At 70.2% G+C, this 56426-nt stretch carries 49 protein-coding genes and 1 riboswitch (1 of these 50 running past the window's edge); of the genes, 25 read left to right on the forward strand and 24 right to left on the reverse strand.

Going from position 1 to position 56426, the window contains the following annotated elements; translation table 11 throughout:
• Positions 1-215: 215 nt before the first annotated feature.
• The 4 genes from AC3A57_RS16340 to metF form a co-directional block, all read right to left on the reverse strand.
• A complete protein-coding gene (locus tag AC3A57_RS16340) occupies positions 216-1130 on the reverse strand; it encodes a branched-chain amino acid transaminase (RefSeq protein WP_221669667.1) in 915 nt (304 codons plus the stop codon).
• 120 nt (positions 1131-1250) lie between these two features.
• A complete protein-coding gene (locus AC3A57_RS16345; protein WP_487579888.1) occupies positions 1251-2033 on the reverse strand; it encodes a DUF4124 domain-containing protein in 783 nt (260 codons plus the stop codon).
• A 163-nt stretch (positions 2034-2196) separates the two neighbouring features.
• Positions 2197-3468 carry a M12 family metallo-peptidase gene (locus AC3A57_RS16350; RefSeq protein WP_487579889.1) on the reverse strand — a complete coding sequence of 424 codons (1272 nt, stop codon included), beginning with the start codon at positions 3466-3468 and terminating at the stop codon, positions 2197-2199.
• A gap of 262 nt (positions 3469-3730) precedes the next feature.
• Complete coding sequence (gene metF / locus AC3A57_RS16355) at positions 3731-4555, reverse strand: methylenetetrahydrofolate reductase [NAD(P)H] (protein WP_487579890.1); 825 nt, start codon at positions 4553-4555, stop codon at positions 3731-3733.
• A gap of 212 nt (positions 4556-4767) precedes the next feature.
• Here metF and AC3A57_RS16360 point away from each other — a divergent pair, with 212 nt between their 5' ends.
• From AC3A57_RS16360 to AC3A57_RS16375, 4 genes are all read left to right on the forward strand, one after another.
• Complete coding sequence (locus AC3A57_RS16360) at positions 4768-5460, forward strand: GNAT family N-acetyltransferase (RefSeq protein WP_487579891.1); 693 nt, start codon at positions 4768-4770, stop codon at positions 5458-5460.
• Between the two features lie 216 nt (positions 5461-5676).
• Positions 5677-6258: a hypothetical protein gene (locus AC3A57_RS16365; protein ID WP_487579892.1), complete on the forward strand. Its 582-nt coding sequence runs from the start codon at positions 5677-5679 to the stop codon at positions 6256-6258.
• Between the two features lie 112 nt (positions 6259-6370).
• On the forward strand, positions 6371-7123 hold the full coding sequence (locus tag AC3A57_RS16370) for a hypothetical protein (protein WP_487579893.1): 753 nt from the start codon (positions 6371-6373) through the stop codon (positions 7121-7123).
• A gap of 29 nt (positions 7124-7152) precedes the next feature.
• Positions 7153-8682: an XVIPCD domain-containing protein gene (locus AC3A57_RS16375; RefSeq protein ID WP_487579894.1), complete on the forward strand. Its 1530-nt coding sequence runs from the start codon at positions 7153-7155 to the stop codon at positions 8680-8682.
• A gap of 27 nt (positions 8683-8709) precedes the next feature.
• Here the strand turns inward: AC3A57_RS16375 and AC3A57_RS16380 are convergent, their stop codons facing one another.
• From AC3A57_RS16380 to ahcY, 3 genes are all read right to left on the reverse strand, one after another.
• Positions 8710-9102, reverse strand: a complete 393-nt coding sequence (locus AC3A57_RS16380; RefSeq protein ID WP_487579895.1) for a DUF1801 domain-containing protein — start codon at positions 9100-9102, stop codon at positions 8710-8712.
• 328 nt (positions 9103-9430) lie between these two features.
• Positions 9431-9877 carry a hypothetical protein gene (locus tag AC3A57_RS16385; RefSeq protein ID WP_487579896.1) on the reverse strand — a complete coding sequence of 149 codons (447 nt, stop codon included), beginning with the start codon at positions 9875-9877 and terminating at the stop codon, positions 9431-9433.
• A 162-nt stretch (positions 9878-10039) separates the two neighbouring features.
• Entirely contained in the window at positions 10040-11485 is a 1446-nt protein-coding gene (ahcY, locus tag AC3A57_RS16390) for an adenosylhomocysteinase (RefSeq protein WP_487579897.1), read from the reverse strand.
• 72 nt (positions 11486-11557) lie between these two features.
• A riboswitch (S-adenosyl-L-homocysteine riboswitch) is annotated at positions 11558-11633 on the reverse strand.
• A gap of 236 nt (positions 11634-11869) precedes the next feature.
• On the opposite strand from ahcY, the gene AC3A57_RS16395 reads away from it, so the two are divergent.
• Entirely contained in the window at positions 11870-14425 is a 2556-nt protein-coding gene (locus AC3A57_RS16395) for a S9 family peptidase (RefSeq protein WP_487579898.1), read from the forward strand.
• 405 nt (positions 14426-14830) lie between these two features.
• Entirely contained in the window at positions 14831-16492 is a 1662-nt protein-coding gene (locus AC3A57_RS16400; protein ID WP_487579899.1) for a LysM peptidoglycan-binding domain-containing protein, read from the forward strand.
• A 53-nt stretch (positions 16493-16545) separates the two neighbouring features.
• On the opposite strand, the gene bchE is transcribed toward AC3A57_RS16400, so the two are convergent.
• Positions 16546-18087 (reverse strand): magnesium-protoporphyrin IX monomethyl ester anaerobic oxidative cyclase, encoded by a 1542-nt coding sequence (gene bchE, locus AC3A57_RS16405; protein WP_487579900.1) that lies wholly within the window; start codon positions 18085-18087, stop codon positions 16546-16548.
• Between the two features lie 196 nt (positions 18088-18283).
• Between bchE and AC3A57_RS16410 the strand changes: the two genes are divergently transcribed.
• On the forward strand, positions 18284-19231 hold the full coding sequence (locus tag AC3A57_RS16410; RefSeq protein WP_487579901.1) for an XVIPCD domain-containing protein: 948 nt from the start codon (positions 18284-18286) through the stop codon (positions 19229-19231).
• A gap of 58 nt (positions 19232-19289) precedes the next feature.
• The gene (locus tag AC3A57_RS16415) at positions 19290-20210 is read left to right on the forward strand and encodes a hypothetical protein (RefSeq protein WP_487579902.1); all 921 of its coding nucleotides are present in this window, start codon (positions 19290-19292) and stop codon (positions 20208-20210) included.
• 79 nt (positions 20211-20289) lie between these two features.
• Here AC3A57_RS16415 and metK read toward each other — a convergent pair whose 3' ends face one another.
• Positions 20290-21516 carry a methionine adenosyltransferase gene (gene metK, locus AC3A57_RS16420; protein WP_487579903.1) on the reverse strand — a complete coding sequence of 409 codons (1227 nt, stop codon included), beginning with the start codon at positions 21514-21516 and terminating at the stop codon, positions 20290-20292.
• Positions 21517-21781: 265 nt separating this feature from the next.
• On the opposite strand from metK, the gene olsF reads away from it, so the two are divergent.
• Positions 21782-23542: a bifunctional ornithine lipid synthase OlsF gene (gene olsF / locus AC3A57_RS16425; protein WP_487579904.1), complete on the forward strand. Its 1761-nt coding sequence runs from the start codon at positions 21782-21784 to the stop codon at positions 23540-23542.
• Positions 23539-24366 (forward strand): UDP-2,3-diacylglucosamine diphosphatase, encoded by an 828-nt coding sequence (locus tag AC3A57_RS16430; protein ID WP_487579905.1) that lies wholly within the window; start codon positions 23539-23541, stop codon positions 24364-24366. The genes olsF and AC3A57_RS16430 overlap by 4 nt, the downstream gene beginning before the upstream one ends.
• Positions 24367-24438: 72 nt before the next feature.
• Here AC3A57_RS16430 and AC3A57_RS16435 read toward each other — a convergent pair whose 3' ends face one another.
• Complete coding sequence (locus tag AC3A57_RS16435; protein ID WP_487579906.1) at positions 24439-25158, reverse strand: aspartate/glutamate racemase family protein; 720 nt, start codon at positions 25156-25158, stop codon at positions 24439-24441.
• A 117-nt stretch (positions 25159-25275) separates the two neighbouring features.
• On the opposite strand from AC3A57_RS16435, the gene AC3A57_RS16440 reads away from it, so the two are divergent.
• The gene (locus AC3A57_RS16440) at positions 25276-26337 is read left to right on the forward strand and encodes a metal-dependent hydrolase (protein ID WP_487579907.1); all 1062 of its coding nucleotides are present in this window, start codon (positions 25276-25278) and stop codon (positions 26335-26337) included.
• Between the two features lie 7 nt (positions 26338-26344).
• On the opposite strand, the gene dusB is transcribed toward AC3A57_RS16440, so the two are convergent.
• The 10 genes from dusB to AC3A57_RS16490 form a co-directional block, all read right to left on the reverse strand.
• Positions 26345-27343, reverse strand: coding sequence for a tRNA dihydrouridine synthase DusB (dusB, locus tag AC3A57_RS16445; protein WP_487579908.1), 999 nt, complete (start codon positions 27341-27343; stop codon positions 26345-26347).
• 151 nt (positions 27344-27494) lie between these two features.
• A complete protein-coding gene (locus AC3A57_RS16450; protein ID WP_487579909.1) occupies positions 27495-27830 on the reverse strand; it encodes a YegP family protein in 336 nt (111 codons plus the stop codon).
• A gap of 174 nt (positions 27831-28004) precedes the next feature.
• Entirely contained in the window at positions 28005-30176 is a 2172-nt protein-coding gene (locus tag AC3A57_RS16455; RefSeq protein ID WP_487579910.1) for a TonB-dependent siderophore receptor, read from the reverse strand.
• Between the two features lie 228 nt (positions 30177-30404).
• Complete coding sequence (locus AC3A57_RS16460; protein WP_487579911.1) at positions 30405-31511, reverse strand: PepSY-associated TM helix domain-containing protein; 1107 nt, start codon at positions 31509-31511, stop codon at positions 30405-30407.
• 20 nt (positions 31512-31531) lie between these two features.
• Positions 31532-33652, reverse strand: coding sequence for a TonB-dependent receptor (locus AC3A57_RS16465; RefSeq protein ID WP_487579912.1), 2121 nt, complete (start codon positions 33650-33652; stop codon positions 31532-31534).
• A gap of 358 nt (positions 33653-34010) precedes the next feature.
• Entirely contained in the window at positions 34011-34988 is a 978-nt protein-coding gene (locus tag AC3A57_RS16470) for a ribokinase (protein WP_487579913.1), read from the reverse strand.
• 4 nt (positions 34989-34992) lie between these two features.
• Entirely contained in the window at positions 34993-36291 is a 1299-nt protein-coding gene (locus AC3A57_RS16475; RefSeq protein ID WP_487579914.1) for a NupC/NupG family nucleoside CNT transporter, read from the reverse strand.
• A 257-nt stretch (positions 36292-36548) separates the two neighbouring features.
• On the reverse strand, positions 36549-37685 hold the full coding sequence (locus tag AC3A57_RS16480; protein WP_487579915.1) for a GGDEF domain-containing protein: 1137 nt from the start codon (positions 37683-37685) through the stop codon (positions 36549-36551).
• A gap of 88 nt (positions 37686-37773) precedes the next feature.
• Entirely contained in the window at positions 37774-38364 is a 591-nt protein-coding gene (locus AC3A57_RS16485) for a TMEM165/GDT1 family protein (RefSeq protein ID WP_487579916.1), read from the reverse strand.
• A gap of 720 nt (positions 38365-39084) precedes the next feature.
• Entirely contained in the window at positions 39085-40038 is a 954-nt protein-coding gene (locus AC3A57_RS16490; RefSeq protein ID WP_487579917.1) for a hypothetical protein, read from the reverse strand.
• A gap of 68 nt (positions 40039-40106) precedes the next feature.
• On the opposite strand from AC3A57_RS16490, the gene AC3A57_RS16495 reads away from it, so the two are divergent.
• From AC3A57_RS16495 to AC3A57_RS16515, 5 genes are all read left to right on the forward strand, one after another.
• Complete coding sequence (locus tag AC3A57_RS16495) at positions 40107-41078, forward strand: aldo/keto reductase (RefSeq protein ID WP_487579918.1); 972 nt, start codon at positions 40107-40109, stop codon at positions 41076-41078.
• Between the two features lie 157 nt (positions 41079-41235).
• Positions 41236-41481 (forward strand): hemin uptake protein HemP, encoded by a 246-nt coding sequence (hemP, locus tag AC3A57_RS16500; protein WP_221673479.1) that lies wholly within the window; start codon positions 41236-41238, stop codon positions 41479-41481.
• A 540-nt stretch (positions 41482-42021) separates the two neighbouring features.
• Positions 42022-44319, forward strand: coding sequence for a TonB-dependent hemoglobin/transferrin/lactoferrin family receptor (locus AC3A57_RS16505; RefSeq protein WP_487579919.1), 2298 nt, complete (start codon positions 42022-42024; stop codon positions 44317-44319).
• Between the two features lie 3 nt (positions 44320-44322).
• Positions 44323-44904 carry a Hemin transport protein gene (locus tag AC3A57_RS16510; protein WP_487579920.1) on the forward strand — a complete coding sequence of 194 codons (582 nt, stop codon included), beginning with the start codon at positions 44323-44325 and terminating at the stop codon, positions 44902-44904.
• Positions 44905-44968: 64 nt separating this feature from the next.
• Positions 44969-45907: a DUF6607 family protein gene (locus AC3A57_RS16515; protein ID WP_487579921.1), complete on the forward strand. Its 939-nt coding sequence runs from the start codon at positions 44969-44971 to the stop codon at positions 45905-45907.
• 100 nt (positions 45908-46007) lie between these two features.
• On the opposite strand, the gene AC3A57_RS16520 is transcribed toward AC3A57_RS16515, so the two are convergent.
• The 3 genes from AC3A57_RS16520 to AC3A57_RS16530 form a co-directional block, all read right to left on the reverse strand.
• The gene (locus tag AC3A57_RS16520; protein WP_487579922.1) at positions 46008-47249 is read right to left on the reverse strand and encodes a PDZ domain-containing protein; all 1242 of its coding nucleotides are present in this window, start codon (positions 47247-47249) and stop codon (positions 46008-46010) included.
• Positions 47250-47334: 85 nt separating this feature from the next.
• Positions 47335-48270, reverse strand: coding sequence for a hypothetical protein (locus tag AC3A57_RS16525; protein WP_487579923.1), 936 nt, complete (start codon positions 48268-48270; stop codon positions 47335-47337).
• A complete protein-coding gene (locus AC3A57_RS16530; RefSeq protein WP_255594899.1) occupies positions 48263-48886 on the reverse strand; it encodes an RNA polymerase sigma factor in 624 nt (207 codons plus the stop codon). Before AC3A57_RS16530 ends, AC3A57_RS16525 begins: the two co-directional genes overlap by 8 nt.
• Before the next feature lie 110 nt (positions 48887-48996).
• Here AC3A57_RS16530 and AC3A57_RS16535 point away from each other — a divergent pair, with 110 nt between their 5' ends.
• From AC3A57_RS16535 to AC3A57_RS16565, 7 genes are all read left to right on the forward strand, one after another.
• Positions 48997-49953, forward strand: coding sequence for an SPFH domain-containing protein (locus AC3A57_RS16535; protein WP_487579924.1), 957 nt, complete (start codon positions 48997-48999; stop codon positions 49951-49953).
• Position 49954: 1 nt separating this feature from the next.
• Positions 49955-50401 carry an NfeD family protein gene (locus AC3A57_RS16540; RefSeq protein WP_221669628.1) on the forward strand — a complete coding sequence of 149 codons (447 nt, stop codon included), beginning with the start codon at positions 49955-49957 and terminating at the stop codon, positions 50399-50401.
• On the forward strand, positions 50398-50970 hold the full coding sequence (locus AC3A57_RS16545) for a hypothetical protein (protein ID WP_487579925.1): 573 nt from the start codon (positions 50398-50400) through the stop codon (positions 50968-50970). The genes AC3A57_RS16540 and AC3A57_RS16545 overlap by 4 nt, the downstream gene beginning before the upstream one ends.
• Before the next feature lie 135 nt (positions 50971-51105).
• Positions 51106-52227 carry a glycine cleavage system aminomethyltransferase GcvT gene (gene gcvT / locus AC3A57_RS16550; RefSeq protein ID WP_487579926.1) on the forward strand — a complete coding sequence of 374 codons (1122 nt, stop codon included), beginning with the start codon at positions 51106-51108 and terminating at the stop codon, positions 52225-52227.
• A gap of 16 nt (positions 52228-52243) precedes the next feature.
• Entirely contained in the window at positions 52244-52879 is a 636-nt protein-coding gene (locus AC3A57_RS16555) for a DsbA family protein (protein ID WP_487579927.1), read from the forward strand.
• Between the two features lie 90 nt (positions 52880-52969).
• Entirely contained in the window at positions 52970-53365 is a 396-nt protein-coding gene (gcvH, locus tag AC3A57_RS16560) for a glycine cleavage system protein GcvH (RefSeq protein WP_487579928.1), read from the forward strand.
• A 720-nt stretch (positions 53366-54085) separates the two neighbouring features.
• Positions 54086-54247: a hypothetical protein gene (locus tag AC3A57_RS16565; RefSeq protein ID WP_487579929.1), complete on the forward strand. Its 162-nt coding sequence runs from the start codon at positions 54086-54088 to the stop codon at positions 54245-54247.
• Between the two features lie 7 nt (positions 54248-54254).
• On the opposite strand, the gene AC3A57_RS16570 is transcribed toward AC3A57_RS16565, so the two are convergent.
• Entirely contained in the window at positions 54255-54605 is a 351-nt protein-coding gene (locus AC3A57_RS16570) for a hypothetical protein (RefSeq protein ID WP_487579930.1), read from the reverse strand.
• 622 nt (positions 54606-55227) lie between these two features.
• On the opposite strand from AC3A57_RS16570, the gene AC3A57_RS16575 reads away from it, so the two are divergent.
• Both AC3A57_RS16575 and AC3A57_RS16580 read left to right on the forward strand, forming a co-directional pair.
• Positions 55228-55659, forward strand: coding sequence for a hypothetical protein (locus AC3A57_RS16575; RefSeq protein WP_487579931.1), 432 nt, complete (start codon positions 55228-55230; stop codon positions 55657-55659).
• Positions 55660-56159: 500 nt separating this feature from the next.
• Positions 56160-56426: the start of an SRPBCC family protein gene (locus AC3A57_RS16580; RefSeq protein WP_487579932.1), read on the forward strand. Its footprint extends 267 nt past the window's final position; only the first 267 of its 534 coding nucleotides appear in the window; the start codon lies at positions 56160-56162; the stop codon falls past the right edge of the window.

A 56426-nucleotide genomic window follows, 5' to 3' on the forward strand; every position in this document is an offset into this window, starting at 1 on the left:
GGGACTCGGGACTCGGGACTCGGGACTCGGGACTCGGGACTCGGGACTCGGGACTCGGGACTCGGGACTCGGGACTCTAAGAGCCTTGCGCAGAATTGGTTTCGCGTATAGTCGCGGGGCAAATAAAAAACGCCCGGCTCGTTCGAGCCGGGCGTTTTCGCTTCAAGCTTTTGTCCGAGTCCCGAGTCCCGAGTCCCGAGTCCCGGCCTCAGGCTTCAAGCCACCGGCTCGAGCCAGCCGTACTTGTCCGCCGTCTTGCCGTTGAACAGGCCGAAGAACAGCTCCTGGATGCGTTCGGTGACCGGGCCGCGGCGGCCGCTGCCGACCTGGCGGCCGTCGACCGAGCGGATCGGGGTGATCTCGGCGGCGGTGCCGCACATGAACAGCTCGTCGCACAAGTACAGGTACTCGCGCGGCAGGTCGCGTTCGATCACTTCGATGCCGGCGTCGCGGGCCAGGGTGATGATGGTGTTGCGGGTGATGCCGTTGAGCAGGGCGGCGCTGACCGGAGTGGTGTGCAGGGCGCCGTCGAAGACCAGGAACAGGTTTTCGCCCGCGCCTTCCGAGAGCAGGCCGGTCGAGGCCAGGGCGATGCCTTCGCCGAAGCCCAGGCGGCGCGCTTCGCGCGCGACCAACTGGCCGGACAAGTAGTTGCCGCCGGCCTTGGCGCCGGCCGGGATGGTGTTGGGCGCGAAGCGCTGCCAGCTCGACACGCAGGCGTCGATGCCTTCCTCGAGCACGCTCGGGCCGAGGTACTGGCCCATCTTCCAGGTCGCCACGGCGACGTCGGTCGGGGTGTCGGCGGACAGGCCGAAACCGCCGAGGCCGCGGTAGGCGACCGGGCGCAGGTAGTCGGTGCTGTGGCCGTTGGCCTTGATCACTTCATGGCAGGCCTGGTTGATCTGTTCCAGCGAGTAGGGCACGGCCATGTCGTAGATCTTGGCCGAGGCGTACAGGCGCCGGTTGTGGTCGGTGAGGCGGAAGATGATCGGCCCCTGCGGCGTGTCGTAGGTGCGGATGCCCTCGAATACGGACGAGCCGTAATGCAGCGCGTGCGACATGACGTGGGTGGTCGCTTCGGCCCAGCGCTTGATCGCGCCGTTGTGCCAGATCCATTCGGGGTATTGCATCGTCGGCTTCCGTCGTGGGGTGGAGAACCTCCTATTGTGCCCTGCGCGCGTGCGCAGGCCCAATGTACGGGCCGGTCTGTGTGCGCTGCCGGCGCGTGCCGAGTCGGTCGCAGGACGGGTTCAGCCCTTGATCCACCAGCAGCCGAAGTGCCGGGTCAGGCCGAACACGGTGCGCGACGGGGTGATGCCGTTGCCCAGGGTCTGCTCCAGGCGCAGGCCGACCGGCGCGCGCCGGCGCGGCGTCGCGGCGACCGCGGCCGCGGCGCTGGCCGTGCCGGCGCCCGCGACGGCGGGCTCGGCCTGCGCGGCCTCGCCTTCGGCCTGGGCCGCAGCGGCGCCGCTGGGGCGGCCCAGCGGGCTGGCCAGGGCAGGCGCGGGCGGCTCCACCGGCGGCAGCGGCGCGGTGGCGGCGTTCGGCGCCGGCGGCGGCAGGGTGGTCCAGGCGCCCGGTTCCGGCGACGGCGGCGCCGGCGCGGCCGGCAGCACCGGGGCGATGTCGAGCAGCGGCCGGTGCGCGATCGCGTCCAGCCGCTGCATCACCGCATAGGCCTGGTCGTCGGACATGCCGGTCCAGTGGTAGACCGCGGCCAGTCGATTGCCGTCCTGGGCGTCGATGGCTTGGGTGATCTGGCCGACCAGATCGCGCAGGTTGCGCGCGCAGCCGCCGCCGCTCTGGGCCGGACTCTGCGCCTGGGCGGCGCCGCGCGGCAGCCGGTCGACGCCGCCGACCGCGCTGCATTCGCGGTCGGTATAGACCGAATTGCCGTGCGCATCGGTGCAACGGCGGATCTGCGCCGCGGCCGGGGCGCAGTGGAGCGCAGCGGCGGCGGATGCGACGGCGGCAAGCGCGGACAGCGGCAGCGACAGGCGGAGATCGGATCGGGAGCGGGCGTACCAAGGCATCCGCCCAGCCTAGCGCCGCGCGCGTCCGGGGGACAGTGCGCCCATGCAGGAATGGTGCGGTAGCCGCCGCAGGCGACGGGCTGCGTCGCCTGCGCGGCACCGGTTCCGGTCTGCGGGCACCGGTTGCGCAGGCGGCGCGCGCTGGCGCCGCCTGCGCCGGGGCTCAGCGGAACGCCGCCACCGTCGCGGCGCGTTCGTTGAGCACGCGGGCGTTGTTGCTCTTCGCCGCGGTGCCCATCGGCACGCCGTTGTAGGTGATGTTGGGGTTCGACCAGTACTTCAGGCGCGGGCAGTTCGAGCCGCAGTTGTAGGCCATGATGGTGCGCCAGGTCTTGTTCGGCGCCCAGTACCCGTGGCCGTAGGGGTAGACGGTGTTGGTGCCGCTGTTGGGATCGTGGTGGGCGCCGAAGTTGTGGCCGATCTCGTGGGCGAAGCTGTAGTAGCCGGTCATGCAGCTGTGGCTGACCACGCTGAAGGCGCTGGCCGCGTTCGAGTTCAGATAGCCCAGGCCGCAGTACGCGTTGTCGGTGATGATCAACACGTTGACGTCGGCGGTGATGGTGTTGCGGGTGGCGTGGTAGCTGTCGAGGTAGCCGTCGCTGGTGCCGCGGAAGCGGCTCAGGTCGCTGTCGAAGCCGGCGCTGACGTAGCTGCTGGTGTACTGGCCGGCGAGCTGGAAGCGCACGTTGACCGCGCTGTTGGCGAAGCTCTGGTTGCTCTCGGTGATCGCCAGGTTGGCCTTGGCCAGAGTGTCGCCGACCGCGTTGGCCGCGGCCTGGGTGTAGACCACCATCACCCGCACCGTGTACGGCGCCTTCTGGTTGAACGCGGCCTCGTCGAAGTTGGGATCGTTGAGGAACGGCACGACGGGCTTGGCGCGGTAGCCGGAGGCCGGGTGATCCGGCGGCATCCGCGATTCGTCGATCAGGCTGACGGTGTGGCCGCCGTGCTTGAGCGGATCGATCCGGTACAGCTTGCCGCCGCTGCGCACGGTGCCGGCGATCTTGTCGCCGTTGCGGACGATGATCGCCGACTCTTCCGGGTCGTCGATCAGCTCGGCGCCGGTGAAGGTGTTGATGCGCTTGAGCTGCTTGTTCGGGTCGCCGACCAAGCCCTGCCAGATCACCACGCCGTCGGCCTTGCGCTCGGCCTGCAGCTTGTGCGCCTTCAGCACGACGCCGGGGGCGAGGTTGAGCAGCAGTTGGTCCTGGGTCTCGGTGATCTGCGCGGTGTCGGCGCGGACCAGGTCGACCCGAACCGCGGCGCGTTCGGCCTGGACCGCGCGGTAGGCGGAGTCGCTGCCGACGCTGCGGGCCAGGCTGGCGGCGGGGGTGCCGAACAGCGGGGCGGGCTCGGCCGCGGCGGCGGCGCCGGCCAGGCCCAGCGACAGTACGACGGCGAGGCTGAGGGACAACGACGTGTGGCGTGCGGACATGGTGCGTTCTCTCCTTTGAGGGACCGCGGCTCACCGCAGCCGGAGCCGCGGCGGCGGTCGCGAGGGCATCGCTCGTCGCGGCGATGCATCCTGCGCCCAGTGAGCCGCCGCGGCGTCGCAGGGCTCAAGAACGAACTTGTCCGACCGCAAATGCGGGTTGAGAACTGCGCTGGCAGTTCGAACGAACGGCCGTACCGGGTCAGGCGAAACTGCGACGGCTGCGCTTGTCTTTCGCCTTGGCTGAACGATTAAGCCGGCGCGCTCAGGCCAGGCGCGCCAATACGGTCTGGGTCGGCTTGGCCAGGTTCAAGGTGTAGAAGTGCAGGCCCGGCGCGCCGCCTTCGACCAGCCGGCGGCACAGTTGCGCGACCACGTCGGCGCCGAATTCGCGGATGCTCTCGGCGTCGTCGCCATAGGCCTGCATGCGCTGGCCGATCCAGCGCGGGATCTCGGCGCCGCACAGGTCGGAGAAGCGGCGCAGCTGGCTGAAATTGGAGATCGGCATGATCCCCGGCACGATCGGGATGTCGATTCCGGCCGCGCGCACGTCGTCGACGAAGCGGAAGTAGGCGTCGGGGTTGTAGAAGTACTGGGTGATCGCGCCGTTCGCGCCGGCGCGGACCTTGCGCTTGAAGTTCTCCAGGTCCGACAGCGCGTCGCGCGCCTGCGGATGGGTTTCCGGATAGGCCGCGACTTCGATATGGAAGTGGTCGCCGGTTTCGGCGCGGATGAATTCGACCAGTTCGTTGGCGTAGCGCAGGTCGCCGGCGCTGGCCATGCCCGAGGGCAGGTCGCCGCGCAGGGTGACCAGGCGCTTGCAGCCCAATTCGCGGTACAGGCCGAGCAACTCGCGGATCTCGCCGCGAGTGCCGCCGACGCAGGACAGGTGCGGCGCGGCGTCGAGCCGGTGCTCCTGGCGCAGGCGGCGGATGGTCTCGGGGGTGTAGCTCAGGGTCGAGCCGCCGGCGCCGAACGTGCAGGACACGTAGTGCGGCGCGTGGGGCTTGAGCTTGGCGGCGGTCTTGTCCAGTTGCGCGCGCTGTTCGTCGGTCTTGGGCGGGTAGAACTCGAAACTGATCGGCAGCATGGGCGAGGGCCGCGGCGAAGGGTGGGGCCGATAATATCTCTTTATCGCGATGAAATAAAACTGTACGTCCGGCCGGCGAAGATCTCCGGCCCGCGGGGCCTGGCGCCACGGCGCGCCGTCCGTGCGCCTGTCCCGGCCGCGGGTCCGGTACCGGCGGCGGCCGCGGCGCGGCTGCGCTATAGATGATCCACCCCTTGCAACCTCGGCCCGGCATGAGCGCGCACGTCCTGGACAACCCGATCTGGCAGTCGCTGCTGAGCCGGCATCTGCGACTGGCGCAGCGCCACGAGCCGGCGGCGCGCTACCCGGCCCAGGTCGCGCCGTTCCTGGGCGTGGCGGCGGAAGGCGCCGACTCCGAAGCGCTCGGCGCCGCGTTCGCCGCCCTGATTCCGGCCGACGACACCGCGCTGTTGCTCGGCGTGCCGCCGCCGGCCGCGCCGGGTTGGGAACTGCGCCACCTGGCCAATCTGGCGCAGATGCTCTGCGCCGCGCCGGTCGCCGGCGAGGCCGACCCGGACGGCATCGTCGAACTCGGCCCCGAACACCACGGCGACATCCTGGCGTTGACCGCTCTGGTCTATCCGCACTATTTCCGTCCGCGCACGCCCGAGCTGGGGCGTTACTTCGGCCTCTACTGCGACGGCCGCCTGGCGGCGATGGCCGGCGAGCGCATGGGCACCCACGACTACACCGAACTCAGCGCGATCTGCACCCATCCGGACTTCGTCGGCCGCGGTTATGCGCGCCGCCTGCTGGTGTTCCTGGCCAACGACAACCACGCCCGCGACCGCGTGCCGTTCCTGCACGTCAGTCGCGACAACCCGCGCGCGATCGATTTGTACCAACGCAATGGGTTCGAACTGCGGCGGGATATTCCGTTCTGGGCGTTGCGGCGCAGCGCATAGGCAAGCTGAGCGCATCGCGAACACGGCGGATCGGAAAACGGAAGCGAGCGAAACGGACGACGATGTCGACGCGTCGACAAGTGTGCTTCGTAGACGAACGTCCACTGCAAAATCAGAATTTTCCTACGGACAGGCGCCAGCGGGTTGGCGAGACTGGTCCTGTCGCCGTCGCGACAGGAGAACAAAGTGTCGATCACCCGAATGCCGTTCCATCTGATGCTGGCCGCCGTCGTGGCGTTCGCGGTTTCGCCCTCCGCACTGGCCGAGTCGCGCAAGCCACAGCGCGAAGCCGCTCAGGCGCCGGCGCCATCGAGCCTCGCCTTCAATGGCGCTCGCTACGCCCATCGCTGGTCCAAGGGCAACCAGCACGAGTTCACTCCCGCCGGCCAGGAAGATCTGTCCGCCTGGCGGGACATGGTCACCCTGGTGCCGCGGCAAGAGGTCCGCGACGGCGAAACGCTGGCCGCGCTGGCCGAATCCCTGCTGGCCCAATACAAGGGCGCCGGCAAGATCATCAAGACCGGGTCGACGCCGCGCACCGGCAGCCGGCCCGCCGAACACTTCCTGATCGCGCTGCTGCCGGGCCAGGGATTCCTCGAGACGGTGTTCGTGCGCTTCAAGCTGATCGACGGCACCGGGATGATGGCGATCTATGCTCACCGCAACTACGGCGAAACGGCCGCGCAGGACTTCGGCGCCTGGCTGCAGGCCAATGGGCCGACGGTGGAGCGGGCGCTGATGGCCTGGGACGATATCCCCACGCCGGCCAGCCTGGAAACGCTGCCGCAGAGCCGATGAACGCCGCATCGGGGCAGGGCCCGGAGTTGCGAGACGGCATCGGGGCGGACCAACATGATTCGGGCGGTCGCCGGGCTTCAGCGGCACTGAATCGCATGAACGGACGGATTCCATGAGCCATCGCATCAACCACTGCGTTCTCGCCGTATCGCTTTTGCTCGCTCCGTCGTTGGCGGGCTGCAAGTCGCCCGAGGGCGTGGCGCCGCCCGCGCAAGGCAAACAAGCGCCGAGCGAAGCCAAGGACATGACCCGGGTACTCAACAAGAACCCCAAGCACATCGTCCGCATCGAAGGGCGGGTGCCGGATTCGTTGGAGATCGTCTTGGGGGCTGCCTACCTGACCGACAGCAAGGACACGGCCTGCTTCACCCAGCCTGGCGCGCTATCGGGGTTGGGGCCGAACTACCAGATCGACGTGCTCGATATTACGAGGTCCAAGGAGCGGTATACCGCTGAGCTCGTCGTCGACAAGTATCTGCCGGGGCCTTGCAATTGGATTTTGTGGCGGGTGAATGCAGGAGTGAGGCAAGCCGACAAGCCCGACGAGGAAATGGACGTCGTCGAGCAAGTGATCCAGGCGCGCAGCTTCTACCACGATGAGTACGACGTCTCCGGTTGCAGCTTGAACCCGCGATCCGGCGACCATAGACGTTGTCCGACCAAAGCGAACTCCTTGAGCACGCCCGTAATCATCCCTTGCAAGGTCGTGGCTTACGGAAGCAAACCGCCGAATTTTTTCTGTCCGGCTTTGACGAAAGGAGATTCCAAGGCGGATTACAAGGTGAGTCATCGAATCACACCCGACCAGAAGCTGGTCCGCATCGATTTCTACGATTTGGATCAAGAGCCGGATCCCACTGAGTAGGCCGATAGGTCAGCACAAGGAGTAGTGTCATGAGCAGGAACCAACCCCCGGTTTTCCCGGGGGCTATGCTCGATCTCAAGGAAGACGCCGCTTATGCGATGCTCTCCGATGCGGCTTATGGCGATCATGCCGATCTGGTGGCCGCGCGCGATGGGAAAAGCGCTGAGTTCCGACTCCCCGAAAGATGGTCCTTGTTGGGAACGGTTGAGTCCATACAGCGCGACAACTTCATGGACGATCGCGATAACGGTTTGACGGTTGCGGCGTTCGAGAAGCAGGGGGATCCCGAGCGGCGCATCGTCCTCGCTTTTCGCGGCAGCGACGAAGGGCAGGATTGGTCTGGCCCGAATATCAAACTGGCAGCCGATGGAGATCTGCTGGGCGCAGTTGGCCTGCCTGGACCCAAAACCAAGCACACCGAGCAGCAGATGGGCGACGTACAGCGATCTCTAGCAGGTCAGTCGCCGCGTGGCGGCAAGGACTGGGATACGCAGATCGAGGCGGCGTTGGACTATGCCCTGGCCATGCACAGGAAGTACGGCGCCGATCATAAGATCGAGGTGACCGGTCATTCGCTGGGGGGCGCACATGCCCAGATCGTCGCGCATACCTTCGGCTGGGGCGGGCGTACGTTCGACGCACCCGGTGCCAAGAACATCATTGAATCCGACGAGTATAAGGCTTGGTGCAGAAGGAACGGCGTTACTCCTCCCGGCGCCCCCGCCTACGAACACGGCACCGTCCAGCAAGCCAGCTTGCTCAACTACACGGTCAACAACAGCGCCGTCTCCGCCCGCACCGGCGACCATATCGGCCCCAAGCTGTCCATCTCCAGCCTGGCCGGCCGCCAGGGCGTGCTCGAACACGGGCAATGGGCGGTGGGCCTGGTCGGCGGCGCGATCGCCGAAACGCCCCTGCTCGATCAGACCCTGGGGCGGGTGATGGGCACGGGCGCGAAATGGGTGGAGTATCTGTCCAAGGGCGCGGCGATCGGCGCCGACGCCAACGAGCGCCATGACATGAGCCGAATTTCGCGTGCGTTCCAGGAGGACGCCGCCAACGGCCGCACGCTGCCTCGCCAGTACGGCGACACCGAACCGACGCGTGGCGAGGACCGCCGGCTGGCGCGGGACCCGAGCCAGCCGGCGCACCCGGACCACGAGATGCTGGAGCAGATCCGCCGCGGCATGCGGACTATCGACGCCGGCCTCGGCAAGCCCTACGACGAGGCCAGCGAACGGATCAGCCGCTGCCTGCTGGCGGCATGCAAGGACAACCGCGAGATGTATCCGGGCCGCGAGGTGTCGTTGTCGGCCAATGCCCTGACCCGGGTGGACCATGTGGCGATGGGTAACAACGGCCATATTTTCGCCGTCGAGGGCCGGCTGGACGATCCGGCCAGCAAGCGCGTCTGCGTGTCCGCCGAGCAAGCGCTGAACACCCCGGTCGAGCAATCCGACCAGAAGCTCGCCGCCGCCAACCTGGCCATCGCGCAGGAACAGGAGCGCGAACGCGCGCTCGCGCAGAGCCAGCAGCGTAGCGGGCCGAGCCTGGGTTGAGCGGGCGGACCGACGAGCGTCGCCGCGTCAGCCGCCGCCCGAAAGCGCAGTCGGGTCGCCGACGCTGCGATTGAGTTCGATCGCCGCCTTGACCAACTTCTTGACCTGCGCCGGTGCGACCTTGTCGCCTTCCCGCAGCACCATCGTCGCCAGTTCGTACTTGCCGCCGGGCTTGAGCCGCGGTTCCAGTCCGACCAGGCGCTTGCCGCGCCAGAAACCGAACAGCACGCGTTGTTCCTCGGCGCGGATCAGCAGCACCGGGCCGTTGCTGAAATAGACCAGATGGCCCCATTTGATCCGTTCGTCGAGCGTTCCGGCGCCCAACGCGGCGCGGCGCAGGCTTTCGACCAGGGGCCGGTGCCAACCGTCGAGCGCGGCGACGTAGGCGTCGGGGGAGGCGGCAGGAACGGACTTCTTCATCGGCAGTCCCGTCGGCGCGCCCGAAGCGGGGCAAGGCGATTCTGGGCGCTAAGACTGGGTCGATCAAGATAGGACGAGCGCCTCTACCTTTCCGCGGCCTGCGCACGTCCGCGGGTGCGCGGCTTGCGGTATGCCTGCGGGTCCGCGGCCGCGGCTTGCGCCGCTCCTGCCCGGGTCTCCACGCGCGCCGTGCTCTCGCCGCTCCCGCTTTGAAAAAGGGGGGCGGGGGATTTGCCGTTGCTGTCTTGAAACGCCAAGGCCGGCGCAAGCCCGAACCCAGCCGCCGCAGGCGGGACACCGCCTCGCGCCCCGGGGGAGGGCGCGCCGCCTACAGGCTCTCGAAGAAGTAAGCCAGCACCGTGTCGTCGATGAACCCGTGGGCCAGCATGCGCCGCGACAGGGTGGTGCAGGCGTCGGCGAAGGCGAGCCGTTCGAAACCGTGGCGGCGCAATTCGTCCAACAGCGGCGCGCAGCGCAGTTCCAGCTCCTCGTCGCCGATCGCCAGGCGGCGCAGCGCGCCTTCGGCACGGTAGGCGAGCACTACGAACACGCGCAGATCGAAGCGCAACAGAATGTCGGCGTGGGCTTCGGGGCCGAAGCGGATATCGAGCCGATGGCTGTAGGCGTCGTTGCCCGGCCGATGCGCGCGCAGTTGCGGGTAGTGGCGCTCGAAGCCGTCGAGCATGCGCTCGGAGTCGGCATCGGCCGGGTCGGCGTGCGGCAGGTAGTCGCGGTCGCGGGCGCAGGTCTGCAAACGAACGAGCAAGGGCGTCATGGGCGCATTCGGCGTCGGCGACGGCCCCGGAGCGAACGCGTCGCCCCGGAAAGCCGCGGTTCGACTACGATATCCGATTCCGGTGCTGCGCAGGCGCAAACAGAAACGGGCGCCTGGGCGCCCGTTTCTTCATCGCATCGTTTCGCCTCGCGGCGAAGCCGATCAGTAGCGGTAGTGATCCGGCTTGTACGGGCCGTCCACCGATACGCCGAGATAGGCGGCCTGCTCGTCGGTCAGCTTGGTCAGCTTGACGCCGATCTTCTCCAGGTGCAGGCGCGCGACTTCCTCGTCGAGCTTCTTCGGCAGGATGTAGACCTTGGCCTCGTAGTTGTCCTTGTTCGCCCACAGGTCGATCTGGGCCAGGGTCTGGTTCGAGAACGAGTTCGACATCACGAAGCTCGGGTGGCCGGTGGCGCAGCCGAGGTTGACCAGGCGGCCTTCGGCCAGCAGGAAGATGCTGTTGCCGTTGGCGAAGGTGTACTTGTCGACCTGCGGCTTGATGTTCAGGCGCTTGGCGCCGGAAGCGTTGAGCGCGTCGACCTGGATCTCGTTGTCGAAGTGGCCGATGTTGCAGACGATGGCCTGGTCCTTCATGCCCTGCATGTGGGCCAGGGTCAGCACGTCCTTGTTGCCGGTGGTGGTGACGTAGATGTCGCCGCGGCCGAGGGTGCTCTCGACGGTGTTGACCTCGAAGCCTTCCATCGCCGCCTGCAGGGCGTTGATCGGGTCGATCTCGGTGACCACCACGCGGGCGCCGTAGGCGCGCAGCGAGTGGGCCGAGCCCTTGCCGACGTCGCCGTAGCCGCACACCACCGCGACCTTGCCGGCCAGCATCACGTCCATCGCGCGCTTGAGGCCGTCGGCCAGCGATTCGCGGCAGCCGTACAGGTTGTCGAACTTGGACTTGGTGACCGAGTCGTTGACGTTGATCGCCGGGACCAGCAGCTTGCCGGCTTCGGCCAGCTGGTACAGGCGGTGCACGCCGGTGGTGGTCTCTTCCGAGACGCCCTTCCAGTCGCGCACGACGGTGTGCCAGAAGCCCGGACGCTCGGCGTGGACGCGCTTGAGCAGGTTCTTGATCACCTGTTCTTCGTGGTTGCCCGACGGCGTGTCGACCCAGGTGTCGCCCTTCTCGAGTTCATAACCCTTGTGGATCAGCAGGGTCACGTCGCCGCCGTCGTCGACCACCAGCTCCGGGCCGAGGTACTTGTCGGTGCCGTTGCCCGGGAAGGTCAGCGCGGCGAGGGTGCAGTCCCAGTACTCTTCCAGGGTCTCGCCCTTCCAGGCGAACACCGGGGTGCCGCTGGCGGCGATCGCCGCGGCGGCGTGGTCCTGGGTCGAGAAGATGTTGCACGAGGCCCAGCGCACGTCGGCGCCGAGGTCGCGCAGGGTCTCGATCAGCACCGCGGTCTGGATGGTCATGTGCAGCGAGCCGGTCACGCGCACGCCCTTGAGCGACTGCGCGGCGGCGTACTTCTTGCGGATCGACATCAGGCCCGGCATTTCGTGCTCGGCGATGTCCAGCTCCTTGCGGCCCCAGTCGGCCAGGGAGATGTCGGCGACCTTGTAGTCGCCTTCGGTCGAGAAGGTCTTGGGTACTGCGTTCATCGAGGGTGCTCCAGTTCTTTGGGGAGCCGGCGGATGCCGGGTCCGGCGAGCCACCGCGGTTTGCGGTGGAGCTCAAACCGGGCGCCGTTGGGACTAGGCCTCGCCGAGCCTGGCCGTGGATCCCACGGTCGCAGCGCCCCTCGGCGGGCTGAGCGTCCAGTATATCGCGGCCTCCCCGAGTGCCGCACGGCGGCCAGGCCGAGCCTGAACGCAGGCGGCCGCAGCGGTCGTCGCGCCGCCGCCTGCGAACCAGCCCGAATGGCATAGGCCGGCGGCCGTCGGCGCCGGCTAAGCTCGGGCCGGGGAGCGCGCCCGCGCCATGCGGCGGCGTCCGCGTCGGCGGCCGCGGCTCCCATGCTCATTCACTCAGGGAACCCATCGCCGATGAGACCTCTTGCGCGACGCCGCGGCAGCGACCGCCGGCCTGCTTCGATCCGCCTGCCGCAGGCCTTGCTGCTGTCGGCCCTGCTGTTGGCGCTGCCGCTGGCCGCCACCGCGCAGACCGCCGCCGCCGCGGGCTACCAATTGCCGCCCAAGCCCCTGCAGGCGATCGTCGATGCGCCGCGTCCGCCGCAGCTGGCGCTGAGCCCGCGCCGCGACTGGATGGCGCTGGTGCAGACGCCGTCTTTGCCCGGCATCGACGTGGTCGCCCAGCCGGAACTCAAGCTCGCCGGCATGCGCCTGCACCCGCGCATGCGGGCGCAGAGCCGCTTCAGCTTCGGCAGCGATCTGACCCTGCTGCAGATCGACGGCGCCAAGACCCACAAGATCGAAGGCCTGCCGTCGCCGCTGTCGCTGGCGACGCTGGAATGGTCGCCGGACCAGCGCTGGCTGGCGTTCAACCGCGTCGACGCCGGCAGTGGCGCCAACGAGTTGTGGCTGGTCGAGCTGGCCTCGCGCCGCGCGCACCGGGTGGCGTCCGGGCTCAACACCGTCGCCGGCCGCGGCTATGCCTGGATGCCCGACAGCCGCCGCCTGCTGGTGCAGCTGCGGCCGGAAGGCGAGGGCGAGGCGCCGGCCAGCGCTACCGTGCCGACCGGCCCGGCGGTGCAGGAGACCGAAGCCAGCGACACCGTGCGCCAGATCCGCACCTTCCAGGACCTGCTGCGCAACGAAAGCGACGCGCGCCAGTTCGAGTACTACCTGCGTTCGCAGCTGGCCGTGGTCGACCTGACCGGCGCGGTCGCCCGGCTCGGCGCGCCGGCGCTGTACACCGGCGCCAAGCCCTCGCCGGACGGCCGCCATCTGCTGACCACCCGGATCGAGCGGCCGTTCTCCTATCAGGTGCCGGCGAGCATGTTCCCGCAGCGCATCGAGGTGCTGGACGCCGACGGCAAGTTCGAGCACGAAGTCGCGCGCCTGCCGCTGATCGACGGCCTGCCGAGCGGCAACGACGCCGTGCCCACCGGGGTGCGCAACATCGACTGGCGCAGCGACGCGCCGGCGAGCCTGGTCTGGGCCGAAGCGCAGGACGGCGGCGACCCGGGCCGCGCGGCCGAGATCCGCGATGCGGTGATGATCCAGGCCGCGCCGTTCGACCAGCCGCCGCAGACCCTGATGCGGCTGCAATCGCGCTTCGCCCGCGCGCGCTGGGGCCGCGGCGACCTGGCGCTGATCGACGAATTCTGGTGGAAGACCCGCCAGACCAAGCGCTGGCGCGTGGCTCCCGACGAGGGCGGGCGCGAGCCGGAACTGCTGCACAGCGGCCTCAGCGAAGACCGCTACAACGACCCGGGCGACCCGCTGCTGCAGCGCGACGCGGCCGGCCGCGAGCGGCTGCAGCTGTCGGCCGACGGCGCCAGCCTGTTCCTGGCCGGCGAGGGCGCTTCGCCGGAGGGCGACCGTCCCTTCCTCGACCGCTACGATCTGGCCAGCAAGGCCAAGACCCGGCTGTTCCATTCGCAGGCGCCGCACTACGAAGCGCCGTACGCGCTGCTCGACGATGCCGGCCAGCGCCTGCTGACCCTGCGCGAATCGCCGACCGAGCCGGCCAATCTGTTCCTGCGCGAGCTGACGCGCGCCGAGGCCGCGCCCGCGCCGCTGACCCGCTTCGCCCATCCGACCCCGCAGTTGAAGGAGATCAAGAAGGAGCAGATCCGCTACAAGCGCAAGGACGGGGTCGAGCTGACCGCCAACCTGTACCTGCCGCCGGGCTACGACCCCAAGCGCGACGGCCCGCTGCCGATGCTGATGTATGCCTACCCGGGCGAGTTCAAGTCGGCCGCCGCGGCCAGCCAGGTCACCGGTTCGCCGTATCGCTTCAATCTGGTCAGCTTCTGGGGGCCGCTGCCGTACCTGGCGATGGGCTATGCGGTGCTCGACGACCCCTCGATGCCGATCGTCGGCGAAGGCGAGCGCGAACCCAACGACAGCTACATCGAGCAGCTCACCGCCAGCGCCGAGGCGGCGGTCGAGGAAGTGGTGCGGCGCGGCGTCGCCGACCGCGAGCGGATCGCGGTCAGCGGCCACTCCTACGGCGCGTTCATGACCGCCAATCTGCTCGCCCACACCCGCCTGTTCAAGGCCGGCATCGCCCGCAGCGGCGCCTACAACCGCACCCTGACCCCGTTCGGCTTCCAGGCCGAAGAGCGCAACTACTGGCAGGCGCAGTCGACCTACCAGGCGATGTCGCCGTTCAACTTCGCCGACAAGATCAAGGACCCGTTGCTGCTGATCCACGGCGAACAGGACAACAACTCCGGCACCTTCCCGGTCCAGAGCGAACGCCTGTTCGCGGCGATGAAGGGCCTGGGCGGCAAGGCGCGGCTGGTGATGCTGCCCAACGAAAGCCACGGCTACCGCGCCCGCGAGTCGATCCTGCACATGCTGGCCGAGACCAACCGCTGGCTCGAGCTGTACGTCAAGAACGCCAAGCCGCAAGCGGGCAAGCCCGCTGCGGCCGGCAAGGCCGCGACGGGCAAGGCGGCGGCGTCGAAATAAGCGCGCCGTAGGCATCGCGACGGCGATCGCGCAGCGGCACCGCACGATCGCCGCGGCGCCGACGGCGCAGTGGAAACGGAGCGCCTGGCGCTCCGTTTCTTTTTTTGCCGCCGGATCGGCCGCGATGCGGCGAAGGGCGGCCGATCCGCCCACGACAGCGTCGTGCGAGCCGAGGGGCAAGCGCCAATCCGCGGGACCCCGCGCGGGCCAATCGCGTCGTTCGGCCCGGCGGCATCCGCGTTTGCCGCGGATGCGCGCGATTTTGTCCTCATCGCGAGATCGGCGCCGAAGCGCGATCCGCGCACAGCGCGCGGCGGAGGCAGGAGCGCAGGCTGATCGCGTACCGCACCCCGCATGCCTGGCATGCGCTGCGGCGCGATTCCCCGCTCGCACCGGAGGTCCTCCATGTACCTTGCTCCAGACGGCATCGGCGGCGCGCCGGTGTTCACGCCGCAATCGACCCCGACCACGCACACGGTCGCTCCCGGCGAAACCCTGCTGCAGATCGCCGACACCTATGGCGTCACCCCGCAGGCCCTGCGCGAAGCCAATCCGGAACTGTTCCAGGACAAATGGCGTCAGGACGAGGCTCAGCAGGCCGGCCGCGCCGACCCGATCTTCTACGGGGACACGCTGAAGATCCCGGCGGCGGCGATGAGCGTGACCGAGGGGCCGATCGACAGCCCTTACGACGCCGGCCACGGCACCAGCAAGAGCGAGTACGCCGGCGCCGTCGGTTCGGTGAAGGTCATGCACAACCCGGGCGACAACGTCACCCGGACGACCCAGACCAACGAGACCGGCAACTACTCCATCTTCAAGATCAGCAACGAAGTATCGGTAGAAGTGGGTTGGACCAAGAAGGACGGGAACACCGAGTTCAGCGTGGTCGGCGCCAACGTCACCTTGGTACGCGCAGAGGGGCGGGCGGGACAGTTCGAGGCGGAGGGCGCCACCGGCATCGGCTTCCGCGCCCGCTACAAGGTGATCCTGCCCGGAGAGAACCACGATCCGGCCAAGGTCGCGCAGATCAATCCCTTCGACCCCAGCACGATTCCGCCCGGCGCATCGGTGATCATGGACGGACAGCAGTACGAGCAGACCGATCTGGCCGGCTCGTTCAAGCACATCGGCGGCGAGAGCCAGGTCAAGGATGCGCGCGGGTCGGCCTATGTGATCACCCGCGACCCGCACAGCAACCAAGTCACGGTGATGAAGGGGCCGTGCTCGGCGCTGGAGTCGTTCAGCGGCGGCGGCCTGCGCTTCAATCAGCATGGCGTGGAGGCGTCGATCAGCGTCGGCGGGCAGACCAACGTCAGCGATTCGACCCTGCGTACGGCGCGTTTCGACCTCGACAGCTCCGAAGGCCGCGCCGCCTACGAGCGCTTCGTCGTCACCGGCCGCGCCGAGCAGGCAGACCCGGGCGTGGAGGGCGTGGCGACGGTGCAGCGCCTGGACGTGTCTTCGCAGGGCCGGATCAAGCTCCACCTGGCCACCGGCGCGGCCGAACTCGAAGGCGATATCGCCATGGGCGGCGCTAACGCCGGCAGCGTCGTCCAGACCACTTATCCCGACGGTTCGATCGCTTTGACCCGCGAATTCAGCTACGGCGACAACGTGCCCTTGACTATCACCCAGCGTTTCGACGCCCAGGGCAACGAGGTGCGGTCGGAGCGGACCTACGAATACATCGTCGACACCGGCGGGCAGGGCAATCACTCGGCGCAGCAGATCAACTGGGTGCTCAGCGGCGGGGTCACCGAAAGCGGGCCGGCGCAGCCGGGACAGAAACTCAAGCTGACCTTCACCGAGGCGGAAATGGGCGCCCTGAACGCCAAGGCCGAGAAGGCCGGCGACACCATGCCGCAGATCGCCCACTTCACCGACGACGGCGACGGCCGCTCGGCGAGCACCATGCAGTTCGCGATCGGCATGGCGCGCAACATGAACCAGAACAAGTACGGCTTCGCCGGGACCCTGCTGGACATTTCCGATGCGGCCGACGGCCATGCGGGGCGCGGCTTCGTCCGCCTCGACATGGACGTTAGGTCGCAGGTTCCCGGCTGAAGCTGGCGCGCGGCGTCGCCGGCCCGACCGCCGGCCGCCGAATCGGCGGCTGCTCAAGCCTGCGGCAGGGTGCGGATCGGAATCCGCCGCCGCTGCGGCTTGGCCAACGCGTTCTCGTGCTCGGCCAACGACGAGCCCCAGAACTCCTCGACGCTGGGGCCGCGGCGGGTGCGGCCGCCAGCGAAGAAGAACTCGAACAACTCGCGCAACCAGACCCGCCGGCCCATGCGCACATACCAGCGCATGCCGCGCAGGACTTCGCGGTCGGGGTGCAACAGGCTGCGGTACAAGGCGCGCGGACGCAGCTGCATGATCGCCTCGATCGCCTTGACCCACAGCAGCACCCGCCACGGCGGCACGCCGCGGGTCGCCAGTACCTGGTGTTTGTAGTCCCACTTGCGCGGATCGGTCTGGATCACCTGGCGCGCCGCGACGCTGTCGTAGTACGGCGTCCAGCGGTGCGGGGTGGCGTAGAGCAATTGGATCTGGTCCGGGTCGTAGCGCAGCAGATGGCGCAGCGAGTTCCAGTAGTCGCGATCGCGGTCCTCGTCGAAGCCGACCACATAGGTGGCCATCGAGATGATGCCGTGCTCGCGCAGCAGCCGGATCGCTTCCTGGTCCTCGCGCACGCTGGCGCCTTTGCGGATCGTTTGCAGGGTCGCTTCGGAGTAGCTTTCGATGCCGAGCAGGAAACGGATCACCCCGGCGCGCTTGTACAGGTGCAGGATGTCGGCATCGCGCACGATATCGCCGGCGCGGGTCGAGCCGACCAGGGTCAAATCGACGTTCTCGGCGATCAGCGCCTCCAGGAAGGACTTCCAGGCCTTGCGCGAGCCGGTCGGCAGCTCGTCGGCGAAATTGATCAGGCGCACGCCGTGTTCGCGGTGCAGGCGCGCGAGTTCCCGGGCGAACCGGACCGGGTCGCGATGGCGCCAGCGGGTCCAGAAGCCGCGCTGGCCGCAGTAGCTGCACAGGTACGGGCAGCCGCGCGAGAACTGCACCACCACCGCCTTCATTCCGCCCCAATAGGAATAGCGGTCGTGATCGATCAGCTCCCAGCCGACCCGGGCCTGGTCCAGGTCGGTCAGCATTTCGGCCTGGCCGGTATCGGCGATGCGGCCGTCGCGGCGGTAAGCCAGGCCCGGCACGCCGGCCAGGTCGTCGCCGCGCGCCAGGGCGGTGGCGAGCAGCACCGCGGTGCGCTCGCCTTCGCCGCGGACGATGCAGTCCACCGCCGGCTCGCGGCTGAGGATGTCGTGCCAGTGATAGGTCGGGAACACGCCGCCGTAGACGATCCGCAGTTGCGGCCGCGCCTGCTTCAGCTGCGCGGCGATGCGGGCGATGGTCGGGTGCGCCGAGGTCGAACCGGAGTGGCCGACCATCAGCAGGTCGGGCGCGCGTTCGAGCACCCGGCGGACGATCTCTTCGATCGGCATCGGCCCGAACTCGGCATCGAGCAGTTCGACCGCGAAGCCGGCGTCGAGCAGCGGGCCGCCGATGCTGAGCAGGCCCAGCGGCGGCAGTTGTTCTCGCGGTATGCGGCTGCCGATCGCGGTATGCGGCGGATTGAGCAGGAGGATGCGAAGCGGGGACATGGCGGGTCGCGGGCTGGCCGGCGGCGCGCCGGCGCGAGCACTGTCGGCGGCGGCGATGGGCCCAGGATGAGGCCGGGGTGAGGCCGATGCGGGGGTTCTGTGACGGCGGTCGGCGCGTCAGGCCGGCCGCGCGGGTGTTTTGCGTAGACACCGATGCCGCGCGCGAACGGCGTGCGCCCACCACACGGAGAGAACGATGAACGCACGCGTCAAGGTCGGCCTGGACGAATGGATGGCGGCCGATGCCGGCAAGACCGACCTCATCACCGACGGTCTGTCCGGCTGTGTCGCGGTCGGCCTGGCCGGCAACGGCAGGATCGCGTTGTCGCACGTGTTCTCCGGCTGCGATGCCGGCCACTGGGAGGGCTACCGGGCCAGGCTCGATGAGGCCTTGGCGGCGTCCGATCTCGGCGACCGGCCGCAGGCGGTGCTGGTCTGCGCGCAGGGCGACAGCCAGCTCGGCAGCAACGCCTGGCTGCCGTGGAAACTCAAGGACTGGCTGCACGGCCACGGCATCGAGGCGCAGATCCGCCAGGACAACGGCTGCCGCATCGCCGGCGGCGACGCCGGCCTGCGCTGCACGCTCAAGCAGGCCGATCGCGAGGACGATTACCGCTACGGCTATCAGGTGTCCAGCGACGCCGGCGAGGCGGCGAGCCGGGTCGGCGCGCTGTCGGACCAGGCCAAGCCGGCCGGCGCCGCGCATCCGCCGCGCGCCGACCTCGCCGCGGGCGGCGCGGCGCTGACCGAGGAAGGGCATCCGGCGTACGGCTTGTACCGGCAGATCCTCGCCAAGATTCCGCCCGAGGCGGTCGGCGCCGACAATGCCGGCGAACTGCCCGGTTCCTACGCCGCGCGCCAGGCTGCGGCGGCGCTGACCGTGGAATGCCTGAAGCAGCAGATCGGCCAGATCGATACCGTGATCACCGGCGGCGAGGACCACGCCTCGCTGTTCGCGATCAAGGGCAGCCGGCGCGAGTCCATGCAGCACGCTTCGGTGGTCACCGACGACGCGCTCGACCTGTCGATGCCGGCGTTGAGCGCGCAGGCGCGGCGTTTGCACGCGGCCTTGCCGGCGCCAGGGGCATCGGCCCCGGCTCAGCCGTCGCAGGCGCAGAGCAGCGGCGGTGCGCTGGCGGTCTGATCCGCGGGCGGCGCGTAGCAGGACGCAGGACAGCGATGCGGGTAGCGGAGAGCGAGCGATGAACGACCGGGTGAAGGTGGGCGTGGACGAATGGTTGAGCCTGCAGGCAGGCGGCCCCGATCTGATCACCGACGGCTTGCTCGGCTGTGTGGCGGTCGGCCTGGCCGGCAACGGCCGGCTCGCCTTGAGCCACGTGTATTCGGGGTGCAACGACGAGGCCGGTTGGCGGGACTACGAGGAACGGTTGAACGCGGCCTTCGAGGCCTCGGCGCTGGGTCCTCCCGGGCAGATCAAGGCGGTGATCGTCGACGTCGACGACACCGGCAAGTTCTTGCCGCAGCGGCTGGCCCAATGGCTGCAGGACAAGGGCGTGCAGCAGATCGACTTGCGCAGGGACGAAGGCTGTCGGGTGTTGGCCTCGCCCGATGGTTCCGGGACGCATTACCTGCTCAAGGGCGGCGACAAGGCGTCGGATTACGACCGCGGCTATCAAACCAGCGAGGACGGCCGCGACGGCATCGATCGAGCGCTGCTGTCGGAACATGGCGGAGCGGCGACCAAGATCTTCGCCGACATCGCGTCGCCGCCGTCCGCGAGCGGCGGGACGCTGCTGACCCACACCGAGCACCCTCACGGCGATCTGTATCGTTCGATCCTGCGATGCATCGGCGAAATGGAGGCGCCGGGGATGCTGAAAGACAGGCTGTCCTGGCAGGAACAGGTCGCCGCAGAGCTGACCCGCGGTTGCGTCGCCGCCAAGATCTACCATTCCATCGATGCCGTCCGCTACGGCGAGGGCAGTCGCAGCGACGAACTGTTCGTGTTCAAGGGGCCGCAAGAATCGTCCTACACCGGTGTGGGCGTGAACATCTTCGATACCGATATGCAGAGCCTGGCCAAAGCCAGCCAGGAAACTCTGGATGCGCCGCCGCCGGGCTTGGGCTCGCCGATGCAGCAGCAGAAGGCCCAGACGCACTAGGCCGCCGCCGTCGGGGCAAAAGAAAAGGGCCGCGTTCGCGGCCCTTTTCTGGTTGGCGCGATATCGCGCCGGCGCGGGCTTACTTCTTCAGCCCGGCGTCCTTGCGCAGATCCTCGGCCTTGTCGGTCTTTTCCCACGAGAACGCGGTGGCGGTGTGCTTCTTGCCGGCGGCATCGACGTAGCCGACTTCCTTCGGCTTGCGGCCGAAGTGGCCGTAAGCGGCGGTCAGCTGGTAGACCGGGTGGATCAGGTCGAGCATCTTGACGATGCCGTACGGGCGCAGGTCGAAGTGCTTGCGGATCAGCTTCTCGATCTTGTCGTCGCTGATCTTGCCGGTGCCGAAGGTGGTGACCGAGATCGAGGTCGGCTCGGCCACGCCGATGGCGTAGGAGACCTGCACTTCGCACTTGTCGGCCAGGCCGGCGGCGACGATGTTCTTGGCCACGTAGCGGGCGGCGTAGGCGGCCGAACGGTCGACCTTGGACGGATCCTTGCCCGAGAACGCGCCGCCGCCGTGGCGGGCCATGCCGCCGTAGCTGTCGACGATGATCTTGCGGCCGGTCAGGCCGCAGTCGCCGACCGGGCCGCCGATCACGAAGATGCCGGTCGGGTTGATGTGGACCTTGTTCTTCGGCAGCTTTTCCAGCCACGCCTTCGGCAGCACCGGCTTGAGGATGTGCTCGTACACGCCCTCGACCAGGTCCTTCTGCTTGATGCCCGGGTCGTGCTGGGTCGACAGCACCACCGCGTCGAGGCCGACGACCTTGTGGTCGGCGTCGTAGCGCAGGGTGACCTGCGACTTGGCGTCCGGGCGCAGCCACGGCAGCTTGGAGTTCTTCTGCTTGCGGACCTTGGCCTGCTGCTCGACCAGGCGGTGCGAGTAGTAGATCGGCGCCGGCATGAACTCCGGGGCTTCGTTGCAGGCGTAGCCGAACATCAGGCCCTGGTCGCCCGCGCCCTGTTCTTCCGGCTTCTTGCGGTCGACGCCGGCGGCGATGTCGGGCGACTGCTTGCCGAGCATGTTGATGATCGCGCAGGTGTGGCCGTCGAAGCCGACATTGGAATTGTTGTAGCCGATGTCGTTGATGACCTTGCGCGCCAGCGCCTCGATGTCGACCCACGCGGTGGTGGTGACTTCGCCGGCGACGATCGCCGCACCGGTCTTCACCAGCGTCTCGCAGGCCACGCGCGCGCGCTTGTCCTGGGCCAGGATGGCGTCGAGGACGGCATCGGAGATCTGGTCGGCGATCTTGTCCGGATGGCCTTCGGAGACGGATTCGGAGGTGAACAGGTAGCTGCTGGACATCGAGGCTTTATCCTCGTATTCGGATAGAAAGATGGCCGGACATGATACAGGCTCGGCCGCGAACGCGCATTGTGCCGCTTTCGGGGGTTGCCGGGGGTTAATTCGGCGGCCGATCGCGGGCAACGCCGGCCTACGCCGGGCATCTTCGCCCAAAGCCGCCAAGCCGGCCGGCCCGGCGCTGTCATCGCACTGACCGCAAACCGCCACAGGCCTGTCGCCGCCCCGGCGCAGGCTCCGCGGCATACCGCCGCCGACTGCGACGCCGATGCTGCCTCTCGAACGCCGACTGCAAGAGCGCTTCCCGCAATGGTTCCGGGGCCGCCGCGGCAGCCTGGCCCGGCCGCTGCTGCGCACCCTGGGGCGCTGGTCGCGTTTCGACCTGGTCGACCGCTTCCTGGCCGAGAACGGCCACCTGCGCGATTTCGCCTTCGTCGGCGGCGCGCTGGATTTCCTCCAGGCCCGTTATCTGGCCGATCCGGCCGAGCTGGAGCGGATCCCGGCCCGCGGCCGGTTGCTGATCGTCGCCAACCATCCCTCCGGCGCGCTCGACGCCCTGGCCCTGCTCGACGCGGTCGGCCGGGTCCGGCGCGACGTGCGCATCGTCGCCAACGACCTGCTGTCGGCGTTGGAGCCGCTGTCGGGGCTGCTGTTGCCGGTGCGGATCCTGGGCGGCCGGCCGAGCGCCGAGAGCCTGCAGGCGATCGAGGCGGCGCTGCGCGCCGAACAGTGTGTGATCGTGTTTCCGGCCGGCGAAGTCGCCCGGCTCGGCCTGCGCGGGGTCGCCGACGGGCGCTGGCGCCGCGGCTTCCTCAGCTTCGCCCGCAAGACCGCCGCGCCGGTGCTGCCGGTGCGGATCGAGGCGCGCAATTCGGCGCTGTTCTACGGCGCCTCGGCGCTGTTCAAGCCGGCCGGCACCGCCTTGCTGGCGCGCGAGATGTTCGCCCGCCGCAGCCGCCGCATCGCCCTGCGCGTCGGCCGGCCGCTGCAGCTGCCGGCCGACGGCGACCCGCAGCAGCTGCTGCGCGAGGTGCGGCGCGAGCTGCACGCGATCGGCACCGCGCACGAGCGCGCCGCGCCGGTCGGCCCCGAGCCGCTGGTCGAGGCGGTCGATCCGGCCCTGGTCCGGGCCGGGGTCGAGGCGATGGCGTCGCTGGGCCACACCCTGGACGGCAAGCAGATCCGGGTCGGCCGGCTCGACGCCGGCGCGCCGCTGCTGCGCGAGATCGGCCGGCTGCGCGAGCTGACCTTCCGCGCGGTCGGCGAGGGCACCGGCCAGCGCCTGGACGTGGACCTGTACGACGGCTGGTACGAACACATCGTGCTGTGGGACGCCGCCGCGCAGCGCATCGCCGGCGCCTACCGGATCGGCCGCGGCAGCCGGATCCTGGCCGAGCGCGGCCTGGCCGGGTTCTACACCGCCTCGCTGTTCCGCTTCGCCGACGACGCGGTGCCGCGCCTGGCCCAGGGCATGGAGCTGGGGCGCAGTTTCGTCGTGCCGGAGTACTGGGGCAGCCGCAGCATCGACTACCTGTGGCAGGGCATCGGCGCCTATCTGATGCGCCACCCCGGCGTGCGCTACTTGTTCGGCCCGGTGTCGATCAGCGCCGCGCTGCCGGCCGACGCGCGCGAGCAGATCGTCGCCTATTACGCCCGCTACTACGGCGCGGCCGCAGCCGATGCGGTCTCGCGCCAACCCTTCGTCTATCGCGCCGCGCCGCCGCAGTTCGACGCCGTCGACGCGGCGACCGCGTTCCGCGTGCTCAAGAACAATCTCGATGCGCTCGGCGCCGCCCTGCCGATGCTGTACAAGCAATACACCGACCTGTGCGAACCCGGCGGCGCGCGCTTCCTCGCGTTCGGCGTCGATCCGGCGTTCAGCGATGCGGTCGACGGCCTGATCGAAGTGGACCTGCTGCGGCTGCGGCCGAAGAAGCGCGAGCGCTATCTCGGCGCGCCGGCGCCGGCCGCCAGCAGTTGCGCGAGCGATTCCGACGCCGAGTCCGTCGCCAGCGAGGCCGTGCCATGAGTCCTGCATCGATCGCGCAATTGCCGGTACGCCGGCGAGCGGTGTTCGTGTCCGACGTGCATCTGGGCTCGAAGCACTGCCACGCCGCGGAACTCGCCGATTTTCTGCAGGGTCTGCGTTGCGATCGCCTGTACCTGGTCGGCGACATCGTCGACCTGTGGTGGATGGCGCAGCATCGCGCCGCCTGGGGCGCGGCCCAGTACCGGGTGGTCGAGGCCTTGCACGCGCTGACCCGCGCCGGCACCGAGCTGATCTACGTGCCCGGCAATCACGATCGTTCGATCCGCCGCTTTTGCGGCTTGGCGCTGCCGCGCATGCAGGTGCGTCGGCGCGCGATCCACCTCACCGCCGACGGTCGCCGCCTGCTGGTGGTGCACGGCGACGACTACGACGCCGCGACCCAGTTCGGCGGCATGCAGGAAAAGTTCGGCGACTGGCTGTACGAGCGCATCCTCACCGGCAACCGCCTGACCAACCGGGTGCGGCGCCGCTTCGGCCTGCGCTACTGGTCGCTGGCCGACTTCCTCAAGCGCCGCAGCGGCGCGGCCGAACGCTACATCGCCCGCTTCGTCCAGGCCGGCCTGGGCGACGCGCGCCGGCGCGGCCTGGACGGCATCGTCTGCGGCCACATCCACCGCGCCGCGTTGTTCGAGCGCGAAGGCTGCGTCTACGCCAACGACGGCGACTGGGTCGAAAGCCTGACCGCCTTGGCCGAAGATCCGGACGGCACGCTGCGCCTGTTGGCCCATACCGGCGAAACCCTGGCCCTGCTGCCGGCGCGCGCGCCGCGGCGGCTGGGCGGCGCGCTGCCGCACGCGGCCTGAGCGGCGCCGCGCACCGGGCACGAGGGCCCTCTCCCTTTCCAGGACGGAAGGGGAGAGGGCGAGGGCGGGCGGTCAGGGCGTCGCCGTCGCGGCGCCGAGCGCGCGGCGCAAGGCGGCCCGCGCCAGCAGCCGGGTCGAGTCCAGGGTCGGCAGCGGCGAATTGGCGTCGTCGACGATCAGTGGAATCTCGGTGCAGCCCAGCACCACCGCGTCGCAGCCTTGCGCCTGCAGCCCGGCGATGACCTCGAGGAAATAGGCGACCGTGTCGGCCTGGAAGCGGCCGTACACCAGCTCGTCCATGATCAGCCGGCCGATCCGCGCGCGCTGTGCGGCTTCCGGGCGGCGGTAGTCCAGCCCCAGCGCGCCGAGCTTTTCCGGATAGACCTCGCTCTCGACCAGCCATTGGGTGCCGGTGAGGCCGAGCCGGCGGTAGCCGCGCGCCTTCGCTTCCTGCGCGACCACCTCGGCGATGTGCAGCCACGGCAGCGGCGAGCGCGGCAGCACGTAGGGCATGGCCTGATGGATGGTGTTGTCCGGGCAGATCAGCAACTGCGCGCCGGCCCGGGCCAGGGCCTGGGCCGAGTGCAGCATCAGCTCGCCGACGCCGGCCAGGTCGCCGCGGTCCAGGCAATCGACGTAGTCGGCCAGCGACAGGCCGTGCAGGGACACGGTCGGATGCGCGTGCGCGCCGAGCAAAGGCGCGGCTTCGGCGCAGATCGTGCGGTAACACAGCGCGGCGCCTTCGGCGGAGCAGGCGACGATGCCGATGTGCAGGGGCGGGGCGTCGGTCATGCGCGGGGTCGGTCGGGACGGGCCTGCGAGTATGCGTCGCCGGCGAGCGCGCGTGCACGGCCGCACGGCAACGAAAAACAAACCCGGGCCGGCCGCCTTCGCGGTTAGCATCCGCGCATGGATTCCCTGACCCAGATCGTGCTCGGCGCCGCCCTGAGCGCCGCCATCGCCCCGCCGCAACATCGCCGCGCCGCCTTGCTCGCCGGCGCCGCGCTGGCGACCCTGCCGGACCTCGACGTGATTCCGGTCAACCTGCTCACCGCCGACCCGGTCGAGCGCATGACCTGGCACCGCAGCCTCAGCCATTCGCTGCTGGTGCTGCCGTTCGTGGGCTGGCTGGTCTGGGCCTGGTTCCGGCGCCGCGGCGGGCGGGTCGCGCAGGCGCCGCAACGCTGGTTCTGGGCCATGCAGGCGGCCCTGCTGACCCATCCGGTGCTCGATGCCTTTACCGTCTACGGCACCCAACTGTGGTGGCCGCTGCAGCCGCCGCCGACGATGTGGTCGAGCGTGTTCATCATCGACCCGCTGTACACGCTATGGCTGGCGATCGCCTGCGTGTGGGCCTGGTTCGCGCGCGAGCGGCGCAGCGCGCAACCCGCGCTGCTGCTGGGCCTGGCGTTGAGCACGCTGTACCTGGGCGGTTCGCTGTGGGCCAAGCAGCAGGTCGAACGCGCCGCCGAACCGGCGTTGGCCGGACTCGGCCTGCAGGATGCGCCGCGTTTCTCGGTGCCGATGCCGTTCAACATCCTGCTGTGGCGGGTGGTGGCGATGACGCCGGACGGTTTCGTCGAGGGCGAGCGTTCGTTGGCCGCCGACCGCGGGCCGATGCGGTTCCGCGTTTACCGGTCCGATGCGGCGGCGTTCGACGCGGTCGCCGACTACCCGGCGGTGCGCCGGCTGCGTTGGTTCAACCACGGCTTCATGAAGGCCGAACAGCGCGACGGGCAGATCGTGCTGACCGACCTGCGGATGGGCGCCGAACCCGACTACAGCTTCCGCTTCGTGGTCGCCCAGCGCGACGGCGGCGGCTGGCGCGAAGTGCCGCCGCAGCAACTGAAGTGGCCTTGGGACGCGGCGCGCAAGCTGCCGGCGATGTGGAGCCGGATCTGGCGCGAGCCGCAGGCGTCGGCCGCGGCGCAGGCCGTGCCGGCGGGTTCGGCCGCAGCCGGCGCGCAGTAGCGCCGGCTCAGGCCGCGGCCGGCAATTCCGGCGCCAGGCCCGCGACCAGCGCGTCGAAGTAGTCGCGGGTCAGGCCCAGTTGCAGCTCGGCGCTGTCGGCGCGGTTGACCACGGCGCGGAAGGCGGCGTTTTCGGGGCGGTCCTTGGCGTACCAGCCCAGGTGCTTGCGGGCGATGCGCACGCCGGAGACTTCGCCGTAGAAGGCGTGCAGGTGCTGCAGATGGCCGAGCAGCCAGTCGCGCACCTCGGCCAGGCTCGGCGGCGGCAGCTCTTCGCCGTGTTCCAGGAAGTGGGCGATCTCGCGGAAGATCCACGGCCGGCCCTGCGCGGCGCGGCCGACCATGACCGCATCGCAGCCGGTATGGGCCAGCACCGCCGCGGCCTTGCGCGGCGAGTCGATGTCGCCGTTGGCGATCACCGGGATGCTCAGCGCGGCCTTGATCGCGGCGATGGTGTCGTACTCGGCGTGGCCGGTGTATTGCTGGTCGCGGGTGCGGCCGTGCACGGTCAGCGCGGCGATGCCGGCGTCCTGGGCGATGCGGGCGATGGCCGGCGCGTTGCGCTGGTCGTGATCCCAGCCGGTGCGGATCTTCAGGGTCACCGGCACCTCGACCGCACCGACCACCGCCTCCAGGATCCGCGCGACCAGGCCCTCGTCGCGCATCAGCGCCGAGCCGGCCCAGGCGTTGCAGACCTTCTTGGCCGGACAGCCCATGTTGATGTCGACGATCTGGGCGCCGTGGTCGACGTTGTAGCGCGCCGCCTCGGCCATCACCTGCGGCACGGTGCCGGCGATCTGCACGCTGATCGGGTCGGGCTCGCCGGCGTGGTCCATGCGGTGGCGCGACTTGGCCGTGGTCCAGAAGCGCGGGTCGCTGGTGGTCATCTCCGACACGCACAGGCCGGCGCCCAGGCGCTTGCACAGCACCCGGAAGGGTTTGTCGGTGACCCCGGCCATGGGGGCCAGGATCACCCGCGGGGCGATGGAATGGCGGCCGATCTGCATCCGCGCATTGTATCGGCTCGGGCCGGAACGGGTCGCGACGGCGGGGTTCCGCGGCAGGGCGGCGCGCGGCCCGGGCCGCAGGCCGGATACGCCGGCGGCGCCGGGTGGCGGCGCCGCCGGCAGCTGCACGGGGCGGCGGCCCCGCCGGCGATCAGGCGGTGGTGTCTTCGATCGTGGTGGTCGGGCCGTTGTGCTTGACCGAAGCGATGCCGTTGTCGCGGGCGTTTTCGCTGGAGTACAGCTCGCTGGTGCCGATGACCTGATGATTGGCCGCGGTCAAGACGAAGTAGGGTTTGTCGTTGCTCGAAGTCTTGCGCTTGTAGCGCTCGTCGTCGACGCAGTTGGTCTGCACCGAGGCGATGCCGTTGCGGCAGCCGCCCTTGTCGTCGTAGCCCTCGCTGCCGAGGATGGTTTCGCCGTTGCCGGCCTTGAGCACGAACTGGAATTCGCCGTTGCTGCGCTTGCTGATGACGTACTTGCCTGCCATGAGTCCTTCCCTCGCGATGTGGACGGCCGCTCCGGATTGAGCGGCCCGACTTCCTGCTATACGTCCGTAGAACGCAGTCGTGAATGCGATCCGGCCGGACGGTCCTGCAGCAAGCCCGGCGCCCGGCCGGGCGGACCGCCGCGAGGGGGCGGCGGTCCGCAGGGCGCGCGAGGCTCAGAACTCGTAGCGCAGGGTCGCGCTGAGGTTGCGTTCCTCGCCGTAGTAGCAGTACAGCAGGCTGGCGCAGGAGGAGACGTAGCGCTTGTCGAGCAGGTTGTTGGCGTTCAGGCGCAGGCTCAGCCCGCGCAGGGCCTGGCTGAGGCGGCCCAGCTCGTAACGCAGCGACAGGTCGAGCAGGGTGTAGGCCGGCACCTTGAGGGTGTTGGCGTTGTCGGCCCAACTGGTGCCGACATAGCGCACGCCGGCGCCCAGACCGACGCCGCCGGCGAAGGCATAGTCGCCCCACAGGCTGGCCATGTGCCGCGGCGCCTGGTACGGGGTATTGCCGCGCGGCGCCATCTCGCCGCGGCGGTATTCCATGTCGGTGAAGGTGTAGCCGCCCATCAGGCTGAAGCGGTCGCTGAGCTGCGACTTGGCTTCCAGCTCGATGCCGCGCGAACGCACCTGGCCGGCCGGCTCGTAGTAGTCGGTGGCCAGCACCCGCGAGGCGACGTTGTCCTGGACCAGGTCGTAGGCGGCCAGCGAGAGCAGGGTTTCGCTGCCCGGCGGCTGGTACTTCACCCCGATCTCGCTCTGCCGGCTCTCGGTCGGATCGAGCAACTGGCCGTTGCGGTCGGAGTACAGGTTGGGGTTGAACGACTCGCTGTAGCTGAGATAGGGCGAGACGCCGTTGCCGAACAGGTATACCGCGCCGACCCGCGAGGTGAAGCGCGAGCCGCTCCAGGTCGAGCGGGTGCCGAAGTCGCGGTCGAGGTTGGCCATGTGCACGCGGTCTTCGCGGCCGCTGAACGAGAACCGCCACCGGTCGAGGGCGATCTGGTCGTGCAGGTACAGCCCGGTCTGCTCGAAATCGTGGCGCCAGTGGCTGCGCCCGGACAGCACCTGGCTGCGGCCGTAGCGCGGCGCGAACGCGTCCAGCGGCTCGGCCAGGCCGGATTCCCAGTAGCCGATGTTGTCGCGGTTCTGATAGTCCACGCCGACGGTCAGGGTGTGCTTGATCCGGCCGGTGTCGAAGCGGCCCTGGACCTGGTTGTCCACGGCGTGCGCGCGCAGCGATTCGTCGCCGCCGGTGTGGTAGCGGTTGAGCTCGCGCTCGCCGGCCCAGCCGTAGCCGTAGATCTGGCGCAGCTCGACGTCCGAATCCAGGTGCCGGTAGTGCTGGCGGAAGCTCCAGTCCGGGTTGAAGCGGTGTTCGAACTGATAGCCGTACAGGCGCTGGGTGCGCGAGTAGTCGTCGTTGCCGGGTTCGCCGTCGAACAAGCGCGGCGGGATGCGCAGGCCGTTGTGGCGGGTGTTGAGGGTGGCGTCGGCCGGCAGGCCGCTGTGGAAGCCGGCGCTGGGGTCGTGCTGCAGGTTGGCCTGCAGCAGCAGGCTGGTGTCCTCGCCGAACTGCAACAGCAGCGACGGCGCCAGGGCGTAGCGTTCGCGGCGGGTGTGCGCGACCTGAGTGTCGGAGGCGCGGCCCAGGCCGGTCAGGCGGTAGGCGGCGCGCACGCCGTCGCCTTCGCGCAAGGGGCCGGCGAAGTCGAACGCGGCGCCGGCCTGGCTGCGGCTGCCGACGGTCACCTCGACCGAGCGTAGGTAATCGAATTGCGGCTTCTTGCTGGTCAGCGCGGCGAAGCCGCCGGGCGAGGCGCGTCCGTACAGCACCGAGGACGGGCCGCGGAACACGTCGATGCGCTCGAGGAAATACGGGTCTATCTGCACCGAGTTGTAGGCCGAGGAATCGCCGAGCAGCTTGAGCCCGTCGAGGATGCTGTTGTCGGTGCTGTTGTCGATGAAGCCGCGCAGGGCGATGTAGTCGTAGCGGTCGGCCGAACCGACCAGGCCGACGAAGGCGCCCGGGGTATAGCGCAGCGCTTCGGACACGCTGCGCGGCTTCTGGTCGTCGATCTGCTGGCGGCTCACCACCGAGACCGAGATCGGGGTTTCCAGCAGCGGCGTGTTGGCCTTGGTCACGCCGGTGCTCCAGCGCTGCAGATAGCGCGCCTGGCGCTGCGCCTGCACGGTGACTTCGTCGAGGGTCTCGATCGCGTCGCGGTCGGCGGTCTTGTCGCTGTCGGCGGCGGGCTGGGCCAGGGCGGGCGCGGCGAAGGCGGCGCAGAGCAGGGCGAGCAGATTTCGGCGCAGCGGCGCGGCGGGGGCGGAGCGGTACGGCGACTTCATCGAGCATCCATGAAAACGATAATGCTTATCATTTTCGCATTGGCGCGGCGCGTTGTCAGTGCTCCGTGTAGGAGCGGCGTGAGCCGCGACGACCGGAGCGGTGTACGCAAGCGGTGCGGCCGGGATTGCGACATCACACGCAGCGCGTGAAGCGTTTCGCTTCGCAACGCAGCGCGGGATTACACCGCTTGGGTCGTTGCGGCTCACGCCGCTCCTACAGCAAAGCGCTCAGCGGCCGCGGCGGCGGCGCCAGAACAGGAAGCCGGTGACCAGCAGGAACGGCGGCGCCAGGCCGACGACGGCGGTGACGGTCTGCCAGGCCAGGCCGCCGACGAAGCCGCCGTGCAAGGGATAGATCGATTCGTAGATGCGCGAGCCGCGGCCCTGGCGGGTCGCATCGAGGGTGCCGAGCACTGCGCCGCGATACGGGTCGATCCACACCTGGGAGCGTCCGACCGGGTGCCATTCGCCCGGCATCCGGGCGCGGATCGAGACCAGGCCGCTGCCGGCTTTCGGCAAACCGATGCGGCGCAACTGCGCGCCGGCCATCGCTCCGCCCGGCGCCGCCGCGGCGTCGGCGGCGCGCAACACCGCAGCCCAGTCGACCGTGCCTGCGCCGGCCGCCAGTTTCGGCGGCTTGGCCGGCTTGGCCTCGGCGAAGGCGGCGCGCAGCGCGTTGCGGGCGATCTCGTCGTAGACCATGGCGGTGCCGGTCAGCGCGGCGAGCAGGGTCAGCGGCAACAGCCACAGGCCCAGGCCGCGGTGCCAGCTGAACCAGCGCCGGGTCGGCGGCCCGGCGTACCAGCGCAGGCTGGCGCGCCAGGCCGACCAGCGCGGCCACCACAGGTACAGGCCGCTGAGCAGCAGGAACAGCGCGATCACGCCGGCGACGCCCAGCACCTGCTCGCCGGTCTTGCCGGCCAGCAGATGGATGTGCAGGTCGCGCAGCCACAGCAGCAGGTCGTTGCCGGTGTTGCGGGTCAACAGCAGTTCGCCGCTGGCCGGGTCGAAATAGCGGCGCTCGTTGTCGGGGAAATACGCCTGCCACACCGGCAACTGCGCGCTGGGCAGGTCCAGCGAGCTCATGCCCTGCGCCTGCCAATGGCCGACGATGCGCTCCAGCGCCTGCGCGCGCTGAGCCGGCGACGGCAGGGCGTGCTCGGCCAGGTGCGGATAGGCCCACAGCGTCAGCTCGCGCTGGAACGCGAGCACGGTGCCGGACAGCGCGACCACTGCGAACACCGCGCCCGCGCCGAGGCCCAGCCACAGGTGCAGCCACTTCAGCGCACCGCGCAGGCGCTGGCGAAACGGGGCGGGGGCCTGGCGTGGACTCATGCTGGGCGCGACGGGGCGGCTTAGAAACGATACGACCAGTTGAGGTTGAACACCCGCCCGCGGCCGGCGACGTAGGTGTCGTTGCGCGGCGTGCTCTGCGAGTAATAGGTCACGTACTGTTCGTCGAACAGGTTTTCCACGCCCAGGTTGAGCTGGCCGACCGGCAACTTGACCCGCGCCTGCAGGTCGACGGTGGTGACGCCGTCGGTGCTGGCCACGCGCACGCCCTTGGCGTCGAAATCGCGGTCGAAGGCGCGGCTGCCCTGGACCCGGGTCGAGAGACGGTCGTTCCAGGTGTGGTCCCAGAACGCGGTCAGCCGGTCGGGGCTGATGTTGATGCCCGGCAGGTCGCTGTCGACCCGGTCGTCGCCGTCGCTGTCGTAGCGGCCCTTGGCGCGCGCGTAGCCCAGGCCGACCCTGCCGGCTTCGGAGAACCGGAACGCGACGCTGCCCTCGATGCCGCGGATCTCGGTGCGCTCGCGCACCACGTTGTAGCTCTGGGTGTTGCGGTCGAAGGCCAGGCGCGAACCGAGGTCGGAATCGGACCAGTACGCGGCCAGGTGCGCCAGCCAACGGCCGTTGTCGAAGTCGACGCCGACTTCGCGGTTGTCCGAGACCACCGGCGACAGGTCGACCAGGTTGTCGACGCGCTGGTTCGGCGCGGTGATGCCGCGCAGCACCCGGCCGATGTCGGCCACCGTGTAGCCCTCGGAGTAGGAGGCGTAGAACTTCAGCGCGTCGCTGGCTTCGAACACCGCGCCGAAGTTGGGCAGGGTCTCGCGGGTCTTGGGCGAGCCGCCGCGGACGAAGCGGCTGCCGCCGGCGTTGGCCGGGATGGTGGTGAAGTCGTCCACCCGCAGCTTGCCGCGCTCGTGGCGCACGCCGGCGGTCAGCATCAGCTTGTCGGCCACCCACCATTCGGCCTGGACGAACGGCGACCAGGATTCGTACTGCGTTTCCGGCACCCACTTGAGCTTGGCGACGACCAGCTCCTGATAGGTCTTGTCGCGGTTCCAGTCCAGGCCCAGGGTGGTGCGCAGGCGCAGGCCGAACAGGTTGTCGCGCGACCAGCCGAACTTCGCGCCGAGCTTTTCCGACACGTTCTGCGACTGGTCCCACCAGTGCCGGTCGCGGCCGTCGCGCCAGAAGTCTTCCCAGTCGGTGGCGCCGTACAGGCCCTTGAAGTCGACCCAGAACAACTGGGCATTGAAGTAGCCGCCGGCCAGCGACTTGTCGCTGTAGTCCAGGGTCAGCGAAGTCGATCGGTTCTGCGCGCCGCGGCCCTCGCGGCTGCCCGGCGCCGAGGTCGCCAGCTTGCCGGTGCGGATGTCGCCGTTGACGGTGATGTAGTCGTTGTTGCCGCGCAGCTGGTAGCGGTTGGCGGTCAGCTGCAGGCGCTTGTCGTCGTCGATGTCCCAGCCGGTCTTGGCGAACAGGTTGTAGCTGCGCGCGTCCATCAGGTCGCCCTGGATGTCGTTGACCGCGATCGCCTCGCCGTTGCCGTCGTAGTACAGGCCTTCGCTGGCGTAGCTGAGGCCGCCGACGAAATCGACCGCGCCGCTGCGGACGCCGAACAGGTAGGAGCCGCGGTAGCCGACGCTGTCGCTGCGGTTCGGCAGCGCGGTGCTGGCGCCGAGGCTGAGCTCCTGGAAGCGTTCGCCGTCCTGGCGCGGCGCGCGCTTGGTGATGATGTTGATGATGCCGCCGGAAGCGCCCAGGCCCTGCAGCGCGTTGGCGCCGTGGATGACCTCGATGCGCTCGATCATCGCCGGGTCGATGGTGTGGCCGTCGCGGCCGCCTTCGCGCAGCGGGGTCGACTGCGGCACGCCGTCGACCAGATACAGCGGCTTGCGTCCGCGCAGGGTCTCGCCGCCGTTGGTCAGCTTCTGCCGCGAGGGCGCGAACGAGGGGATCAGGTTGGCCAGCACCTGCGACACGTCCTGGGTCACCGCCAACTGCTGCTGCAGCTGTTCCTGGTCGATCACGGTGATGGTGTTGGCCAGCGCGGCCTCCGAGTTCGGCATCCGGCTGGTGCTGGCCGAGACGGTGACCCGGTCGAGGTCTTTGGCCGCGTCGGCGTGGGCGAGGGGCGCGGCGAGGGCGGCCAGCACGGCGCTGGCCAGAAGCGGAAGGCGGGGCATCTACGGGAGCCTGGGAACTGCGACAGGGCTCGCATGTTAATGCGAACCATTCTCAAATCAAAGCTTGGCTGAGGGCGAGGCCGCAGATGTGCGTCCTCGCAGGGCAGAACCCTATATCTGTCAGATGCTTGGCAGCATCGGTGCGCGGCCGGAACAGGTTCGGAGAACCACGCCTGTGCCGTAGGCGCCCCGTGATCGCGGCTTGCGCCGCACCTTCAAGGGGGCGCGTGGTGTCGGAGTCGCGGGGCAGGAGCGGCGCAAGCCGCGACCGCGGCAACGCCGCTGCGGCGCGAGCCGCGTCAATCCGACCGCGACAGAGACCCTTGCGCTGCGGACGGCGGTTCGCCCGCGCCGCGACTCAGCCGAACCGCGCCCGGACCTCGGCGTCGCGCGGCATCGCCGCGGCGGCGCCGGGGCGCTCGGTGGACAAGCCGGCGTAGCGGCTGGCGTAGGCGATGTGGCGCTCGAACGGCGCCGCCGGATCGCGCGCCAGGTCGGCGGCGAGGGCGCCGTTGAAGGCGTCGCCGGCGCCGGTGGTATCGATGGCGTGTACGGCGGCGGCGGGGCAGCGGTAGTAGGCGCGCGCGTCGCCGCGCAGCGCGCCGTCGGCGTGGGAGACGAAGCAGCCGGCCTTGCCCAGGGTCACCACCACACTGCCGTGCGCCAGCAGGGCGCGGCAATGGCCGTGCAGGACCGCGTCGTCGAGCCCGGCCAGGGCGTCGGGATCGAGCTCGATCCCGCAGCGGCGGCGCAGTTGGGCGCAGAACTCGGTCTCGTTCGGGGTGATCACCTCGGCCAGCGCCCACAAGGCGTCGCTGGCGATCGCGTCGGCCGGGGCTGGATTGAGCACGGTCACGGCGCCGGCGCGGCGGCCGCGTTCGAACGCGGCGCAGGCCGATTCGACCGGGGTCTCCAACTGGCTCAGCACGACCTGCGCCGTATCCAGCGCATCGGCCTGGGCCTCGACCCAGGCCGGCGACAGCTCGGCGTTGGCGCCGGCGCCGATGACGATGCTGTTGCGGCCGTCGGCGTCGACGTAGATGCCGGCGGTGCCGGTCGGCTGTTCGCTGCGCAGGTCGTGCAGCTCCAGACCGTCGCCGGCGGCGAGCGCGCGCGCCAGTTGGCCGCCGGCGTCCTCGCCGAGGGCGCAGACGAAGCGGGTCGATGCGCCGGCGCGCAGGGCGGCGATGGCCTGGTTGAAGCCCTTGCCGCCGGGACCGGTGTGGTAGGTGCCTGCCAGGGTCTCGCCCGGGCGCGGCAGCGCCGGCAGCGACCAGACGTGGTCGACGTTGAACGAACCGACTACGACGACGCGGCCGCTGGTTTCCTGACTCATGCGCTTAGGCCGAGAAGTGGGTCAGCACGCCGGCGATGGTCGCGGTCATGAAGGTCGCGATCGAGCCGCCGAGCACCGCGCGCAGGCCGAACCGGGCCAGGTCCTGGCGGCGCTCCGGGGCCAGCCCGCCGATGCCGCCGATCTGGATCGCGATCGAGCTGAAGTTGGCGAAGCCGCACAGGGCGTAGGTGGCGATCAGGCGGCCCTCGTCGCTGAGGGCGACGCCGGCGACCTTGCCGTTGACGATGTCGGCCAGGTGGGTATAGGCGACGAATTCGTTGAGCACGACCTTCTCGCCGATCAGGCCGCCGACCACGTTGGCGTCGGCCCACGGGGTGCCGATGACCCAGGCGATCGGCGCCAGCACGAAGCCGAGCAGGGTCGACAGGTCGGTCGGCTTGCCGATCGCCGCGGCCAGGCCGGTCTGCTCGCCGATCCAGGTCAGCGGCGCGTTGACCAGGGCGATCAGGGCGATGAAGGCCAGCAGCATCGCGCCGATGTTCAGCGCCAGGCGCAGGCCGTCGCCGGCGCCGGCGGCGGCCGCGTCGATGACGTTGGCGGTGTGCTTCTCGACTTCCATCTTGACCGTGCCGCGGGTCAGCGGCTCGCCGGTTTCCGGCACCAGGATCTTGGCGATCACCAGAGTGGCCGGCGCGGCCATGATCGAGGCGGCGAGCAGGTGCTTGGCGTAGAAGGCCTGAGCGTCGGCGTCGCCGGCGCCGAGCATGCCGACGTAGGCGGCGAGCACGCCGCCGGCGATGTGGGCCATGCCGCCGATCATCATCGTGATCAGCTCCGACTCGGTCATCTTCGGGATGTACGGGCGCACGGTCAGCGGCGCTTCGGTCTGGCCGATGAACACGCTGGCGCAGACGCTGGTGGTCTCGGCGCCGGACACGCGCATGACCTTGGTGATCGCCCAGGCCATGCCGCGCACCACCGCCTGCATCACGCCCAGGTGGTACAGCACGCCCATCAGGGCGGAGAAGAAGATGATCGTCGGCAGCACCTGGAAGGCGAAGATGAAGCCGAATTTGCTGACGTCCATCAGGTCGCCGAAGATGAACTTCGAGCCGGCGCCGACGAACTCGAGCACGTGCACGAAGCCCTTGCCGATCGCGTCGAACACGTCCTTGCCGCCCGGCACCAGCAGCACCACGGCCGCGAAGGCGATCTGCAAGGTGATGCCGGTGACCACCAGCCTCCAGTCCACCGAACGACGGTTGACCGAAAACAGCCAGGCGATGCCGACCAGCACCGCCAAACCGAACAGGCCGAAGCCCACGCGTACGATCGAATCCACTCCATTCTCCCCGGCGCCGGAGCCCCGGCGGCTTGTCAGCGTTCTAATAGTCGGCGCAGCCTAGTGGCTGGCCGCGCCAGCGGCAAGCCGCGGCCGGCCCGGAAGCGCGAAAATCGGCCACGAACCGGGCCCGATCCGGGCCGGATCGGCGCACGATGCGCCCATGCCGGCGACGCCGGGCGGGCCCACAGGCGGCGCGCCGATGCCGCCGGCGGCGCGGACGGACGAGCCGACCGTGCCGTTTGCGGCGATTCGGTTCAGATATCCCGCGCCATCACCCGATTGCGCCCGGACTGCTTGGCCCGCTGCAGGCGCTGGTCGGCGCGGCGCAGCAGGCGCGAGAGGTCGCCGCCCTCCTGCGGGAAGGTCACCAGGCCGGCGCTGAAGCTCAGCCACAGCGGCTCGGCGCCGCGGCCGGGTTCGAACGGGCGTTCGGCGACGGTGCGGCGGATCGCGTCGACCTCCTCGAACGCCGTGCCCAGCGGCTTGCGCATCACCAGCAGGAACTCGCCGCCGGACAGCCGCACCAGCCATTCGCTGGGCTCGGCCTGCTCGCGCAGCACCGCGACCAGGTGGCGCAGGCTGCGGTCGCCCAAGCGATGGCCGTACTCGTCGTTGATCCGCTTGAAGTGGTCCAGGTCGATCAGGGCCAGGGTCAGGCTGCCGCCGTCGCGGCGCACGGTGTCGAACAGGCGCGGGATGCGATGGGTCAGCCAGGTCCGGTTCGGCAACCGGGTCAGGCCGTCGGTGCCGGACATCTCGATCAGGCGCTGCATCCGGTACACCACCATCGAGGTGGCCACGGTCATCATCGCCAGCAGCACCAGGCGCTGGGTCTGGCTGCCGACGGTGACCGCGCCGTAGTCGCTGGACAGCAGGTCTTCCGGCGAGGTCGCCGCGGCGAACACGCCCACGATCAGCAGGCCGTACTCGACCAGGGCCAGCAGGCCGGCGAACAGCGCCACCCGGCCGTCGCTGCGCAGTGCGGTCAGCAGGATCGCGAACAGGTAGCCGCACCACACGATCAGGCTGTTGAGCCCGGCCGGCGGGTGCTCCACCGCCAGCGCGATCAGCACCAGGGTGGTAGCGGTGACGTCGAACGCGGCGGTGACGAACGGCAGCCACCGGTAGCGGCGCTGGCGCCGGGCCAGGGCCAGCCACAGCTGCGAGAACACGTTGACGAAGATCGCCCCGCCCAGGCCGATCAGGGTCTCGCGGACGCTGCCGCCGCCGATCGCGTTGAACAACGGCAGCAACAGCAGCATCGCCGCCAGCAGCGCGCGCAGCCGCGCCACCAGCAGTTCGCCGCCGGCGCCGATCTCGAGCATGATTTCGTCGGGCCGCACCAACAGCGCCAGCACCACGCTGCGCAGCCTCCCGCCGATGCCGTGCATCCTTACCCGACTCCCCGTTTGCGGTCGCCGCGAGCATAGCGCGAGAGCCGCGCGAGCGGCTCCCGCCGGGCCCGGAATCGGCGGGAAATCAGCCGATTCCGCGCAGGGCGACCCAGATCGCGAGGGCGGCGAACACCGCCGCGGCCAGCAGGCGCGCGGTCTTGAGCGGCAAACGGTCGGCGAAGCGGCTGCCGAGCAGGGCCACCGGCACGTTGGCCAGCAGCATGCCGACGGTGGTGCCGGCGATCACGCCCCACAGCGGTTCGTAGCGGGTCGCCAGCAGCACGGTCGCGACCTGGGTCTTGTCGCCGATCTCGGCGAAGAAGAAGGCGATGGTGGTGGCGAGGAAGGCGCCGCGGGCGGAGAAGTGCGGCTCCTCGTCGTCGAGCCGGTCGGGCTTGAGGGTCCACAAGGCGACCGCGAGGAAGCTGGCGGCGACCACCCAGCGCAACATTTCCGGGCGCAGCCACTGCGCGATCAGGGTGCCGAACCAGGCGGCCAGGGCGTGATTGAGCAGGGTCGCGACCAAGATGCCGGCGATGATCGGCCAGGGCTTGCGGAAGCGGGCGGCGAGCAGCAGGGCCAGCAACTGGGTCTTGTCGCCGATTTCGGCGAGCGCGACGGTGCCGGTCGAGACCGCGGTGGTGGCGACCGAGACCGGCAGGAAGGACAGATCCATGGAAACTCCGGGGTCGGGCATTCGCGTGGACGCGAAGGCGGACGCCGCGCGGCCCGACCCGGGTTACGCGCAACGCCTGCCTTCGGTCTTGCCCGTGGTGGCTGGCGGCCGCGCCGGAATGCCGGATCGCGGACCTGCTGGCTGCCGCTCATGCGCCATGGCCGGTTGGCCAAGTGTGTTGACGCATGCCCCCGCGGACTTGCGTCGGCGGGTGGGCTACTCCCCGGAGGAGGAAAGTGCGGCGATTGTACGCCAGCTTCGGCGATACCCGGCGAATGAGAACGTTTCGCAATCGCCCGATTGGGACAGGCCGCGAGCCCCCGCGCCGAAGCGGGACAGGAGCGGGACAGGAGCGGGGTAGAAGCGGGGTAGAAGCGACGCAAGCCGCGACCGCGCCCATCCGGCAACCGCGCCGGCTGCCCGTACCGCGTCACCTGCTTCATCTGCGTCGCCCGCTCCCTGTAGCAGCGGCGTAAGCCGCGACCGAAGACGCGACGCCCTCCGGCCAGCGGCGTCGACGCCGAAGCGGCACGGTCGCGACTTGCGTCGCTCCTACCCCCTTGGGCGGTTGCCTCGCACGATGGCGCATGGCGCATGGCGCATGGCGCATGGCGTCGGCCCAACGGCGCAGGCGGCGGGCGTTCTGCGCGCCCCCGGTCGCGGCTTACGCCGCTCCTGCAGACGGCGCGGCGGCGTTTGCGGGCGTCGGCCACGCGCCTGTCAGGGCTGCGAACAGGGCGGTCCGGCGTTGTCTTCGGAGAACAGGGTCGCGAAGCCGCCCGGCATGATCCGCGGCAAGCGCTGCAGCGGCGGTTTGACCGTGGGGAAATAATCGCGCTGCCACTGCGCCGCCAGCGCCGCGGCCGCCGGTTCCAGCGCGGCATGGCGGGCCTCGGGCGGATCGGCGTTCTTGCCCGCCAGGCGGCCGACCAGCAGCCGCATCGCCCGCGCCTTGGTCGGGTCGTTCGCCACCAGCCCGGCGATCGGCGACGAGTTGTCGCTGTAGGCGACCATCAGGTCGAATACCGAGGGCAGATAGCCGGCCTCGAACGAGAGTTGCAGCATGTTGCCGGCCTCGGCGCGCCAGCGGTCGAACTCCGGCGTGGCCATGCGCGAGTAGTCGGCCAGCACCGAATCGCCGCGCGCATAGCGATACATCGCCTCGGGTTCGCCGGCCAGCGCCGCCTGACGCAGGTAGTGATTGCCCTGGTGCCAGGCGTCCTCGGGGGCGTTGCGGCATTCGGCCAACAACTGCCGCGCCCGGGCGACCGTGCGTTCGTGGTAGGCGCGCTGCTCGGCCGGCATCTGGGTGCGCGAATTGGCCTCGGCATTGGCCAGCACCTGTTCGGCCGGAGTCAGGTCGACGCAGCGCAGCAGGTCGACGCCCAGTTCGCAGGCGGCGCGGCTGTCGCCGCCGTCGGCGCGCTGCTTGAGATCGGCCAACTGCGGATTGCGATAGGCCGGGCCGCGGCTGGGCTGGATCTTGCGCTCGTTTTGCGTCGCGGCCGGCGCGCCGGCCGCGTCCTCGCCGGCGGGCGCCGGGTCCGCGGTCTGCGCCGGCTCGGCCGGGCTCGCCGTTGGCGGCGCCTTCGCGCGCCACAGCTGCCAACCCAACAACGCGACCGCGATCGCGATCAGCGCCGCCGGCACGATTCGAATGCCCGATTTGGCCACAAGCCGTCCTTCGCCTTTACGTCCGTGGGCGTAGCATGCCCGCAATCGCCGATCCGCGGAGCGCCGCCATGCAATATCGTCGACTGGGTTCGTCCGGGCTGCAATTGTCGGCGCTGTCGTTCGGCGCCTGGGTCACCTTCGGCAGCCAGGTCGGCGCCGATCTGGCCCGCGAGCTGATCGCCACCGCCTGGGACCATGGGATCAATTTCTTCGACAACGCCGAGGGCTACGCCAACGGCGAGGCCGAGCGGGTGATGGGGCAGGCGCTGGCGCAGTTGCGCCTGCCGCGCGACGGCTACTGCGTGTCGAGCAAGGTCATGTTCGGTTCGGTCGAGGACCCGCTTCCGACCCAGAAGGGCCTGTCGCGCAAGCACGTGGTCGAAGCCTGCCACGATGCGCTGCGCCGGCTGCAGGTCGAGCACCTGGATCTGTACTACTGCCATCGCCCCGATCCGGACGTGCCGATCGAGGAAACGGTATGGGCGATGGACGGCCTGATCCGCCAGGGCAAGGTGCTGTACTGGGGCACCTCGGAGTGGCCGGCGGCGTCGATCCGCGAAGCGCACAAGATCGCCCGCGCCCAGCACCTGCATCCGCCGACCATGGAACAGCCGCAGTACAACCTGCTGCACCGCGAGCGGGTCGAACTGGAATACGCGCCGCTGTACGCCGAGCTGGGCCTGGGCGCCACCACCTGGTCGCCGCTGGCCTCGGGCCTGCTCAGCGGCAAATACCGCGACGGCTTCTCCGGCCAGGGCCGGCTCGGCCTGGCCGATACCGCCTGGTTGCAACGGCTGGTGGTCGGCGGCTCGGAGCAGCGCCGGCTGGCCCGGGTCGAGGCCTTCGTGGCGATCGCGCGCGAACTCGGCGAACCGCCGGCGCCGCTGGCGATCGCCTGGTGCCTGCGCAACCCGCATGTGTCCAGCGTGATCCTCGGCGCCAGCCGCAGCGATCAGCTGCGGCAGAACCTGCAGGCGCTGGAACTGGCCGGGCGGATCGGCGGGGCGGATTGGCTGCGGATCGAGAACGCGGTGGCCTGAGCCGGGGGATGAACAGGGCCGGGCTGCCGGCCGCCGCGACCGCGGCTGTGCCGCGTTTGACCTCAGTCGCAGTTCCGGCCGCCGGGGTGTTGACGGTTAAATGAGAATCATTATCATTTTTACCGAGCCCACCCCCGAACGAGTCACCGCCATGTCCATGCGCAACCCGGTGCTGCAGCTGAAGCCCCGTACTGATCGTTCCGTGTCCATCGTCGCGCCGGCCCCCCCGGTCGCCGCCGTCGCCCCCGCTTCGGTGACCTCGGCCGTCGTCGCCGCGGCCCAGGGCGTGCTGCTGGAAAGCACCTCGTTGCTGCGCGGCGCGCGCGAAGTGCTGATCCGCCACGGCGGCGAGGTCTACCGCCTGCGCCATACCCGCAACGACAAGTTGATTCTGACCAAGTAACCCGACGTTCGGCGCGCACCGGCCAGACACGAGAAAGCAGCATCCCGCTTTCTCGCTCAAGCCGGTTCGTTCCAAACAACCCCACCTTTGGCGCGTCCCGGCCGAGCACGAGAAGGCAACATCCTGTCGCTCGGGCCGGTCCGCTCCAAACAAACCCAGGTTCGGCGCGCCCCGGCCAGGCACCGGAAGGCAGCATCCCGCTTTCTCGCTCAAGCCGGTTCGTTCCAAACAAGCCCACGTTCGGCGCGCGCCCCGGCCGGGCACGAGAGGCGACATTCGCTCTCTGCCCAGGCCGGCACGCTCCGAGGCACCCGACGCCGCTCCCTCCCCACGTCGGTCGCTTGCGCCGTGCACGGCGCAAGCGACCGAGGCGCCGGCACCCAACGCCATCGCCTGCACCACCCGCACCGCGCCCGGCATGGGCGCGGTGCGATGCGTCGGCCCCGCCGACCCGCCAGCACCTTCTCTCTCTAAGGCTGCCAGCCCCGATCTACGCGGACGCCAGCTCGCCTCGGCCCACTTCCCAATCCGAGTCGAAGCATGTCCCGCGTCCACGCCCGTGTTGCCTCCTTCTCTTCCGTCGCCCGCCCCCATCCCGCCCGCTGCGCGCTCGCCCTGGCCTTGAGCCTGGCCTTGCCCGCGCTGGCCCACGCCGCCGACGCGGCCGACGCCTCCGGCGACGTCAACGAACTGCAGCGCGTGGTGGTCAGCGCGACCCGCACCGAACGCGCGGTGCAGGACGTGCCGGCGACGGTCAGCGCGATCGACCGCGAGCGCATGGACCGCGAACTGGTGCGCGACCTCAAGGATCTGTTCCGCTACGAGCCCGGGATCGAGGTCGGCGCCAACCGCGAACGCTTCGGCCTCGGCGACATCCGCATCCGCGGTCTCGGCGGCAACCGGGTGCGGGTGCTGGTCGACGGCATCTCGATCTCCGACGGCTTCTCGATCGGCAGCTTCTCCAGCGCCGGGCGCAACTTCGTCGACCTGGACACGGTCAAGGAAGTCGAGATCGTGCGCGGCCCGAGCAGCGCGCTGCACGGATCCGACGCGCTCGGCGGCGTGGTCGCGTTCGTCAGCAAGGACCCGCAGGACTATCTGAAGGACGGCGCCGGCAGCTATTTCGGCCTCAAGCTCGGCTACGAGGGCAAGAGCGAGAGCCTGTTCGGCGGCGCCACCGCGGCGTTCGGCGGCGAGCGCTGGTCCGGCCTGGCGGTGCTCAACCACCACCAGGGCGAGGAGACCCACAACCAGGGCGGGCGCGCCTCGTTGGATGCGCGCCGCACCCGGCCCAACCCGCAGAGCAACGACGGCCGCAGCCTGCTGACCAAGCTGGTGTACGCGCCGAGCGAGAACCAACGCTTCCGCCTGACCGTGGAAGGCAGCGAAGACCAGACCGACACCGACGTCTACAGCGCGCGCGGCACCGCCTTGTCGATGCCCGGCGCGCCGGCGGTGCGGGTGCTGTCGCAGACCGGCAACGACCGCCAGACCCGGGCCCGGGTCGCGTTCGCGCACGAAATCGACGCGCTCGACGGCGCCCTGGCCGATTCGTTGCGCTGGCAGGTCTATCGCCAGGACAGCGAAACCAACCAGCGCACCCGCGAGCACCGGGTCAGCGTGATCGGCGGCCGCGAAACCAGTCCGACCCTGCGCCTGCGCGAGTTCGACTTCGACCAGCGCGTCTACGGCGCCGAGGCCACCGCGCACAAGGACTTCGCCACCGGCGCGGTCGAACACACCCTAACCTACGGCTTCGAGTACGAAGCCACGCAGTTCCGCCAGAAGCGAGACGGCCGCGCGGTCAACCTGAGCACCGGCGCGGTCAGCAACGCGATCCTGCCCGACGTGTTCCCGGTGCGCGACTTCCCGGTCAGCAAGACCCGCAATGCCGGCGCGTTCGTCCAGGACGAGATCCGCTTCGCCGACGGCGCCTTCCGCCTGGTGCCTGCGGTGCGGGTGGACCGCTATGAGTTGCGGCCGCAGAAGGACGCGATCTGGGACGGCGACAACCCCGGCGTGCAGGTCAGCGATCTCAGCAAGACCAGCGTCTCGCCCAAGCTCGGCGCGGTCTGGCACTTCGCCCCGGACTGGTCGCTGTACGGCGGCTACCAGCGCGGCTTCCGCGCGCCGCCCTACAGCGACGTCAACCTGGGCTTCACCAATCTGCAGTTCGGCTACACCGCGATCCCGAACCCGAACCTGAAGCCGGAGACCAGCGACGGCTACGAACTCGGCCTGCGTTTCAGCAACCCGGTCGGCTACGCCCAGCTGTCGGCGTACTACAACGATTACCAGGACTTCATCGAATCCAACCGCCAGGTCAGCGCGCCGCCGCAGACGCCGTTGATCGTGTTCCAGTCGCAGAACGTGGCCAAGGCGCGGATCCGCGGCGTCGAGCTGCGCGGCGGCATCGACTTCGGCGCCTGGAACGACGCGCTGGCGGGCTGGTCGCTGCGCGGCGCGGCCGCCTACAGCAAGGGCGAGGACAAGACCGCCGGGCGGCCGCTGGAATCGATCGCGCCGCTTACCGCCAGCCTGGGCGTGGCTTACGACCGCGAGGCCTGGGGCGTCGAACTGGCGGGTCGTTTCGCCCGCCACCAGACCGAGCTGCCGGCGCCGGACCGTTTCGCCGCACCGGGCTACGGCGTACTCGACCTGCTCGCGCACTGGGACTTCGCCCCGGGCGCGCGCTTCCACGTCGGCGTGTTCAACCTGACCGACAAGACCTACTGGGACGCCGGCGATCTGCCGGGCCTGAGCGCGAGCAGCGCCATCCTGGACCGCTACACCGCGCCGGGCCGCAACGTCGGCGCCAGCGTCTCGGTGAGCTGGTAAGCCATGCGCGCGCCGTCGCCGGCCGTTGCCGCCGATGCCGAGGGCGCCGCCATGCCGGCGCCGGAGCATCTGGCCGCGGTGGCGACGGTGCTGTGCGTGTATCCGCCGCGCCATCGCGACGCGCTGGACGGCTGGTTGCATGCGCAGCGCGCCGAGCGCCTGCTGCGCCGCGACGGCGAAGACCGCTGGGAGGCGGTGTTGTTCCGCGACCGCGCCGGGCGCGCCTGTTGCTGCCTGTATCTGTTGCCGGACAGCGATTTCCTGGCTTGGGACGACGCCATCGCGGCGCTGCCGGCCTGCCGCGGCGGCGAGGCCCGCAGCGGCGCCTGGGCGCGCCTGCGCCGGCGCTGGCTGCGCCGGCTGCGCGGCCCCTGGCAGGCGCGGATCCTGCGCCTGCAGGTGCTGGCCGACGAGGCCGGCCACTGCATCCTGCTGGCCGATCGCGCCGAGCCGTCGGCGCTGGGCCTGGCGCACGCGCGGCGCATCGCCGCGGCCGAGGGCGCGCGCCTGCACGCGCAGGCCGACGCCTGCTGCTGCCTGGCTTCGCGCCGGACCGACCGCGCCGAGGCCGCGGCACCGGCCTGAGCCGCGCCGCATTCCCTGTTCTTCTTTGGTTTCTTTCTACTCCGACGACTCACGAGCTTTCGCCATGACCCGACCGACCCACCGCGCCAGCCTGCTGGCGATCTGCCTGCTGACTCCGCTCGCCGCATCGGCGGCGCCCGCGCCCGAGCGCGATCGCGCCTCGATCCTGGCGATGCAGGGCGAATACATCGTCGATTTCGCCTTCGACGAAACCGTGCTGCTCAAGCCGGGCTACGAGCGCGCGCCGGCGATGCGCAGCGGCGGCAACGAGACCGTGATCGTGGTCGAGGACCGGCCCGGCAAGATCGTCCTGCAGCACATCCTGGTCGACGCGAAGAGCGGCCATGTGACCAAGCACTGGCGCCAGGACTGGCGCTTCGAGACGCCGCAGCGCTTCGAATTCAGCGCCGACCAGACCTGGCAGGTGCGGCCGATCGCGGCCGAGCTCAACCGCGGCGCCTGGACCCAATGCGTGTACGAAGTCAGCGACGCGCCCCGCTACTGCGGCACCGGACGCTGGGACTACGCCAACGGCGTGGCGACCTGGACCAGCGATGCGAGCTGGCGGCCGCTGCCGCGGCGCGAGTACACCAAGCGCAGCGACTACAACGCCATCGTCGCGGTCAACCGCCACACCCTGACCCCGGGCGGCTGGACCCACGAGCAGTTCAACACCAAGGTGCTGCGCAGGCCCGACGGCAGCCAGGAGGAATTGGCGCGCGAGTTCGGCTTCAACGACTACCAGAAGACCCGCGAAGTCGATTTCAAGCCGGCCTACGCGTATTGGACCGCGACCAAGGACTATTGGGCGCAGGTGCGCGAGCGCTGGGAGCGCTATCTCGGCCAGGCCCCGGGCGTGCGCCTGAAGACCAAGGTCGACGGCATGGCCATGATCATTCCCTTGTTCGAGCAGGCCGGCCAGCGCGAAGCGGGCAAGCCGGTCGGCGCCGGCCAGATCGACGCGGTGTTCGCCAAGTGGGTCGAGCGCGCGCCGGCCGAGTAAGCGCGGATGCGCAGCACGCGCCGGGCCGACCGGCGCAATGCGGAAGGCCGGAGCGCGAGCTGCGGCCTTCGTCGTTGCTGCGTTCCGATCCGCACCCGGTTCAATACACCGCGTGGATGCGGGCGCTGTCGGCCCAGCTCGGCGGCGCCGGCGGAGCGGGCGGCGCCGGCGGCGCGAAGGCCATGGCCGGCGATCGGGCCGATGCGCTGCGCTTGGGCGGCGCAGGCGGAGCCGGCGGGGTCGGCGGAGCCGGCAGGTCGGACGCGGAGGGCGGTGCAGGCGGTGCCGGCGGAGGCGGCAGGTCGGGTGCGGACGGCGGCGCGGGCGGTGCCGGCGGCGCCGGCGGGCGCGGCGGCGTCCAATTGATCGCCTTCGGCACTTTCAGCTGGGTCTGGGCGTTGCGCCGGTCGCGCAGGTAATCGACCGCGACCTGGCTGCCCTCGGACTTGCCGCGCAGCGCCTCCATCGCCTGGCGCGGGGTGTCGACGCGACGGCCGTCGATGCTCTGGATCACGTCGCCGGCTTCCAGTCCGGCCAGTTCCGGCCCGGTGCTGAGCACCAGCACGCCGCGCTGGGCGCCGAAGTAACGGCCGAGCTTGGCGTCGACCGAGGCCAGGTTGAGGCCGTTCCAGCGCAGCGCTTCGCTGATCGCCGGCCACTTGCAATCGCCGCCCTTGCAGCGGTCGTTGCGGCTGAGCCGGATCACCTCGCTGCGCACCTGCGGCGCCACCGCCGCAGCGACGGCCGGGGCGACCGCGGCATCGAAATCGAAGTCGAAACCGGCGTCGTGGAACTCGAAGGTCTCGCCGTCGCCGATGCGGTGGATGCGCACTTCGCGGCGCGGGCCGGGCCCCGCGCCGTCGGCGCGATCGAGCACCACTACCCGGTTGCCGAGCTGCGGGACGACCGCGACCGTGGCGTCGCGGCCGTCGCGGCGGTAGCGCAGCTGCGCGGCGCGCTCGGTCTGCAGCTTGCCGAGCAGGGTGCGGGCCTTGGCCAGGCGCGCGTCCTGGTCGGCGCCGTCGATCGCGCTGCCGTCGATCGACAGCAGGCGGTCGCCGCTGCGCAGCCCGGCCTTGGCCGCGCCGCCGTCGGGAGTGACCGCGAGCACGCGCACGCCGGCGTCGTCGTCGGCGTCGATGATCACGCCCAGCAAGGGCCGCTTGACCCGCTGCGCCAGCGGCGCCGGATGGCCGTCCGGATGGGCGACGACGATGGTCTTGCGCTGCGCCTGCGGCGCGGCGCCGGCCGGTTCGGCCGCGGAACTGGCCGCGGCGACGCTGGCGAGCGCGCCGGCGACGGCTGCGGCGAGCAACAAGGGAAGCAGGATCGGGCGTTGCATGGCGGTCTCCGCGGTGATGCTGGGTGGGTCGGGAAAGACGGAAGGAAGGCGGTCAAGGGGCAGGGCGACGGGAACGCGCGACGACTCAGTCGACCCGCACCAGCGCGTCTTCGTAGCGCTCGCCGCGGGCGGCGTACCAACGCTGCGAGCCTTCGACGCCGGCGAGCGCGCGCAGGGCGTCGACGCGTTGTTGCCACAGCGCGGTGCGCTCGGTGTCGTCGACGTCGGCGGCGGACAGGGCGGCGTCGATCGCGGCGATGCCGTGGTCGAGTTCGGCGCTCATCAGGGTCGCCGCGCCGCTGCCGACGCGATCGTCGCGGGCCAGGGCGACCAGCGATTCGAGTTGGGCCGATTCGCCTTGCAGGCGCGCCAATGCCGCGGCCTCGACGGCGGCGGCTGCGACGCGGTCGGCTGCGGCCCCGTCCTTGGCGCCGGTGCCGGCGACGGCGGTGTCGATGGCCGAGCCGGCGGGCGAAGCGGCGCCCGGCGCCGGCAGTGCGGCGCGCTCGCGGTCGCCTGCACCCGCGCCACGCGGCGTTCGCTGGGCCAAGGCGGCTGGGGCCGAGGTCGCGGGCGGGCGTCGCTGGCCCGGTGCGGCGGCCTGCACGGTGGCGGTCGCCGCGCTGCGGGTGTCGGCCGCGGCGACCGGCGCGATAGTCGGCGCGATAGTCGGTGCGATCGCCGGCGTGGGTCCGGCCGCAGGCGTCCGCGTTGCCGGCAGCGCGGCGGCATCGGCCGCGACGACCGGCGCGGCCGCCGGCGGCGACGGCGCGTCGGCTTCGCGCTGGACCAGCCACAACGCGGTCAGCGGCAGCGCCGCGGCGACAGCAGCGGCCCAGGCCCAACGCTGGACGGCGCCGCGCCGGCGCCGCGCCGGCGCGGCGGCCAGCGGTTCGGCCGCGGCTTGGGCCTGCAACTGCGCGGACAGGCGCGCCCAGCCGTCGGCGGGCGGGGTTTCCGGGCCGAGCCGCGCGAACGCTTCGGACCAGTCCTGCGGCGGCGAGAGGGGATGGTCAGGCATGGGCCTGCTCCAGGGAGTTGCGTTGCATGTCCGGTTCCAGCAGTTGGCGCAGGCGGCGGCCGCCGCGCGCCAGTTGCGATTTGGAGAAGCTCGGCGTGCGCTGCATCAGCGACGCGATCTCCTCGTGGGTGTAGCCCTCGGCGTGGTACAGCCACAGCACGCTGCGGGTCGCGGCGGGCAGCTGGGCCAGGGCGCGGCCGAGCGCGGCGGCGTCGGCCGCGGCCGGCGGCGGCGGAGTGCGGTCGTCGGCGAGGTGTTCGTCCTCGGCCTCGACCGCGTGCTCGTGGCGGCGCTGGCTGCGCAGCCGCATCAGCGCCTCGTTGACCGCGATCTGGCGCAGCCAGCCCCAGAACGGCGTGCCGCTGCCGTCGCGGTGGCCGCGGAAATCGCCGATCCGGGTGAGCACTTTGAGCATCGTCTCCTGCAGCACTTCGGTGGCCTCGTCGCGGTCGCCGGCGATCCGCATCGCCAGGGTGAACACCGGCCGCTCGAACCAGCGGTAGATCTGCTCGAAAGCCGGGCCTTCGCCGGCGCGGGCGCGGGCCAGCAACGTCTCCGGGACGTCGATGGCGAAGCTCGACAGCGGGCGCGTCGGCTCCGGCGGGGACAGCGGCATGGGCTGGGATTCGGGCGGCATTCCAGGACAAGGATGCGGCAGGGGCGTGAAGGGTCGCAGCCGCTCGGCAGGCCTATACTGAGGCCACCGGACAAGGAGAAGGGGGAGTCATGGGTACGTCGTTGCTGGCCATGGTGCTGGTGTTCGCCGGGGTGGTGCTGCTGTTCAAGACCGTGCGCATGGTCCCGCAGGGCTACCAGTGGACGGTCGAGCGCTTCGGCCGCTACACCCACACCATGGACCCCGGCCTGCACTTCCTGGTTCCGGTGATCTACGGCGTCGGCCGCAAGATCAACATGATGGAGCAGGTTCTGGAAGTTCCGAGCCAGGATGTGATCACCAAGGACAACGCGGTGGTCAAGGTCGACGGCATCGTGTTCTTCCAGGTCCAGGACGCGGCCAAGGCGGCCTACGAGGTCGCCACCCTGGAGATCGCCATCCTCAACCTGGTGATGACCAACATACGCACCGCGATCGGCTCGATGGACCTGGACGAGTCGCTGTCCAAGCGCGACGAGATCAATACCAAGGTGCTCAACGCGGTCGACGCGGCGACCCATCCCTGGGGCCTGAAGGTCAACCGGATCGAACTCAAGGACATCCAGCCGCCGCGCGACCTGGTCGATTCGATGGCGCGGCAGATGAAGGCCGAGCGCGAAAAGCGCGCCAACATCCTCGAAGCCGAGGGCCACCGCCAGTCCGAGATCCTGCGCGCCGAGGGCGACAAGCAGGCCGCGATCCTGGCCGCCGAGGGCAAGCGCGAGGCGGCCTATCGCGAGGCCGAGGCGCGCGAACGGTTGGCCGAGGCCGAGGCCAAGGCCACCCAGTTGGTGTCGGACGCGATCTCGCGCGGCAACGTGCAGGCGATCAATTACTTCGTCGCGCAGAAGTACATCGAGGCGTTCAAGTCGCTGGCCGAGGCGCCGAACCAGAAGTTCGTGATGATGCCGATGGAGTCGGCCGGGGTGATCGGCTCGCTGGCCGGCATCGCCGAACTGGCCAAGGAGGCGATGGACCGGCAGGCGCCGGTGCGCGGCCCGGGCGTGCCGCCGCGGTCGGGGGGCTGAGATGATCTGGAACTGGCAGACCATCGCCTGGGCGGCGATCGCGCTGCTGCTGTTCGCGGCCGAGGCGTTGGCGCCGGGGGCGTTCATGCTCTGGCTCGGCCTCGCCGCGGCCGCGGTGTTCGCTCTGGTGCTGGTGTTTCCCGGCCTGACCGTGCTGGCCCAGGTGGCCGCGTTCGTGCTGCTGAGCTTCGTCTCGATCCAGGTCTACCGGACCTGGTTCCGCGGCCGCGAGCGCGCCAGCGACCGGCCCTTGCTGAATCGCCGCGCCGAGCAATTGGTCGGCCGGGTCGTGCCGCTGGAGCGGGCGATCGTGCAGGGCGTGGGCCGGGTGCAGATCGCCGATGCGTTCTGGGACGTCAGCGGCCCCGACCTGCCGGTCGGCACGCCGGTGCGGGTGATCGGCACCGACGGCATGAACCTGCAGGTCGAGGCGGCGGATCGGCCATGAACGCGCTGCGCGCCCCGGCGATCGCCGCGCTGCTGTGGGCCGGCGCCGTCGGCGCCGCGCCGCACGGCCCGCACAAGCCGCAGGAACCGGCGCGCACGGATTCGGCCGGCGCCGCGAACTGGGCGAACTGGATCGGCCGGGTGGTGCCGCCGTTCCCCGAGGGCTTCCGCTCCAACACCGGCGGCTGCGTCGGTTCCGGCAGCAACGCCGAGCAGATCTGCGCGCGCAGCATCGGCACCGTCGACGACGCCGACGACCGCTCGGTGCGCCTCTACGCCGCCGAACTGGCCGGCCGCAACGGCAACGAGGCGCGCTGGAGGATCACCGACCTGGTGCCGTACCCGAAGCTGCAGCGCGGCGAGCGGGTGTCGATTTCGACCTGCACCGTCGACGCGGTCGCCGACCCCGGCGCGATCGCGGTCGTCGACACCGCGGTCGAGGACGCGCTCGCGCGCGAGACCTTCGCCGCGGTGCGCTGGGCGGTGCGGCTGGATCGCGCCAGCGGCCGTTTCGTCGATCTCGATCCGCGCCGGGTGCAGTGCTACAACGAAGGCATCGACGGCGAGTGAGCCGCGCCGGCGCGAGGGTCGGCGCCGCATCGCCGGTTCCATGCGCCTGCGTACTCAATCGCCGGCAACGCGCGCGCCGCGCGCTTCTGGGATAATCGGCGGCTCCATCTCCCCGACCCAGCAGGCCGCGCCCCCATGAGCCAAAAGACCATCCTCAACGACGCCCACCGCGCACTCGGCGCCAAGATGGTGGATTTCGGCGGCTGGGACATGCCGATCAACTACGGCTCGCAGATCGAGGAGCACCACCAGGTGCGCCGCGACGCCGGCATGTTCGACGTCAGCCACATGACCGTGGTCGACCTGCGCGGCGAGCGCGTGCGCGAGTTCCTGCGCCGGCTGGTGGCCAACTCGGTCGACAAACTGCAGAAGCCGGGCAAGGCCCTGTACACCTGCATGCTCAACCCGCAGGGCGGGGTGATCGACGATCTGATCGTGTATTTCCTCGACGAAAGCCACTTCCGCTTGGTGGTCAACGCCGCCACCCGCGACAAGGACCTGGCCTGGATCGGCGAGCAGGCGCAGGCCTTCGCGGTCGAAGCGACCGAGCGGCCGGAACTGGCGATGATCGCGGTGCAGGGGCCGAACGCGCGCGACAAGGTGATCGGCCTGCTGCGCGAGGAAGACCGGGCGCGGATCGGCAAGCTCGGCAAGTTCGTCGCCGGCGAGGCCCGTACCGCCGACGGCATCGAGCTGTTCGTCGCACGCACCGGCTACACCGGCGAGGACGGTTTCGAAGTGGTGGTGCCGGAAGACCGCGCGGTGGCGTTGTGGGACGCGCTGCTCGCCGCGGGCGTGAAGCCGGCCGGCCTGGGCGCGCGCGACACCCTGCGCCTGGAAGCCGGCATGAACCTGTACGGCCAGGACATGGACGATGCGGTGTCGCCCTACGAGGCGGCGCTGGCCTGGACCATCGCCCTGGACGAAGGCCGCGACTTCATCGGCCGCGCACCGCTGGAACAGCTCAAGGCCAGCGGCGCGGCGCGGCAGATGATCGGCCTGGTGATGGACGAGAAGGGTGTGCTGCGTCACGGCCAGAAGGTGCTGACCGCGCACGGCGAGGGCGAGATCCTGTCCGGCACCTTCTCGCCGACCCTGAACAAGTCGATCGCCTTCGCCCGCGTGCCGGCCGGCGAGATCCCGCTCGGCGCCGCCGGCAACGTGCGCGTCGACATCCGCGGCAAGGAAGTGCCGGTGCGGGTGGTCAAGTTCCCGTTCGTGCGCGACGGCAAGGCCCAGGACGGCGTGCTCGGCTGAGCCGGCGGCGGCGGACATGATCCAGGTCGAGTACTACTTCAGCCTGCTCTCGCCCTACGCCTACCTCGGCCACGCCGCGGTGGTCGCGGTGGCGCGCGAGCACGGCGCGCGCCTGGCCTATCGGCCGGTGCGGATCTTCGAACTGTTCGCCGCCAACGGCGGCCTGCCGCTGGGGCAGCGCGCGCCGGCGCGTCAGCGTTACCGCCTGTTCGAATTGCAGCGCGCGCGGGCCGAGCGCGCGCTGCCGCTGAACCTGGCGCCCAAGCATTTCCCGGTCGACCCGTCGCTGGCCGACCGCTGCGCGATCGTCCTCGACCAGGCCGGCGCCGATCCTGCCGGTTACATGGATGCCGCGTTCCGCGCGGTCTGGGCCGAAGACCGCGACCTCGCCGACCGCGACACCGTCGCCGCGCTGCTGCGCGCGCACGGCCACGACGCGGCGGCGGTGCTCGCCGCCGCCGAGTCCGAAGCGGCCGACGAACGGTATCGGCGCAATACCGAGGCGGCGATCGCCGCCGACCTGCCGGGGCTGCCCGGCTATGTGTTGAACGGCGAACCGTTCTGGGGCCAGGACCGCGTCGAGGCGCTGCGCGAGGCGTTGCGCAGCGGTCGGGCGCCCTACCGCAGCGAGCTGGCCGGCGGGGCGCGCTGAGGTTCCGGCGCCGCCCCTGTCGCATGTCCGCTCCGCATCGTTAAACTACGCGCCATCAACCAGCCGCTCCCGTCACGTTCGAGGCCAGCCATGAGTGAAATTCCCGGCGATCTGAAGTTCATGAAGTCCCACGAGTGGGCCCGCGTCGAAGGCGACGGCAAAGTCACCATCGGCATCTCCGACCATGCCCAGGGCCTGCTCGGCGACCTGGTCTACGTCGAACTGCCGAACGTCGGCGACCGCGTCGAGGCCGGCAACGCCTGCGCCGTTGTCGAGTCGGTGAAGGCGGCCTCGGACGTCTACTCCCCGGTGACCGGCACCGTGACCGCGGTCAACTCGGCACTGGCCGACAAGCCCGAGACGATCAACGAAGACGCCTACGGCGAAGGCTGGATCTTCACGGTGGCGATCGAGGAACCGGACCAGCTCAACGAGTTGCTCGCCCCGGACGACTACGCCGAACTGCTCGAAGACGACGATCACTGATCCGTCGCCGTCGCCGTCGCCGCCTGCGGGCGGCGCCGGAACCACGGGGAGCGCACTGCGGCCGCGAGCGGCCGACCAGGCGCTCCCCGTTTTCGTTCGCGGGCACCGGGTGCGCCCACGCGCCTGCGCCGGCGACGGTTGCCGTTGCCTTTCCCAACGAAGCCGAAGCAAGGGCTTGGGCCTGCCTCCAATGGGCCCGGACGGCGAAAGCAAATCCCCCGCGCCGCCGCTCTCGCGTCCGGGTCCGGCGACGCAAGGCGCGCGCCCCCTTGGTCGAAGGGGGCGATGGAGACGGGTCGGCTTGGTCGATGAGCGGCGATGCGAACGTCCCGCCCTGCTCGATGGGGCGCCGCTGTCGTCGTCCGGATGCGGCGGTTCCCCCCTTTGAAAAAGGGGCAGGGGGGATTTGCTCCGGACTCCGCCTTGAGCGGCACCACCAGCAAACCGCGGTGCAGTTGCTCGCACCCGACGCAGTAGGACGCGTGTGTTCGTCGGAGTGGCGATAGACAAGCGGCCTCGACCGAGGCAGCGCCCACCTCCGCCGTCGGCGCTGCGCGCGGCGCGCCGCCGGGTGCGGCGGCGTTGGCCGCGTCCTGCCTCCGAGCGCATGCTCCCGCGTCGGCCGCGCGATCGCCGACGGCGCGCGACCGGCACCGGCCGCGCGCCGACCGCGCGCCGACGAACGGTCGTCGGTGGGCCGCGGGCGCGCGCGGCTTCACAGTGGATGCCTCGGCACGTCTTCGCTTCGGCACGGCGTTCGCCGTCGGCCGCGCCGACCGCAACCCGGACGCGTCGCGCGCCGGCGCGGTGGCGCTCGCCGCGCCCGGGCGGCTTCGCGTCGCCGTCACGCGCGTCCGCCAAGGTTTCGCCGGCGGCGATTGAAAACCGCTTATTTGCAGGGATTTTCTGTTTCGTCGCGACGGCTTCGCGATCCGCCTGGAGGTCGCCGGCGCTGTGCGGCCGGCGCGAGCGCGACCGGGTTTTCGCGCCGCGCGCGGTCGGCGGTTCGCGCGCGCATGCGCCGCGCGCGCCTCGTCGGCGTCGCGCTCGCGGCTAAAAACCGTTCGCGCACTTTTGCGCAAATCGGCTTGTGCGACGCGAAATCGACCGGGGCGAGGGGAAGGAATTTTTTGTTCCGGAAACGTCCTTCGATCGCCGCTTCGACACGCGCGATGCGAACCCGGAACGCTTGCGGAAATTCTCGGATCGATTTCTTGATTCGCTCTGAAACCCGCGCCACGCTTGGGTTTCAGCGCGCTCGAAAAAAAACTTCCGCACGCGTTCGCGATACGCACGCGCGTTTGTCGAAGCGGCCGGCGACGCGCGCGAGGCGTCGTCGGGACGGGGCCGGCGGAAAGAAAAATCGGCGGGGTTGTTGACAGTGCGAAAAAGCGTGATTAGGTTTCGCCCAGCAGACGTTTCCTGCAGACGAGAGTGAGAAAACCCAGCGCGACAACATGCAGCACAAATCGGACCTCCGCCCGGACAGTCAAAACGGTGGACGCAGGGTTCGCTTCCTCTGCAGAAATGTTGACCGCACTCTCTTCGCCGATGACATCCACCTTCCCGATGACATCGCTGGCGTCCCGCACCCTGCAACCCGGTTCGCACTCGGCGCGCCGGGTTTTTGTTTGGCCGCCGGTTCTGGCGGCCGCATTCGTCCGCCGTTCCGGCCGACGCGCCATCGCCCCCGCCGCGCCCGCGGCCGGACGCGATCCCCGATCCGTTCCGGCGCGCCTTGCGCGTCGGCGGCTGCACGCGGGTCCGACTCCCGCGGCTCTGTCTTCACAGAGTCCCTTTCCACTGGGCCTATCGCACTACCACTGATCAATCCCTGATCACCACTGACGAGGAGCCATCCCATGGCCGTTAAGAAAGCCGCTAAGAAATCCGCCGCCAAGAAGGCGACGAAGAAGGTCGCCAAGAAGGCTGGCGCGAAGAAGGTCGCCAAGAAGGCCACCAAGAAGACCGCCAAGAAGGCCGCCAAGAAGGCTGTGAAGAAGACCGCCCGCAAGGCCGCCGCCAAGAAGACCGTGAAGAAGGCCGCCAAGAAGACCGCCAAGAAGGCGGCTAAGAAGACCGCCAAGAAGGCGGCCAAGAAGACCGCCAAGAAGGCCGCCAAGAAGACTGGCGCCAAGAAGGTTGCCAAGAAGGCCGCCAAGAAGACCGCCAAGAAGGCCGCCAAGAAGACGGCTAAGAAGGCCGCCAAGAAGGCCCCGAAGAAGGCCGCCAAGCGCGCCCGCAAGGCGAAGTCCTCGGCCGCTCTGCCGGCCACCCCGGCGCCGCTGATCTAATAAGAAACCCCGATACGCCGTAATCCAGCTCTCTCCCCGCAGCCCAGGCGGGGGGAGAGTTTTTTTATGGGCGCGGGAAATGCGCGCGTCCGGCCGCTGCGCTCGGCGCGCGTGCCGCGACCGCCGGGCCGATCCGCGGCGGCGAGCGTCGGGTGAGCATGGGTGAGCGAGCGCGGCCGAGCCGGCCGGATGGCGACGCGCACTGCATCGTGCGGCGGCGATTGCCCCCTCCTGCGAGCGATGCCGATAAGGCGGCGCCGTCGTCGCTTCAGGACAGACGCGATACCGTCGTTGGAGCTGCTGCCATCGCCGTCGACCGCGACTCCCGACTCCCGACTCCCGAATCCCGAGCGAGTGTGCCGCGCGGCGCCACCCACACCGCGGCCGACCTCTCGTCGGCCGAGGCCGGGCATCGGCGTCGTCTCGCCGCGGCAGCGGTTAGGATCGGCCGGGACAGACCGGCCGCGACTCGGCCGCAATCCAACCTCGGGGGAGCCGCGATGAAGACCTTGTTGAAGGGGGCGCTGTACCTGCTGCTGTTGCTCGGCATCGTGTTCGTGGCCGGCGGCTTCCTGCTGCCCGCCAGCAGCCATGTCGAACGTTCGATCGTGATCGAGCGGCCGCCGGGCGAGGTCCACGCCATGCTGAACTCGTTCCAGCGCTTCAACGAGTGGTCGCCCTGGTACGAAATGGAGCCGACCGCGAAGTACGCCTACAGCGGCCCGCAGGCCGGCGTCGGCGCCGCGATGTCGTGGCAGGGCGACAAG

The organism is Lysobacter sp. Soil_C_15 (genome assembly GCF_057657315.1).

Bases quoted from the DNA above. Each gene is read 5' to 3' on its own strand.
- AC3A57_RS16365 (WP_487579892.1), top strand. From the start codon at position 5,677: ATGCTGGCCGCCGTCGTGGCGTTCGCGGTTTCGCCCTCCGCACTGGCC.
- AC3A57_RS16450 (WP_487579909.1), bottom strand. From the start codon at position 27,830: ATGGCAGGCAAGTACGTCATCAGCAAGCGCAGCAACGGCGAATTCCAG.
- AC3A57_RS16545 (WP_487579925.1), top strand. From the start codon at position 50,398: ATGAACGCGCTGCGCGCCCCGGCGATCGCCGCGCTGCTGTGGGCCGGC.
- AC3A57_RS16575 (WP_487579931.1), top strand. From the start codon at position 55,228: ATGGCCGTTAAGAAAGCCGCTAAGAAATCCGCCGCCAAGAAGGCGACG.
- AC3A57_RS16540 (WP_221669628.1), top strand. From the start codon at position 49,955: ATGATCTGGAACTGGCAGACCATCGCCTGGGCGGCGATCGCGCTGCTG.
- AC3A57_RS16350 (WP_487579889.1), bottom strand. From the start codon at position 3,468: ATGTCCGCACGCCACACGTCGTTGTCCCTCAGCCTCGCCGTCGTACTG.
- dusB (WP_487579908.1), bottom strand. From the start codon at position 27,343: ATGCAGATCGGCCGCCATTCCATCGCCCCGCGGGTGATCCTGGCCCCC.
- AC3A57_RS16485 (WP_487579916.1), bottom strand. From the start codon at position 38,364: ATGGATCTGTCCTTCCTGCCGGTCTCGGTCGCCACCACCGCGGTCTCG.
- AC3A57_RS16520 (WP_487579922.1), bottom strand. From the start codon at position 47,249: ATGCAACGCCCGATCCTGCTTCCCTTGTTGCTCGCCGCAGCCGTCGCC.
- AC3A57_RS16370 (WP_487579893.1), top strand. From the start codon at position 6,371: ATGAGCCATCGCATCAACCACTGCGTTCTCGCCGTATCGCTTTTGCTC.
- AC3A57_RS16345 (WP_487579888.1), bottom strand. From the start codon at position 2,033: ATGCCTTGGTACGCCCGCTCCCGATCCGATCTCCGCCTGTCGCTGCCG.
- metK (WP_487579903.1), bottom strand. From the start codon at position 21,516: ATGTCCAGCAGCTACCTGTTCACCTCCGAATCCGTCTCCGAAGGCCAT.
- olsF (WP_487579904.1), top strand. From the start codon at position 21,782: ATGCTGCCTCTCGAACGCCGACTGCAAGAGCGCTTCCCGCAATGGTTC.
- AC3A57_RS16470 (WP_487579913.1), bottom strand. From the start codon at position 34,988: ATGAGTCAGGAAACCAGCGGCCGCGTCGTCGTAGTCGGTTCGTTCAAC.
- AC3A57_RS16400 (WP_487579899.1), top strand. From the start codon at position 14,831: ATGTACCTTGCTCCAGACGGCATCGGCGGCGCGCCGGTGTTCACGCCG.
- AC3A57_RS16525 (WP_487579923.1), bottom strand. From the start codon at position 48,270: ATGCCTGACCATCCCCTCTCGCCGCCGCAGGACTGGTCCGAAGCGTTC.
- AC3A57_RS16510 (WP_487579920.1), top strand. From the start codon at position 44,323: ATGCGCGCGCCGTCGCCGGCCGTTGCCGCCGATGCCGAGGGCGCCGCC.
- bchE (WP_487579900.1), bottom strand. From the start codon at position 18,087: ATGTCCCCGCTTCGCATCCTCCTGCTCAATCCGCCGCATACCGCGATC.
- ahcY (WP_487579897.1), bottom strand. From the start codon at position 11,485: ATGAACGCAGTACCCAAGACCTTCTCGACCGAAGGCGACTACAAGGTC.
- AC3A57_RS16460 (WP_487579911.1), bottom strand. From the start codon at position 31,511: ATGAGTCCACGCCAGGCCCCCGCCCCGTTTCGCCAGCGCCTGCGCGGT.
- AC3A57_RS16555 (WP_487579927.1), top strand. From the start codon at position 52,244: ATGATCCAGGTCGAGTACTACTTCAGCCTGCTCTCGCCCTACGCCTAC.
- AC3A57_RS16515 (WP_487579921.1), top strand. From the start codon at position 44,969: ATGACCCGACCGACCCACCGCGCCAGCCTGCTGGCGATCTGCCTGCTG.
- gcvT (WP_487579926.1), top strand. From the start codon at position 51,106: ATGAGCCAAAAGACCATCCTCAACGACGCCCACCGCGCACTCGGCGCC.
- AC3A57_RS16455 (WP_487579910.1), bottom strand. From the start codon at position 30,176: ATGAAGTCGCCGTACCGCTCCGCCCCCGCCGCGCCGCTGCGCCGAAAT.
- AC3A57_RS16430 (WP_487579905.1), top strand. From the start codon at position 23,539: ATGAGTCCTGCATCGATCGCGCAATTGCCGGTACGCCGGCGAGCGGTG.
- AC3A57_RS16495 (WP_487579918.1), top strand. From the start codon at position 40,107: ATGCAATATCGTCGACTGGGTTCGTCCGGGCTGCAATTGTCGGCGCTG.
- AC3A57_RS16435 (WP_487579906.1), bottom strand. From the start codon at position 25,158: ATGACCGACGCCCCGCCCCTGCACATCGGCATCGTCGCCTGCTCCGCC.
- AC3A57_RS16410 (WP_487579901.1), top strand. From the start codon at position 18,284: ATGAACGCACGCGTCAAGGTCGGCCTGGACGAATGGATGGCGGCCGAT.
- AC3A57_RS16440 (WP_487579907.1), top strand. From the start codon at position 25,276: ATGGATTCCCTGACCCAGATCGTGCTCGGCGCCGCCCTGAGCGCCGCC.
- gcvH (WP_487579928.1), top strand. From the start codon at position 52,970: ATGAGTGAAATTCCCGGCGATCTGAAGTTCATGAAGTCCCACGAGTGG.
- AC3A57_RS16385 (WP_487579896.1), bottom strand. From the start codon at position 9,877: ATGACGCCCTTGCTCGTTCGTTTGCAGACCTGCGCCCGCGACCGCGAC.
- AC3A57_RS16360 (WP_487579891.1), top strand. From the start codon at position 4,768: ATGAGCGCGCACGTCCTGGACAACCCGATCTGGCAGTCGCTGCTGAGC.
- AC3A57_RS16375 (WP_487579894.1), top strand. From the start codon at position 7,153: ATGAGCAGGAACCAACCCCCGGTTTTCCCGGGGGCTATGCTCGATCTC.
- AC3A57_RS16395 (WP_487579898.1), top strand. From the start codon at position 11,870: ATGAGACCTCTTGCGCGACGCCGCGGCAGCGACCGCCGGCCTGCTTCG.
- AC3A57_RS16480 (WP_487579915.1), bottom strand. From the start codon at position 37,685: ATGCACGGCATCGGCGGGAGGCTGCGCAGCGTGGTGCTGGCGCTGTTG.
- metF (WP_487579890.1), bottom strand. From the start codon at position 4,555: ATGCTGCCGATCAGTTTCGAGTTCTACCCGCCCAAGACCGACGAACAG.
- hemP (WP_221673479.1), top strand. From the start codon at position 41,236: ATGCGCAACCCGGTGCTGCAGCTGAAGCCCCGTACTGATCGTTCCGTG.
- AC3A57_RS16380 (WP_487579895.1), bottom strand. From the start codon at position 9,102: ATGAAGAAGTCCGTTCCTGCCGCCTCCCCCGACGCCTACGTCGCCGCG.
- AC3A57_RS16530 (WP_255594899.1), bottom strand. From the start codon at position 48,886: ATGCCGCTGTCCCCGCCGGAGCCGACGCGCCCGCTGTCGAGCTTCGCC.
- AC3A57_RS16535 (WP_487579924.1), top strand. From the start codon at position 48,997: ATGGGTACGTCGTTGCTGGCCATGGTGCTGGTGTTCGCCGGGGTGGTG.
- AC3A57_RS16505 (WP_487579919.1), top strand. From the start codon at position 42,022: ATGTCCCGCGTCCACGCCCGTGTTGCCTCCTTCTCTTCCGTCGCCCGC.
- AC3A57_RS16415 (WP_487579902.1), top strand. From the start codon at position 19,290: ATGAACGACCGGGTGAAGGTGGGCGTGGACGAATGGTTGAGCCTGCAG.
- AC3A57_RS16340 (WP_221669667.1), bottom strand. From the start codon at position 1,130: ATGCAATACCCCGAATGGATCTGGCACAACGGCGCGATCAAGCGCTGG.
- AC3A57_RS16465 (WP_487579912.1), bottom strand. From the start codon at position 33,652: ATGCCCCGCCTTCCGCTTCTGGCCAGCGCCGTGCTGGCCGCCCTCGCC.